The sequence below is a fragment of the Cronobacter sp. 153480017-3 genome, assembly GCF_053627815.1.
Genome location: NZ_JBSEYN010000004.1, coordinates 1 through 52,559, shown reverse-complemented (window position 1 = coordinate 52,559; position 52,559 = coordinate 1). Strand labels below are relative to the sequence as shown.

Below are 52,559 nucleotides of genomic sequence, written 5' to 3'. Positions count from 1 at the left end.
CTTCGGCGCGGCCGTGGTGCGAGCCGAAAAGGTTATGCACGGCAAGACCTCGGTAATTTCGCACACCAACAGCGGCGTGTTTGCGGGGCTCAACAACCCGCTGACCGTGACTCGCTATCACTCGCTGATTATCGACCGCGCCACGCTGCCTGCGGAGTTTGAGATAACCGCCTGGACGGACGCGGGCGAGATCATGGGTATTCGTCACCGCCACCTTGCGCTGGAAGGCGTGCAGTTCCACCCGGAAAGCATTCTCAGCGAGCAGGGCCATCAGCTACTGGCGAACTTCCTTTTGCGCTGAATTTTTATTGCCTTTTAGTGATTTTTTATTCATATTTTGTGCTTATCTTTTCATGTGCGATGGCACATTTACTGGATGGGCATGAAATGGCAACTGAAAAAACAGCAATTACGCGCGCCACCTTTGATGACGTGATCCTGCCGATTTATGCACCGGCTGAATTTATCCCGGTGAAAGGCAAGGGCAGCCGCGTGTGGGATCAGCAGGGCAAAGAGTATGTCGATTTCGCGGGCGGTATCGCGGTAACGGCGCTCGGGCACTGCCACCCGCGGCTGGTAGAGGCGCTGAAAGCGCAGGGCGAAACGCTCTGGCATACCAGCAACGTCTTTACCAACGAGCCTGCGCTGCGCCTGGGCCAGAAGCTGGTGGACGCCACCTTCGCCGAGCGCGTGGTGTTTATGAATTCCGGCACCGAAGCCAACGAAACCGCGTTCAAGCTCGCCCGCCACTACGCCATCACCCGCCACAGCCCATACAAAACCAAAATCATCGCGTTTTATAACGCCTTTCACGGACGTTCGCTGTTTACCGTCTCCGTGGGCGGCCAGGCGAAATACTCCGACGGTTTCGGCCCGAAACCGGCTGATATCATTCATGTGCCGTTTAACGATCTTGATGCGGTCAAAGCGGTGATGGACGACCACACCTGCGCGGTCGTGGTCGAGCCGGTGCAGGGCGAGGGCGGTGTGACCGCCGCGACGCCGGCCTTCCTGCACGGCCTGCGCGAGCTGTGTGATGCGCATCAGGTGCTGCTGGTGTTCGATGAAGTGCAGTGCGGCATGGGCCGCAGCGGCAAGCTGTTTGCTTATATGCATTACGGCGTAACGCCCGACATCCTGACCAGCGCCAAAGCGCTCGGCGGCGGCTTCCCGGTTAGCGCGATGCTCACCACTCATGATATCGCCTCGGCGTTTCACGTCGGCTCGCACGGCTCCACTTACGGCGGTAATCCGCTCGCCTGCGCGGTGGCGGGCGAAGCGTTTGATATCATCAACACTCCGGAGGTGCTGGGCGGCGTAGCGCATAAACGCGAGCAGTTCGTACAGCATCTGGCGCAGATTGGCGAGCAGTACGGCTTATTCAGCGATATTCGCGGTATGGGCCTGCTGATCGGTGCCGAGCTGACGCCCGCCTTCCACGGACGCGCGCGCGATCTCCTCTACGCCGCGGCGGCGGAAGGGGTGATGGTGCTGAACGCCGGGCCGGACGTGCTGCGTCTTGCGCCGTCGTTGCTGGTGGAGCGCGCGGATATCGACGAAGGCATGGCCCGCTTTGCGCGCGCCGTCGCGCGCGTGGTCAACGGCTAATCATGGTGACTGGCTCAGGCGTCGTCTGAGCCAGATCCCGTGATGCGGGCGCTGACGCCACGCCACGGAAGAGATGGTATGCATGGTGCGCAGGTGATCGAGAATGCGCAGCAGATGATGTTCCATCACGCCCGGTGCCCCTTCCGGTAAGACGTCTTCGCCCTCCAGTACCGCCTCGTTTTGCGTATCGCCCGGCGCGTCATGCTCAAGCCGCTGCTGGCAGCGCTGTAGCGCAATCTCACACGCCTGTAAGTAGCGCGCTGCGGTTTCTGGCGGCAGCGCGGTTTGCTCGCGCGCCATCGTCGTTATCGCGTTGATGTGCTCGACAATAAACTGGCTGTGCGTCACCCACAGGCGCATATCCTCCAGATAACGGCTGTTAAAGCCGGGCTCCTGCATAGCCTGATTGAGCGAGTTATAGAGCGCGTTATGCGCCTGGTTGACCTGCATACGCTGCCAGGCGAGCGGGCCGGGTTGCGGGTCGCCGCTCAGGATCAGGCGCAGCGCCTCCTGGTCTGCCTCCAGCGCGTCATGCGCGTTCTGGCGCAGCAGGCCGCTTTGCCACTGGGGCCAGAGCCAGACCATGCCGCCGAACGCGATAAGACAGCCGGACAGGGTGTCTATCAGGCGCGCCACGATGTACTGCTCGCCGTTGAGCGTCAGGATTTGCAGCGAATAGACCGCCGTGACGGTAAAGCCAATCATCGCCCAGCCGTAGTGTCGCCGGATTATCAGATAACTGATTAACGTCACTAGCAGCATGCCGAGCAGGGTATAGCCCTGCGGCACTTTCAGGTGCAGCGTGATGCCCGCGATAATCAGCCCCGCCAGCGTGCCGCCCGCCCGGTGCAGGATACGCACGCGCGTCGCGCCATAGCCGTTTTGGGTGACGAACAGCACCGTCATCAGGATCCAGTACGGCTTCGGCAACTGGAAGGCGCTCCCTAACAACCCCGCCGCCGCCAGCATCACGCCCAGACGCGCGGCGGTGCGCAGCGCGGCGGATTTCAGCGACAAATAGCTTTTCAGCGCCCGCAGCAGCGGCAGGCGGCGCTTACCGCTGTCCATCAGGTCACGGGCGTAGAGCGGGCGCTGGGTGCGCAGCACGCGTGCGATGCGGCTGAAATGGTATTCGCAGAACTGGCCAACCGGGTTATCCGGGTGCTGGCGGGCGATTTTCGCCAGCGCCTCGACCTGCTTATCCATCGAGAAGCGGTGCGAATAGCGGTGGTAGAGAATGTCGTCAGAGAGCGTGCGCAGCCGCGTGGCGACGGTCTGCGCCGTCCAGCGCAACACCGCTTCGGCGTGGCTGCGCTCCACCAGTTTTTGCACTTCGCCGGGCTGATGCAGCGACACCGAGATGTGCTCCTGGAGATCCAGCGCCACCTGAAACGTGCGCAGCAGGCGCTTGTAACCGTTCTGCTTAGTGGCGGAAAGCATCTGCAACTGCTGATAGCACTGGCTTATTTGATCCACCACTTTTTGCTGATGCACCAGCAGCGGCGGCAGCGCCTGTTCCGGCTCGGTGTGGCGCGTCAGCAGGCTGTATTTGGCTTCGCAGTAGTCGGCGAGGCTTTTATAAATCAGGCTTAACGATTCACGCAGCGGCTGCTCGCGCCACAGCCAGAACCAGAAACCGTTAAACGCGCCATACCAGAGCGTGCCGAGCACATAGAGCAGCATAGGCTGCCAGATGGGCATATTGCCGGCGAGGCTTAACGTAAAGATGGCCGCGATGAGCGAGGCGGGCAACAGACGCGCATGCAGCGGGCTGATTTCCGCCGTCACGCCAAGCAGCAGCGCCAGCATCAGCAGAATGAGCGGCAGCGGCACAGACTGCAGCAGCAACAGCTGCACCGCCAGACTGCTCAGCGCAAACAGCGATGCGCCGATGATCAAGCGTTTAAAAAAGCGTTTGTGCGGGGTATCGAGACCGGCAATGTTGCAGCAGGCGGGAACGAGCGAGAACAGCAACCCTTGTTGAAGATGGCCCAGCATCAACCCGACCGCCACCGGCAGGCTTAAGATGAGCGTTTGCCGTAAAGCGTAATTAATTTCAGGGTGATAGATAAGACGACGCCACATAGGGGAGAAGTATAGATACAAAAACGGCGTGTTACCGAAGCGACACGCCGTTTTTTGCTTTTTTAGCGGGTTCCGTAAACCACGATGGTTTTGCCGTGGGCGGATATCAAGTTTTGATCTTCGAGCATTTTCAGAATGCGGCCAACGGTTTCGCGGGAGCAGCCGACGATCTGGCCGATTTCCTGACGCGTGATTTTGATCTGCATCCCGTCCGGATGGGTCATCGCGTCCGGCTGTTTCGCCAGATTCAGCAGGGTCTGCGCGATGCGGCCAGTCACGTCGAGGAAGGCGAGGTTGCCCACTTTCTCAGAGGTAACTTGCAGGCGGCGAGCCATCTGCGAGGAGAGACGCATCAGAATATCCGGGTTAACCTGGATCAGCTGACGGAATTTTTTGTAGGAGATTTCAGCCACTTCACAGGCAGTTTTAGCGCGAACCCAGGCGCTGCGTTCCTGACCTTCCTCGAACAAACCCAGTTCGCCGATGAAGTCACCCTGATTCAGGTACGAGAGGATCATCTCCTTGCCCTCTTCATCTTTGATCAGCACTGCCACTGAGCCTTTAACGATGTAATACAGCGTCTCCGCTTTTTCACCCTGGTGAATCAGCGTGCTCTTAGATGGATACTTATGAATGTGGCAATGTGACAAGAACCATTCAAGAGTCGGGTCTGTTTGCGGTTTGCCAAGCACCATGCGCGGTTATCCTCTGTTTTAAACTGGCTCCAAAGACAGGGCGCGTAACCCCTGTCTGGCTTTGCATTCATCATCTTCCCGAGTCCTGGGAAGTTGGCTGTCCGTGGACGTCGCAGCCGATAAATTATCTTCTCCTCTGCATACATGCGTAACATCAATGTATCGCCGCTGCATCCAGACTGTTTTAGCATAGCTTTTCTCAGGTGTCTCCTGTTGTCTCGTTTCAGCTTGACGCAGGTCGCCCTTCCATTGCCTCTGACGTCGCGCGCGCGTAATCTGTCAGAAAAATGAATAGCCTGGAGTGATTAACATGCATGCACGAGTGAAATGGGTGGAAGGGTTAACCTTCCTGGGCGAGTCCGCCTCCGGGCATCAGATCCTGATGGACGGCAACTCTGGCGACAAAGCGCCGAGCCCGATGGAAATGGTTTTGATGGCCGCAGGTGGCTGCAGCGCGATTGATGTTGTCTCTATTCTGCAAAAAGGTCGTCACGACGTGACCGACTGCGAAGTGAAGCTGACGTCAGAGCGTCGCGAAGAAGCGCCGCGTCTGTTTACGCATATCAATCTGCATTTTGTGGTGACGGGCAAAGCCCTGAAAGACGCGGCAGTGTCGCGCGCGGTGGATCTGTCGGCAGAGAAGTATTGCTCAGTGGCGCTGATGCTCGGCAAAGGGGTCAATATCACCCATTCGTATGAAGTGATTGAAGCGTCATGAGATGACGGACGGCCCGGCAGGCGCAGCGCCACCGGGCATCGCCGTCACGCTATCTGTTTTCCTTCCATCAGCCGCTGCACCAGCGGCAGCATAATAAGCTCCATCGCGAGCCCCATCTTCCCGCCCGGCACCACCAGCGTATTGATATGTGAGATAAACGAGCCCTGCAGCATCGCCAAAAGCCACGGATAATCGATGTTATCCAGATTGCGGAAGTGAATGACCACGAAGCTTTCATCAAGCGACGGAATGCCTTTCGCGGCGAACGGATTGGAGGTGTCCACCGTCGGCACGCGCTGGAAGTTAATATGGGTGCGTGAGAACTGCGGCGTGATGTAGTTAATGTAATCTTCCATCGAGCGCACCACGGAATCCATCACCGCCTCGCGCGAGTGGCCGCGCTCGCTGGTATCGCGGATGAGCTTCTGTATCCACTCCAGGTTGACGATAGGCACCACGCCCACCAGCAGATCGACATGCTTCGCCACGTCATGCTGCGGCGTCACCACGCCACCGTGCAGCCCTTCGTAAAACAGCACGTCCGTCGGCTCCGGCAGCGGCTGCCACGGCGTAAACGTGCCGGGCACCTGATTCCACGGCACCGCTTCGTCATAGGTGTGCAGATATTTACGCGACTGTCCTTTGCCGGTCAGCCCGTACTCCACAAAGGTTTGCTCCAGCAGGCCGAAATCGTTCGCCTCCGGGCCGAAGTAACTGATATGGCGGCCAAGATCGCGCGCTTTGCGAATAGCCATGTCCATTTCCGGGCGCGTGTAGCGGTGAAAGCTGTCGCCTTCCACTTCGGCGGCACGGAGATTCAGCTGGGCGAAAATTTTACGAAACGCGAGGCTGGTGGTGGTGGTTCCCGCGCCGCTGGAGCCTGTGACGGCGATAACCGGATGTTTGGCAGACATAGCGAGACAACTCCCTGAAGCGGCGGGGCAAGGCTCCGCCTGGCAACGTTAACCGCGAAACTGCGAACGCGGCATGATATTGACCGTTTCGTGCAGCTCAGACCACACCAGAACGGCTTCGCCACTTTGCAACTGACGCCGCACGTCGGCGACCTTTTGCTCAAGCGAGCGTTCATGTTCACCATAATCGGTGCCTTCGCGCAAGACGAAGGCTTCAATCAGGCGCTCCAGGGTGTCGGGCGCGATCTCTTGCCAGGGAATGATCATTTATCGGTCCAGATAAGACGTTAACCAGTCAGGAATGCGCTGTTCCAGCCACATTTTGGGCTGACGCAGCGTGCCGCCGACAAAGCCCACGTGACCGCCATGCTCTGTCAGTTGATATTCAATATTAGCAGGCAGCGTGGTGGTGTCGGGGATCACGTGATGATCCATAAACGGGTCGTCTTTGGCGTGGATAATCAGCGTCGGACGGGTGATGCTGGCGAGGCGCGGCATCGCGCTGCACTGGCGATAGTAATCGACGGCATCGCTAAAGCCGTGAATTTTCGACGTGATCAAATCATCGAAATCGCGGATGCGGCGCAGGCGCTTAAGCTGGGCGAGTTCAATCGGCAGCGTGCCGGGCCAGGCCTTCAGCTTGCGGGTGGCGTTGGCTTTCAGCAGGTTCAGCAGATAGAACTGATAAAAGCGTGAAAAGCCTTTTTCCATATGGTTGCAGCAGTGTTCGAGCATAAACGGCGCGGACACAATCACGCCTGCCGTCAGCGGGAAGCTGGCGTCAATCTCCGCCATCAGGCAGCCGAGCATATTGCCGCCGAGCGAATAGCCCACCGCCGCTGTCGGCACGGTGCCGTAGCGCTCATCCAGCCAGCGCAGGAAAAAGGTGCCGTCTTCGGTTTCGCCCGAATGATAGATGCGCCCCAGTTTGTTTGGCACGCCGCTACAGCCGCGAAAGTGCATCACCATGCCGAGCCAGCCGCGCGCTTTCGCCGCATGGATAAGGCCGTGGGCGTAAGGGCTGTGCAGGCTGCCTTCCAGACCGTGAAACACCACCAGACGCGGTTTATGACGCGCCTGGTCAGGGTTTTCGCTAAACGCCAGGTCGACAAAATCGCCGTCCGGCAGATCCAGACGCTGCCAGTGCGGCTCAAACTGCAAACGGCGGCGCAGCACGCGCGGCAGCATGGTTTGCAGGTGTGGATTGCTGACTCCCGGCATTGGCTGAAAGTGTGAGGAATCGGTGTTCAGTGCAGGAAGTTCTGCGGGAGTAATGTCGGCCATAGCTGATGTCTTTTATTAGTTCGCTAATTACTATACCGGTTGTGATTCATTTTGTTGATGCTTTGGTGCGGATCACTCGGCCAGTAAATTGCGCGAGAACAGGTGAATATCAGCATCCGGCTTACGTCGCCAGAGCCTGGCCTTACGCGCGCCGGTGGCGACGCTCTCGCCGGTCTCTTCAAACATGCCGGACGCCTCAAAGCGCCGGATCAGGCTTTTACGCTGGATGGGCTGGCCGAGAATAATCTCCGTCGCCTCCTGAAGCTGGCTCAGTGTAAAACACTCCGGCAGACAGTAGACCGGCAGGAGCGAATACATTGTTTTCTGGCGCAGGCGGCGCAGGGCGGCCTCGATAATCGTCTGGTGATCGAACGCCAGCTCGATAGCGTCAAGCTCCGCCACCGGCACCCACTGCGCATCGCTGACGGAGGCGATATGCGGCTGACAGTCGACCCAGGCGATAAGCGCAAACCAGGCGGTGGTGAGGCTCCAGCCGCGCGGGTCACGCTCCGGGCCGGAAAACGTCTCCAGTTGCTCAAGCCATGACGGGCGCACGCCGGTTTTCTCGGTGAGCTTACGCAGCGCCGTCGCGTGGGTGGAATCATCTTTCTGCATATCGATAAACCCGCCGGGCAGCGCCCAGCGGCCCTGCTGCGGCTGACGGGCGCGCTGTACCAGCAGCACGCAGAGCGCCTGATCGTGCAGGGTGAACAGCACGCTGTCGACGGTCACCAGCGGGGAAGGGAACCGCGCAGGGTCATAAGTTTCCAGATATTCCGCTTCAGTGGTCATGCACCGCTCCGTTTAATTGTCTCAGAGACAAGTTTATCAGCCCTGAACGCCGGGACAAAGCAAACCTGTAATGTTTTAATTTTCAGCAACATGCTATTTTTTAGCCAGTGCGGCGAAAATTTCGCTTGCTTATTAGTGTCTCTTGGACAATATTAAATGTGTCGCAAGGACATAAACTAATTAACCGGGGGCGAAAATGATGCAGCCGCAACTGATGGTAGACGGACAAGAGATTGCAACACAGACCGGGCGTTTTCCTGACGGCGCCGTGTGGGCGAAAGTGACCGGCGAACTGCCGCGCGTCGCCTCGCTGATGCGTATTCGCGCCGCCGCCATGAAAACGATGGACGATTTCATGCTGCTGGCGCAGCTTACCGACGCGGTGCGCCAGCACTGTGACGTGCGCTTCAGCCATCTGGAACTGCCGTGGCTGCCGTATGCCCGCCAGGACAGGCACATGCAGCCGGGTGACAGCTTCGCGCTGAAAGTCTTCGCCCGCCAGCTGAACACCCTCGGTTTCGACAAAGTGATCGTACTCGACCCGCACAGCGAAGCCGCTGCCGCCGCGATTGAAAATCTGGTGGCTATCCCGCAGGAGCGTTGCCTGTTACAAAGCAAGACGCTGGAGCGTGCCCTGAAGGCCGGCGAGTTAATGCTGGTGGCACCCGATGCCGGGGCGCTTAAAAAAATCCATGCCGTCGCGCAGGCGGCGGGCGTTCATGAATTTGCCATTCTGACCAAACAGCGCAACGTCGTGACCGGCGAGCTGACCGGTTTTCGCCTGGTGGACGGTGACGTGAAAGGCAAAGCGGTGCTGATTGTGGACGATCTCTGCGATGCGGGCGGCACGTTTATCGGCTCAGCCCTGGTGCTGCGTGACGCCGGGGCAAGCAGCGTCAGTCTCTACGTCACCCACGGCGTGTTTTCTAAAGGCGTCGAAAACCTGCTGAATAACGGCATTGATAAGCTGTATACGACCACCTCCTTCGCGCCCGCTGAACTGGCGCAGGAACGGGTAGAAATGATTGATATCAATACAATTTATAACGCGTAAGGAGAAGGGCGATGAACATGAATCCGATTCTGGCTATTGATGGCTACAAAGTGTCGCACCGCGAGCAGTACCCGGCAGGCACCACTAAAGTCTATTCCAACTTTACGCCGCGCAGCGACCGTCATTTCCACTCTCCTGTCGCGGACGGTAAACTGGTGTTCTTCGGCCTGCAGGGATTCCTGCAATGGTTCCTGGTCGATCTGTTTAACGAGCAGTTCTTCGCGCGCCCTGAGGCGGAAGTGGTAGGCGAGTATCAGGCGGTAATGGACAGCTATATCGGCAAGGGCGCTGTCAGCGCGGATCACATTCGCGCGCTGCATCAGCTTGGTTATCTGCCGCTGCATATCAAAGCGCTGGATGAAGGCAGCAAAGTGGCGATGAAAGTGCCGGTGCTGACCATTACCAATACCCTTCCGGAATTCTTCTGGCTGGTGAACTACCTGGAAACCGTGCTCTCGGCGGAGCTGTGGAAATCCTCCACTAACGCCACTATCGCGCATCACTACCGGACTATCTGCGAGCGCTGGGCAGAGAAAACCTGCTCTGACGTAAGCCACCTCGATTTTCAGTGCCACGATTTCTCGTTTCGCGGCATGTCCGGCCTTCAGGACACCGCGCAGGCGGGCTGCGGCCACCTGCTGAGCTTTAAAGGCACCGATAATATTCCGTCGATGCTCTACGCCCGCGATTACTACACCCAGGGCCAGGAGTGCTTTATTGCCGCGTCCATCCCGGCGACCGAGCACAGCGTGATGTGCATGGGTGAAAAAGAGAGCGAAATCGAGACGTTCCGCCGCCTGATTTGCGATCTCTACCCGAACGGCTTTGTCTCGATTGTCTCGGACACCTGGGATTACTGGCGCGTTATCACGGAATATACCCGTGAGCTGAAAACGCAGATTATGGCGCGTGAAGGCCGCGTGGTGTTCCGCCCGGACAGCGGCGACCCGGTGGAGATCCTCTGCGGCACCGGTGCCGATGACGACACGCGCGCCGATCGCACGCCGGAAGAGAAAGGCTCTGTAGAAGTGCTGTGGGAAATTTTCGGCGGCACCGTGAATGACAAAGGCTTCAAAGTGCTCGACCCGCATGTGGGGCTGATTTACGGCGATTCCATTACGCTTGAGCGCGCCGAAGAGATCCTGCGCCGTCTGGCGGCGAAAGGCTTCGCCAGCTCTAATGTGGTGTTCGGCGTCGGTTCGTTTACCTATCAGTACAACACCCGCGATACCTTCGGGTTTGCGATGAAAGCGACATACGGCGAAGTGAACGGCGTGGGCCGCATGATTTTCAAAGAGCCGAAAACCGACAGCGGACTGAAACGCTCAGCGCGCGGGCTGCTGCGCGTCGAGCGTGACGACAACGGCGACTATCAGCTGTTTGACGAACAGACGCTGGAACAGGAACAGCAGGGTGAACTGAAAACCCGTTTCCTGGATGGCAAACTTCACGGCGTGGAGCATCTGGAAACCCTGCGCCAGCGCCTCGCGGCGCAGCGTTAATCCAGCGCACCGGGCGTTCGCGCCCGTGTAGTATCCCTTCTGACGGCGCCTGCGTATGCAGGCGCACATTCATTAAATTACACGTAACCGTCGGTTTTCAGCATTTTGTCGAGCGTGCTCATTTCAATAGCGAGTTCGGTCTTATCGTTTTCTAACAGGCGGGCATGATGCTGGCTGAAGGCGGAATGCAGCGTTTTCAGCATGGCGGCGCTGCGGGCGTTAATTTCAGCGGCGTCGCTATTCTCCACTTGCTGCTCCACAAGACGATGGCTTTTCAGCGTAATCTCCCTTACCGCAGGCAAATAGCGCTGCAGGAATTTGGTTCCCGGCTCCACATCTTTAGGATCGGTTTCAATACAGTGCATGATCAGATGCGTGTAATTGATGATGCCGTCAATTTCCGTCTGCTGCTCCGGTGCCAGTCCTTGTAAAGAGACCAGATAATTGATCTCACGTTGAGGGTCGAACTCGGCAGACGACTTCTGCACTGCCTGAGGTTGCCCGACGGCGGGCGTGGCCGTTTTCCCGAAGCGTTTATTTTTGAATGCTGCGATGCGCTGGCGAAGAGCATTGTAAATCGGCGTCCAGCCCATCCCGATGGCGACAAGGGCGACGGCGAAAATCAGATACCCTGGCGATAATGACTGCGTGCCAAAAGCCTCGAAGTAAGCCTGACAGGCTATCCCTCCAACAGCGAGATACCAGATATAGATTTTTTGAAAGGGCTTCAGGTTGCGCAGGAGATAGGTCACCAGCGCCACGCTGCCTGCCCAGAAGGCGAAGCCGGCATTCGCCCCCGGCCAGAAAAGCCCCACAAGCACACCGACGGTAAACGCCACGCGATCGTAAAACAGCGTGCGGGCAAGCAGGATAAACCCCATCCAGCACGAAACAGAAAGCGCGCTCCTGAAGGCATCGGAGGTGTCATGCGTTCTTGCTACGGCATCCGCCAGCTGTGTTGTCACGAAGCTTGAAGAAAATAGCAGAATAAACAGCTGGATAACGACACGCTTCCAGCGTTTGTTATGAAACGCGTCTAAAAAAGTAGCCATGCTTTTTCTCATCACATACGGGACGCGGCGACATCCGCATCCGGCGGGAAAGATTTATGCCTGATGCGCAGTGCTGCTGGCGATATTTGACAGGCGCGTGCGCAGTTCGTCTTCCATCACAGAGAGCTCTTTTTCAACGCTCTGACGGCTTGCGCGGGCATTGCTGGCGATAGCGACAGACTCTTCAAGGGTCGTTAACAGACGAGTATGGACATCGCGTAGCGTGTCGATATCCACGACAGAACGTTCCACTTCGCGAGCCGTTTCTATTGTGCCGGTCTGAAGTAACTCTGCGTTGCGGCGCAGCATGTCATTAGTGGTATCTGCGACATCTTTCTGTAGTTTTGTCGCCTGCCGCTGGGTATTCAGCGATAGCGCCAGCACCAGTTGGGTTTTCCACACCGGGATGGTGGTAAGCAGGCTGCTCTGGATTTTCTCCGCCAGCGACTGGCTGTTGCTCTGCATCAGGCGAATCTGTGGCGCGGTCTGGACGGCAATCGTGCGGGAGAGCATCAGATCATGAAGACGACGCTCAAAGCGTTGAATATTGGCGGCCAGGTCGCGCGCGGTCTGCATCTGCAGCGCATCACCAGACGCCTGCTGCTGGGCGAGGGGCAGGTCGGTGTTCTGTAACTGAGCGATTTTTAGCTTGCCGGCGATAATATGCAGATTGATTTGCTGGTAATAGTCGCGATTGCGAATAAAGAGCTGCTCAAGCGTGGAAATATTACGCAGTAAATCGACCATCGCGTCTTCGAGCTTACCGGAGATGTTTTCCACCTGACGGGCCAGCGTTTGATAGGTTAATAGCGTGTGCTCAAGGCGATTAAACAGCTTGCCGACCAGGGGCACGGAAGCCAAAAAGCCGGGTTTTTCACTGAACGCGGTTAGATCCACCGCTTTAACTTTACTCAGCAAATCGGTCAACTGTTCACCCACGACGCCAGCATCCTTCGCCTGCACTTGCTCAAGCAGGGCATCGGAAAACCGGGAGATCTCACCCATGGTTTTCGCACCCCAGGAAAGCGACATCACGGGATCGGTAATGTCTATCTGGCTGACGAGCTTTTCGACTTCCTGCTGTTGTTCAGGGGTTAATACTTCCCCTGCAGGTAAAATATCTTGCGTTGCCGCCGGCAGGGGCGACAGGTCAGTGACCGGGGTCGTATCTGTCATTAACGGTTTCCTTTTTATCGTCGCCACGGCGGCGGCAGTATTACCCCGACGCCTGGCAGGCAGGGGAGAGTCATCAGACAGAGCGACAGTTTTTATCGACGGGCTAAGGGATAACCGCGCTGCATAATACGCGTTGCCTGTGTGCAGAATGCCTGGAGAGTAAGCAAAGATGATCTTTGTTTCAACGGTTTTGAAAGGGTATTAATTGCCGTATGCAATTGGCATATTTCTGAATGTGCGTCTCAGGGCGGTATAACGCGTAATCAAAGATGGCCCGCTGCGCCGGGTTTACAGGTTTAGTCTGCGCCCGACGCAGCCCTTGCCACGCTGGCAGGCGGGCTGCCAGCGTGGAACGTTACGGCTGATTTAACATCTGCTCCAGCGATTCCTGGGCGTCCAGCCAGGCCATTTCGCACTCTTCCAGCGCGGCTTTGGTTTTCGCCTGCGTTTGCAGACACTCATTCATCTCCGCTTTGCGAGCCGGATCGTAAATGGCGCTGTCGGCGAGCTTCTCTTCGACGCCCGCAAGCGTGGCGTTGAGCTTTTCCATCTCTTTTTCCAGACGCGTTATCTCTTTACGCAGCGGCTGCGTCTGGGTGCGCAGCTCCGCCTCGCGGCGCTTCTGATCTTTGCGCGCCTGCGCGCTGTTGCCGTTCTCTTTTTCGCGGCTGGCGTCGTCGCTCTGGCTCTCCTGCTTCTGCACGTCGCTGAGCCACTGCTGGTAATCGTCCAGATCGCCGTCGAACGGTTCGACTTTGCCGTCGTGCACCAGATAGAGATCGTCGGTGGTGGAGCGAATCAGGTGACGGTCGTGCGAGACCACCACCAGCGCGCCTTCGAATTCGATCAGCGCGTCGGTCAGCGCCTGGCGCATATCGAGATCCAGGTGGTTGGTCGGTTCATCGAGCAGCAGCAGATTAGGGCGCTGCCAGACGATCAGCGCCAGCACCAGACGCGCTTTCTCGCCGCCGGAGAACCGCTCGGTAACTTCCGTAACTTTATCGCCCTGGAAGCCGAAGCCGCCGAGATAGTCGCGCAGCTGCTGTTCGGTTTCACGCGGGGCGATGCGCGCCAGATGCTGCAACGGCGATTCGTCGGCGCGTAAAAACTCCAGCTGATGCTGCGTGAAGTAACCAAGCTTGATGCCTTTGGCAAGCCCAATGTCACCGCTGACTGGCGCAAGTTCGCCTGCCAGCAGTTTGATGAGCGTCGATTTGCCTGCGCCGTTGCGCCCCAGCAGACCGATGCGCGAGCCAGGCACCAGGTTGAGCTTGATAGAGTTCAGAATGATGCGCTCGCCATAACCGGCGCTGACTTTTTCCATTTTCAGCAGGGGATTAGGCAGGCTCTCCGGCGCGCGGAAGCTGAAGTGGAATGGGTTATCCACGTGGGCAGGCGCAATCAGCTCCATGCGCTCCAGCATTTTAATGCGGCTCTGCGCCTGCTTCGCCTTAGACGCTTTCGCTTTAAAGCGGTCGATAAAGCTTTGCAGATGCGCGACGCGCTGCTGCTGGCTTTCATACGTTGCCTGCTGCTGGGCAAGACGCGTGGCGCGCTGGCGCTCGAACGAGCTGTAGTTGCCGGTGTACTCGAACATATTTTGCTGTTCGATATGAATGATTTTGTCCACCACCGGATCCAGGAAATCGCGGTCGTGCGAGATAAGGATCAGCGTGCCGTTATAGCTTTTCAGCCATTTCTCCAGCCAGATGACCGCGTCGAGATCGAGGTGGTTGGTCGGTTCGTCAAGCAGCAGCAGATCGGAGCGGCAAATCAGCGCCTGCGCGAGGTTAAGACGCATGCGCCAGCCGCCGGAGAAATCGCTCACCGGGCGCGTCAGCTGTTCATTGCTGAAGCCCAGCCCGTGCAGAAGGCTCGCGGCGCGCGAGCGAATGGTCCACGCGTCGATGGCGTCCAGCTTGCCGTGCGCCGCGGCGATGGCGTGACCGTCGTTGCGCTCGGTGGCCTCGTTCAGCTCATGCTCAAAAGCGCGGTATTCGCGGTCGCCGTCAATCACATACTCCATGGCGGGCTGCGCGAGCGCAGGCGTTTCCTGATTCACCCAGGCGAGCTGCCAGGTGCCGGGGTAGGTGAAACTCCCGCCGTCGGCGCTAATCTCGTTTTTCAGAAGCGACAGGAGCGTGGATTTGCCGCAGCCGTTTTTGCCCACCAGGCCCACTTTCTGGCCCGGATTGATCGTAGCGGTGGCGTTGTCCAGCAGCACGCGAGTGCCGCGACGAATTTGTAACGAGGAGAAAACAATCATAAGGCGCCGTAGATTCAGACTATGTTAAATTGTCATTATATTCATGTAACGTGATGCTTTGGGCACCGCGTGGGGCCGCCATGGTAGCCCAAAATAGTAACAATGACGACGCCCTGGAGGGGAATGATGTCACAGACAGCGAAAGTTTTGCTGCTGTATGCCCATCCGGAATCTCAGGACTCGGTGGCCAACCGGGTTTTGCTTAAGCCGGCTCTGCAATTACCAAATGTCACGGTGCATGACCTCTATGCCCACTATCCCGATTTCTTTATTGATATCAGCCATGAGCAGGCATTGCTGCGCGATCACGATGTGATTGTTTTTCAGTTCCCGCTTTATACCTATAGCTGTCCGGCGCTGCTAAAAGAGTGGTTCGACCGCGTGTTAAGCCGCGGTTTCGCGAGCGGCGTGGGTGGCAATCAGCTTGCCGGCAAATACTGGCGCTGCGTCATTACGACCGGCGAGCCGGAGACGGCCTATCGCCCGGACGGGTTTAACCGCTACGCCCTGAGCGACATCCTGCGGCCTTTCGAGCTGACCGCCGCCATGTGCCGTATGCACTGGATGACACCGCTGATTATTTACTGGGCGCGGCGTCAGTCGCTTTCCGAACTGGCGTCTCATGGCCGCGCGTATGAACGCTGGCTGGCGGACCCGTTAACGCCGGGAGGCTTTTGATGGAAGGTTCGGATCTGCTGCTGGCAGGCATTCTGTTTCTTTTCGCCGCGGTAGTGGCGGTGCCAATCGCGGCGCGCCTGGGTATCGGCGCGGTGCTCGGCTACTTGCTGGCGGGAATTGCCATCGGCCCGTGGGGGCTTGGCTTTATCAGCGACGTCGACGAGATCCTGCACTTTTCAGAGCTGGGCGTTGTGTTTCTGATGTTCCTGATAGGGCTTGAACTGAACCCGTCAAAACTCTGGAAACTGCGGCGCTCTATTTTCGGCATCGGCGCTGCCCAGGTGTTGTTAAGTGCGGTAGTGCTGGCGGGGCTGCTGATGCTCACTGATTTCGCGTGGCAGGCAGCCGTGGTGGGCGGTATCGGCCTTGCGATGTCGTCTACCGCGATGGCATTGCAACTGATGCGCGACAAAGGCATGAACCGCACCGAAGGCGGCCAGCTAGGATTCTCCGTGCTGCTGTTTCAGGATCTCGCGGTGATCCCGGCGCTGGCGATGGTGCCTTTACTGGCCGGCAACGGTGATGAACACCCGGACTGGCTGAAAATTGGCATGAAAGTGCTCGCGTTCGCCGTCATGCTGGTGGGCGGGCGTTATCTCCTGCGCCCGGTGTTTCGGTTTATTGCCGGTTCCGGCGTGCGCGAGGTGTTTACCGCCGCCGCGCTGCTGCTGGTGCTGGGCTCCGCGCTGTTTATGGATTTGCTTGGGCTTTCTATGGCGCTCGGCACGTTTATCGCGGGCATTCTGCTGGCCGAGAGCGAATATCGCCACGAACTGGAAATCGCCATCGAGCCTTTCAAAGGGCTGCTGCTGGGGCTGTTTTTTATCTCCGTCGGCATGGCGCTGAATCTGGGCGTTCTCTATACCCATATTTTGTGGGTCGTGATGAGCGTGGTGGTGCTGGTGAGCGTCAAAATGGCGGTGCTGTACGGTCTCGGGCGTTTTCAGGGGCTGCGGCGCACCGAGCGGCTGCCGTTCGCGGGCGTGCTGAGCCAGGGCGGGGAGTTCGCGTTTGTGCTCTTCTCCAGCGCCTCGTCGCAGAAGCTTTTCCACAATGACCAGATGGCGCTGCTGCTGGTGACGGTAACGCTCTCGATGATGACCACGCCGCTGGTGATGAAAGGCATTGACCGGCTGCTGGCGCGCCACTTTAACGTACCGGATGAAGATGCCGAAATGCCCTACGTGGAAGATGATAAGCCGCAAGTGATTATCGTCGGCTTCGGGCGTTTCGGGCAGGTGATTGGCCGCCTGCTGATGGCCAACAAAATGCGTATTACGGTGCTGGAGCGCGATATCAGCGCGGTCAACCTGATGCGAAAATATGGCTATAAGGTTTACTATGGCGACGCCACCGAGCTTGAGCTGTTGCGCGCCGCCGGGGCCGAATCCGCGCAGTCTATCGTCGTCACCTGTAACGATCCGGAAGATACGATGCGCATCGTGCATCTCTGCCAGCAGCACTTTCCGCAGATGGAGATCCTGGCGCGGGCGCGCGGGCGCGTTGAGGCGCATGAGCTTTTGCAGGCTGGCGTGAAGCAGTTTTCGCGCGAGACGTTCTCCAGCGCGCTGGAGCTTGGGCGTAAAACCCTGATTTCGCTAGGCATGCATCCACATCAGGCGCAGCGCGCACAGCTCCATTTCCGCCGTCTTGATATGCGGATGCTGCGCGAACTGATGCCGGTACATACCGATAACGCGCAAATTTCCCGTGTCCGCGAGGCGCGTCGCGAGCTGGAGGAGATTTTCCACCGTGAGATGCAGCAGGAACGACGCCAGCTCGACGGCTGGGACGAATTTGAATAGAAGGTGAACCTATGGCTGTGCGTAAACGTTTTATTGCCGGGGCCGTCTGCCCGAAATGCCAGGCGCAGGATTCTCTCGCCATGTGGCGTGAAAATCAGGTCGATATTGTCGAGTGCGTAAAGTGCGGGCATCAGATGCGCGAGGCGGACAAAGAAGTTCGCGAGAAGGTTCGCAAAGATGAGCAAGTCATAGGGATTTTTCATCCCGACTAGCGAGATGCCCCAGGTTTCTTTAAGCTAAAGGGTACACAGGCGTCGATTTGGGCTACAATCGGCGCCAGTCTTTTTTCCTCACTCAGGAGATATCATGAAAGTAGCAAAAGACCTGGTGGTCAGCCTGGCCTATCAGGTACGTACAGAAGACGGTGTATTGGTTGATGAGTCTCCGGTGAGTGCGCCGCTGGACTACCTGCATGGTCACGGCTCCCTGATTTCCGGCCTGGAAGCAGCGCTGGAAGGCCATGACGTTGGCGATAAATTCGATGTGAACGTAGGCGCTAACGACGCTTACGGCCAGTACGATGAAAATCTGGTACAGCGCGTACCGAAAGACGTCTTCATGGGCGTTGACGAGCTGCAGGTTGGCATGCGCTTCCTGGCGGAAACCGATCAGGGCCCGGTACCGGTAGAAATTACCGAAGTGGGCGACGACCACGTTGTGGTTGACGGCAACCACATGCTGGCGGGCCAGAACCTGAACTTCAACGTGGAAGTCGTTGCTATCCGCGAAGCGACCGAAGAAGAACTGGCTCACGGCCACGTTCACGGCGCGAACGGCCATCATCATGACCACGATCACGACCATGACGGTTGCTGCGGCGGTCACGGCCATAGCCACGAGCACGGCAAAGGCGGTTGCGGTAACGGCGGCTGCGGTTGCCACTAAGCCTGATAAAAAAGGGGCGCTCCGGCGCCCCTTTTTACTGCCCGCGATTTACCCGTCAGTAATGCGGCGGCGGTGTTTCTTCCGCCTGCGATGCGATCATTGACGGCTGCGAGGCTTTGATTTTCTCCACCATAATTTTGAGCTGTTCGCGCATCTTCGCGAGCTCCAGCTCATGCTTTGTGATGGCGGCGTTTAAGTCTTCAATAGTGGTTTCCTGAAACGCCAGCCGGCTCTCCAGTTCAGCGATACGGTGTTCAGTCGATTCGTTGTGCATGATGTTTCCCCCTTTGCGTCGCGATTCTACGCAACTTTTCCGGATTCTGCCGGGTTGCTTCAACAGAAAGAAACTTATTTAAACAAATTAAGTCTGAAATAACGCCCGAAACGGAAAAGTGGTTATGTTGATTTCCGCTGCGACGTTTTATAGTACGACTTTCGTTTTTAAGATAACCCTGGGGTGAGAGGCCCCAACCCTGGAGATAATGGATGAAATCACTGTTTAAAGTAACGCTGCTGGCGACCACGATGGCTGTGGCGTTCAACGCGCCTCTGACTTTTGCTGCGCCAGCCACACAGCAGCAGACGCCTGCTGCCGCTGACAGCAAAGCTGCATTCCAGAACGATGATCAGAAATCGGCTTACGCGCTGGGTGCATCACTGGGCCGTTACATGGAAAACTCCCTGAAAGAGCAGGAAAAACTGGGCATCAAACTGGATAAAAACCAGCTGATCGCCGGTGTCCAGGATGCGTTTGCTGATAAGAGCAAACTCTCTGACCAGGAAATCGAGCAGACTCTGCAGGCTTTTGAAACTCGCGTAAAAGGCGCCGCTCAGGCGAAAGTCGAGAAAGACGCGACTGAAAACGAAGCGAAAGGCAAAGCCTTCCGTGACAAATTCGCCAAAGAGAAGGGCGTGAAGACCTCTTCTACCGGCCTGCTGTATAAAGTTGAGAAAGAAGGCACCGGCGCTGCGCCGAAAGAGAGCGACACCGTTGTGGTTAACTACAAAGGCACGCTTATCGACGGTCAGGAGTTCGATAACTCCTACAAGCGTGGCGAGCCGCTCTCTTTCCGTCTTGATGGTGTGATCCCGGGCTGGACCGAAGGCCTGAAAAACATTAAGAAAGGCGGCAAAATCAAGCTGGTCATCCCGCCTGAGCTGGCTTACGGCAAAAACGGCGTTCCGGGTATTCCGGCTAACTCCACCCTGGTGTTTGACGTAGAACTGCTGGATATCAATCCGGCGGCGAAAGCAGACGCCGCACCGAAGGCCGCCGCGGGCGATAAAGCCGACGACGCTGCCAAAGCGAAGTAACGCTTCGCAGACCGCCGCCTCCGGGCGGCGGTTTTTTTATCCGGGCCACGTATAATAAAAGCTGGCTAGTGTTGCGCCCGCTGTATTACTTTAGCGAGTTACGTAACAACTGAATGATGAGTCTGCCCAGACCTTGAGAGACGACAGGCTCGCTGTAAAGGGTGGTATGTTTTCATGTCCAATTCGCTATTAACCAATGAGGCCAGCGAACTCGATCTGCTGGATCAGCGTCCCTTCGAACAGACCGACTTTGATATTTTGCGTTCCTACGAAGCGGTCGTGGACGGGTTAGCGATGCTCATCGGCTCCCACTGTGAAATTGTGCTGCATTCCCTGCAGGATCTGAAATGCTCGGCTATCCGCATCGCTAACGGCGAACACACAGGACGCAAAATCGGCTCGCCGATTACCGATCTGGCACTGCGTATGCTGCACGATATGACCGGCGCTGACAGTAGCGTCTCAAAGTGCTATTTCACCCGCGCGAAAAGCGGCGTTCTGATGAAATCGGTGACTATCGCCATCCGTAACCGGGAACATCGTGTGATCGGTCTGCTGTGCATTAATATGAACCTGGATGTGCCGTTCTCCCAGATTATGAGCACCTTTGTACCGCCGGAAACGCAGGAAGTGCCGTCTTCCGTGAACTTTGCCTCGTCCGTGGAAGATCTTGTGACCCAGACGCTGGAGTTCACCATTGAAGAGGTGAACGCGGACCGCAATGTCTCGAACAACGCCAAGAACCGCCAGATTGTCCTTAACCTTTACGAGAAAGGCATTTTTGATATTAAAGACGCTATTAATCAGGTGGCCGACCGGCTGAATATCTCCAAGCACACGGTTTATCTGTATATCCGTCAGTTCAAGAACGGTGATTTTCAGGGGCATGAACGTTAATGCGCTTTACCTTGATGGTTACCGGCCCGGCCTATGGCACGCAGCAGGCGAGCAGCGCCTTACAGTTTGCGAAAGCGTTGCTGGCGGAAGGGCACAGCCTTGAAAGCGTCTTTTTTTATCGGGAAGGGATCTACAACGCGAATCAGTTCACGTCGCCCGCGAGTGACGAGTTCGATCTGGTGCGCGCCTGGCAACAGCTTCACGACGAAAACGGCGTCGCGCTGCATATCTGCGTGGCGGCTGCGCTGCGTCGCGGAGTGACAGATGAAAATGAAGCGCGAGCGCAGGGCCTTACCGGTGCGAACCTTCAGCCCGGCTTTCAACTGAGCGGCCTGGGCGCGCTGGCTGAAGCCGCGCTGACCTGCGACAGGGTGGTAGAGTTTTAATGAAACAGGTGGCTTTTGTCTTTACCCAGGCACCGCATGGCACCTCGGCGGGCCGCGAAGGGCTCGACGCGCTGCTGGCAATGTCTGCGTTAACGGAAGAGATTGGCGTCTTTTTTCTGAGCGACGGCGTTTTTCAGATTCTGCCGGGTCAGCATCCACAGGCGGTCCTGAGCCGCGATTATATCTCTACGTTTAAAGTTCTGCCGTTGTACGATATTGAGCGCTGCTATATTTGCCGGGAATCGCTGCAGGAGCGCGGGCTTAGTGAAGAACACGCCTTTGTGATTGATGTCGAGGCGCTGGACGCCGCAGCGCTGCGCGAACGCCTCGATGGTTACGACGTCGTGCTGACATTTTAAGGAACGCCATGCTGTATACGCTTTCTCGCTCGCCCTGGCAGGTGGATATTCACGCGCTGCTGCGCCTTGTGCGTTCGGGCGATGACATTCTTCTGATGCAAAACGGCGTGGTCGCCGCGCTTCACGACAGCCGCTATCTCGCCGTGCTGCTGGCGTCGCCCGCCCGGGTTGTCGCCTTAGAAAACGATGTGGAAGCTCGCGGCCTTGTCGCTCAAATTTCGAGCAGCATCGATACGATTAGCTATACTGAGTTCGTCAACCTTACCGTAAAACACGCAAGTCAGATGGCCTGGTAACGTGCGAACGCTGTATATTTCTTGACACCCTTAAAGCACAGCCCTAAAATTCCGCGTCCTCATATTATATGAGGGCGATTTATTACGTGTTTACGAAGCAAAAGCTATAAAACCAGGAGCTATTTAATGGCAACAGTTAACCAGCTGGTTCGCAAACCTCGCGCTCGCAAAGTTGCTAAGAGCAACGTGCCGGCGCTGGAAGCTTGCCCGCAAAAACGTGGTGTATGTACTCGCGTATATACCACCACTCCGAAAAAACCGAACTCCGCACTGCGTAAAGTATGCCGTGTTCGTCTGACTAACGGTTTTGAAGTGACTTCCTACATCGGTGGTGAAGGTCACAACCTGCAGGAGCACTCCGTGATCCTGATCCGTGGCGGTCGTGTTAAAGACCTCCCGGGTGTTCGTTACCACACCGTGCGTGGCGCGCTTGACTGCTCCGGCGTTAAAGACCGTAAGCAGGCTCGCTCCAAGTATGGCGTGAAGCGTCCTAAGGCTTAATGGTTCTCCGTTAAGTAAGGCCAAACGTTTTAACTTTAATGTCAAACTAAACTCGTAGAGTTTTGGACAATCCTGAATTAACAACGGAGTATTTCCATGCCACGTCGTCGCGTCATTGGTCAGCGTAAAATTCTGCCGGATCCGAAGTTCGGATCAGAACTGCTGGCTAAATTTGTCAATATCCTGATGGTAGATGGTAAAAAATCTACTGCAGAATCAATCGTATACAGCGCGCTGGAGACCCTGGCTCAGCGCTCTGGTAAATCTGAACTGGAAGCTTTCGAAGTCGCTCTCGAAAACGTGCGCCCGACTGTAGAAGTTAAGTCTCGCCGCGTTGGTGGTTCTACCTACCAGGTTCCGGTTGAAGTCCGTCCGGTTCGCCGCAATGCTCTGGCAATGCGTTGGATCGTTGAAGCTGCTCGTAAACGCGGTGATAAATCCATGGCTCTGCGCCTGGCGAACGAACTTTCTGATGCTGCAGACAACAAAGGTACTGCAGTTAAGAAACGTGAAGACGTTCACCGTATGGCAGAAGCCAACAAGGCGTTCGCACACTACCGCTGGTAATCCCTGCGGCATGTTAGTCACCAGACGGGCGCTTCAGGTAAGCCGCCCGCTCTGGGTAACTTATCCTGAACGCCTAAGGCAATAGAGGAATCAAATGGCTCGTACAACACCTATTGCACGCTACCGTAACATCGGTATCAGTGCGCACATCGACGCCGGTAAAACCACTACTACCGAACGTATTCTGTTCTACACCGGTGTAAACCACAAAATCGGTGAAGTTCATGACGGCGCCGCAACTATGGACTGGATGGAACAGGAGCAGGAGCGTGGTATTACCATTACCTCCGCTGCGACTACCGCATTCTGGTCTGGTATGGCTAAGCAGTATGAACCGCATCGTATCAACATCATCGACACCCCGGGGCACGTTGACTTCACCATCGAAGTAGAACGTTCCATGCGTGTCCTTGACGGTGCGGTAATGGTTTACTGCGCAGTTGGTGGTGTTCAGCCGCAGTCTGAAACCGTATGGCGTCAGGCTAACAAATACAAAGTTCCGCGTATTGCGTTCGTTAACAAAATGGACCGCATGGGCGCGAACTTCCTGAAAGTTGTTGGTCAGATCAAAACCCGTCTGGGCGCGAACCCGGTTCCGCTGCAGCTGGCGATTGGTGCTGAAGAAGGTTTCACCGGTGTTGTTGACCTGGTGAAAATGAAAGCCATCAACTGGAACGATGCAGACCAGGGCGTAACCTTCGAATACGAAGATATCCCGGCTGACATGCAGGACCTGGCTGACGAATGGCACCAGAACCTGATCGAGTCCGCAGCTGAAGCTTCTGAAGAGCTGATGGAGAAATACCTGGGTGGTGAAGAACTGACTGAAGAAGAGATCAAAAAAGCTCTGCGTCAGCGCGTTCTGAACAACGAAATCATCCTGGTAACCTGTGGTTCGGCGTTCAAAAACAAAGGCGTACAGGCGATGCTGGATGCGGTAATTGATTACCTGCCATCCCCGGTTGACGTACCTGCGATCAACGGTATCCTGGACGACGGTAAAGATACTCCGGCTGAGCGTCACGCTAGCGATGAAGAGCCGTTCTCTGCACTGGCGTTCAAAATCGCTACCGACCCGTTCGTTGGTAACCTGACGTTCTTCCGCGTGTACTCTGGTGTGGTTAACTCTGGTGATACCATCCTGAACTCCGTGAAATCCGCACGTGAGCGTTTCGGTCGTATCGTACAGATGCACGCTAACAAACGTGAAGAGATCAAAGAAGTTCGCGCAGGCGACATCGCGGCTGCAATCGGTCTGAAAGACGTGACCACTGGTGACACCCTGTGTAACCCGGATCACCCGATCATTCTGGAACGCATGGAGTTCCCAGAGCCGGTAATCTCTATCGCGGTTGAACCGAAAACCAAAGCTGACCAGGAAAAAATGGGTCTGGCTCTGGGCCGTCTGGCTAAAGAAGACCCGTCTTTCCGCGTATGGACTGACGAAGAATCTAACCAGACCATCATCGCTGGTATGGGTGAGCTGCACCTCGACATCATCGTTGACCGTATGAAGCGTGAGTTCAACGTTGAAGCTAACGTAGGTAAACCTCAGGTTGCTTACCGCGAAGCGATTCGCAGCAAAGTTACCGACATCGAAGGTAAACATGCTAAGCAGTCTGGTGGTCGCGGTCAGTACGGTCACGTTGTGATCGACATGTACCCGCTGGAGCCGGGCTCTAACCCGAAAGGTTACGAGTTCATCAACGACATTAAAGGTGGTGTGATTCCTGGCGAATACATCCCGGCCGTTGATAAAGGCATCCAGGAGCAGCTGAAGTCTGGTCCGCTGGCAGGTTACCCGGTAGTAGACATCGGTATCCGTCTGCACTTCGGTTCTTACCACGACGTTGACTCCTCTGAACTGGCGTTTAAACTGGCAGCTTCTATCGCCTTTAAAGAAGGCTTTAAGAAAGCAAAACCAGTTCTGCTTGAGCCGATCATGAAGGTTGAAGTAGAAACTCCGGAAGAGAACACTGGTGACGTTATCGGTGACTTGAGCCGTCGTCGCGGTATGCTGCGTGGTCAGGAATCCGAAGTAACTGGCGTTAAGATCCACGCTGAAGTTCCGCTGTCTGAAATGTTCGGATATGCAACTCAGCTGCGTTCTCTGACCAAAGGTCGTGCATCATACACTATGGAATTCCTGAAGTATGATGATGCGCCGAACAACGTTGCTCAGGCCGTTATCGAAGCCCGTGGCAAATAAGCCTCAGGGTTAAAACCAAAGTCCCGTGCCCTCTCGGCGAGGGGGCACTATAGTAAGGAATATAGCCGTGTCTAAAGAAAAATTTGAACGTACAAAACCGCACGTCAACGTCGGTACTATCGGCCACGTTGACCATGGTAAAACTACCCTGACCGCTGCCATCACTACCGTTCTGGCGAAAACCTACGGTGGTTCTGCTCGTGCATTCGACCAGATCGATAACGCGCCGGAAGAAAAAGCTCGTGGTATCACCATCAACACCTCTCACGTTGAATATGACACCCCGACTCGCCACTACGCGCACGTTGACTGCCCGGGCCACGCCGACTACGTGAAAAACATGATCACCGGTGCTGCTCAGATGGACGGCGCTATCCTGGTTGTTGCTGCGACTGACGGCCCGATGCCGCAGACCCGTGAGCACATCCTGCTGGGTCGTCAGGTAGGCGTTCCGTACATCATCGTGTTCCTGAACAAATGCGACATGGTTGATGACGAAGAGCTGCTGGAACTGGTTGAGATGGAAGTGCGCGAGCTGCTGTCTCAGTACGACTTCCCGGGCGACGACACCCCGATCGTTCGTGGTTCTGCTCTGAAAGCGCTGGAAGGCGACGCTGAGTGGGAAGCGAAAATCATCGAGCTGGCAGGTCACCTGGATTCCTACATCCCGGAACCGGAGCGTGCGATTGACAAGCCGTTCCTGCTGCCGATCGAAGACGTATTCTCCATCTCTGGTCGTGGTACCGTTGTTACCGGTCGTGTAGAGCGCGGTATCATCAAGGTTGGTGAAGAAGTTGAAATCGTGGGCATCAAAGACACCGCGAAATCCACCTGTACTGGCGTTGAAATGTTCCGCAAACTGCTGGACGAAGGCCGTGCGGGCGAGAACGTAGGTGTTCTGCTGCGTGGTATCAAACGTGAAGAAATCGAACGTGGTCAGGTACTGGCTAAGCCGGGCTCCATCAAGCCGCACACCAAGTTCGAATCTGAAGTGTACATTCTGTCCAAAGATGAAGGCGGCCGTCACACTCCGTTCTTCAAAGGCTACCGTCCGCAGTTCTACTTCCGTACGACTGATGTGACTGGCACCATCGAACTGCCGGAAGGCGTGGAGATGGTAATGCCGGGCGACAACATCAAAATGGTTGTTACCCTGATCCACCCGATCGCGATGGACGACGGTCTGCGTTTCGCAATCCGCGAAGGCGGCCGTACCGTTGGCGCGGGCGTGGTTGCAAAAGTTCTGGGCTAATTGCTACAGAATTGAAAAGGGCGCTTCGGCGCCCTTTTTTGTTTTATAAGGAAAAGTAGTTTGAAAACATTCATGTCTTCAAAAGAAGCCCATTCTGCATCAGAAAACTCTACTCCAGTCTCGTTGTAATCGTAACTATTCTCATTTACACTCTGTGCATAAACTGAACGGGAGTCATCATGTACGTTTGTTTGTGTAACGGTATCAGTGATAAAAAAATACGGCAGGCGGTACGCCAGCACCATCCCCAGTCCTTCCAGCAGCTTCGTAAATTCATGCCGATTGGTAATCAGTGCGGCAAGTGTGTCCGGGCCGCGCGTGAAATTATGCAGGATGAACTGCTGCAGATTCCGGAATACCAGGAAATTGCGTAAGCTCAGATTTTGACTTCCTCGCCAGCCCATCTACGCTTCATGTAGTGGAAGCGGAGGGAAGCAAAATGAAAGGTGATATTAAGATAATAAATTATCTCAATAAATTATTGGGAAATGAGCTTGTCGCAATCAATCAGTACTTTCTCCATGCAAGAATGTTCAAAAACTGGGGCCTCATGCGCCTCAACGACGTTGAGTATCATGAATCCATTGATGAGATGAAGCACGCCGATATCTATATCGAGCGTATTCTCTTTCTTGAAGGTATCCCAAATCTTCAGGATCTTGGCAAGTTACACATTGGCGAAGACGTAGAAGAGATGCTGCGCTCCGATCTCAATCTTGAGATGGAAGGGGCGAAAGATCTGCGTGAAGCCATCGCCTATGCCGATTCAATTCATGACTACGTCAGCAGGGACATTATGATTAAAATCCTTGAAGACGAAGAGCATCACATTGACTGGCTGGAAACCGAACTGGATCTTATCGGTAAAATTGGCCTGCAGAATTACATCCAGTCCCAGATTAAAGAGCAGAGCTAACGTTCATAGAGTCAGTATCTGGAATGTGACGCCACTGCACACTAACCCCGCTATCGCCAGAAAGGGCCCAAAAGGTAGCGGGGTTTTACGTACGGATGCTTTGCCTTTTATGTAATAAACTATCAATGCGGCCGCAAGCCCAAGTAAAGAAGCAATGGTAAGTAGAACACCAAGCAGTTGCCATCCGTGCCAGGCGCCAAGTGCACCCAAAAATTTCACATCCCCATACCCCAACCCTTCATAACCACGCAGCCAACGATAAGCCCAGTAGAAAAAGCATAATGAAAGGTATCCGGCCAGCGCTCCGGTGACAGCATCCGCCAGATGCTGTGGCGCAAATATAAGCTGGTAAGAAAGCCCTATCCACAAGAGAGGGCAGGTAAGGTTGTCAGGTAGAAGACCGTCACGCACATCTTTTACCACCAGCCCTGCATTCAACAGCATATACGCTGAAATCCATATCGCGATCATTCTTCTTCCCTGAGTGCGCCTTCAATGAACTCATAACATACGCTTCCCGGAAGACACGCCAAACGGTGTTCATGCAACAATGCGCGTAGTTTCCATAAAAGAAATGAAGAGAATTGGCGTGATACACCGAATTTCGAGACAGTACGAAAGAATGTTTAATTTCTAATCAGCGCTTGCGTCAGCGCCAGATTTACGTATAATGCGCGGGCCTGTCATCAATGACGGCTGGTTCGATATGAACCCTGATAGCTTCTTTTTGGCTATCAAACAATGCCCCCAATCGGGGGGCTACGTAAGAACGATTACACTCTCCCATCAATCGTAATGGGTTCGAGGAGTAATCATTTTCGTCTATAAAATAATTGGAGCTCTGGTCTCATGCAGAACCAAAGAATCCGTATCCGCCTGAAAGCGTTTGATCATCGTCTGATCGATCAATCAACCGCGGAAATCGTCGAGACTGCTAAGCGCACTGGTGCGCAAGTCCGTGGTCCGATCCCGCTGCCGACCCGCAAAGAGCGCTTTACCGTTCTGATCTCCCCGCACGTTAACAAAGACGCGCGCGATCAGTACGAAATCCGCACTCACAAGCGTCTGGTTGACATCGTTGAGCCAACCGAGAAAACCGTTGATGCTCTGATGCGTCTGGATCTGGCTGCCGGTGTAGACGTGCAGATCAGCCTGGGTTAATCAGGTCATTGAGCGATTGAGAGGTTGAAACAATGATTGGTTTAGTCGGTAAAAAAGTGGGTATGACCCGCATCTTCACTGAAGAAGGCGTTTCTATCCCAGTAACCGTAATCGAAGTTGAAGCAAACCGCGTTACTCAGGTTAAAGACCTGGCTAACGACGGCTACCGCGCTGTGCAGGTTACCACTGGTGCTAAAAAAGCTAACCGTGTAACCAAGCCGGAAGCGGGTCACTTCGCTAAAGCTGGCGTAGAAGCTGGCCGTGGTCTGTGGGAATTCCGTCTCGCTGATGGCGAAGAATACACCGTAGGTCAGAGCATTAGCGTTGAGCTGTTTGCTGAAGTTAAAAAAGTTGACGTAACTGGCACCTCTAAAGGTAAAGGTTTCGCCGGTACCGTTAAGCGCTGGAACTTCCGTACCCAGGACGCTACCCACGGTAACTCCTTGTCTCACCGCGTTCCGGGTTCTATCGGTCAGAACCAGACTCCGGGCAAAGTGTTCAAAGGCAAGAAAATGGCAGGTCAGCTGGGTAACGAACGTGTAACCGTTCAGAGCCTGGACGTAGTACGTGTTGACGCTGAGCGCAACCTGCTGCTGGTTAAAGGTGCTGTCCCGGGTGCAACCGGTAGCGACCTGATCGTTAAACCAGCTGTGAAGGCGTGAGGAGATAGCAATGGAATTAGTACTGAAAGACGCGCAGAGCGCGCTGACTGTTTCCGAAACTACCTTCGGTCGTGATTTCAACGAAGCGCTGGTACACCAGGTTGTAGTTGCTTACGCAGCTGGTGCTCGTCAGGGTACTCGTGCTCAGAAGACCCGTGCTGAAGTAACTGGCTCCGGTAAAAAACCGTGGCGCCAGAAAGGTACCGGCCGTGCGCGTTCTGGTTCCATCAAGAGCCCGATCTGGCGCTCTGGTGGCGTGACCTTCGCTGCGCGTCCGCAGGACCACAGTCAAAAAGTTAACAAAAAGATGTACCGCGGCGCGCTGAAAAGCATCCTGTCCGAACTGGTACGTCAGGATCGTCTGATCGTTGTCGAGAAGTTCTCTGTAGAAGCGCCGAAAACCAAGCTGCTGGCACAGAAACTGAAAGACATGGCTCTGGAAGATGTGCTGATCATCACCGGTGAACTGGACGAAAACCTGTTCCTGGCCGCACGTAACCTGCACAAGGTTGACGTACGCGATGCTACAGGTATCGACCCGGTTAGCCTGATCGCCTTCGACAAAGTCGTAATGACTGCTGATGCTGTTAAGCAAGTTGAGGAGATGCTGGCATGATTCGTGAAGAACGTCTGCTGAAGGTGCTGCGCGCACCGCACGTTTCTGAAAAAGCGTCTACTGCGATGGAAAAAACCAACACCATCGTTCTCAAAGTTGCTAAAGACGCGACTAAAGCAGAAATCAAAGCTGCTGTGCAGAAACTGTTTGAAGTCGAAGTCGAAGTCGTTAACACCCTGGTAGTTAAAGGGAAAGTTAAACGTCACGGACAGCGTATCGGTCGTCGTAGCGACTGGAAAAAAGCTTACGTCACCCTGAAAGAAGGCCAGAATCTGGACTTCATCGGCGGCGCTGAGTAAGTCGGAGGAGTAATACAATGGCAGTTGTTAAATGTAAACCGACATCTCCGGGTCGTCGCCACGTAGTTAAAGTGGTTAACCCTGAGCTGCACAAGGGCAAACCTTTTGCTCCGTTGCTGGAAAAAAACAGCAAATCCGGTGGTCGTAACAACAATGGCCGTATCACCACTCGTCACATCGGTGGTGGTCACAAACAGGCCTACCGTATTGTTGACTTCAAACGCAACAAAGACGGTATCCCGGCAGTTGTTGAACGTCTTGAGTACGATCCGAACCGCTCCGCGAACATCGCGCTGGTTCTGTACAAAGACGGCGAGCGCCGTTACATCCTGGCCCCTAAAGGCCTGAAAGCTGGCGACCAGATTCAGTCTGGCGTTGATGCTGCAATCAAACCAGGTAACACCCTGCCGATGCGCAACATCCCGGTTGGTTCTACTGTTCACAACGTAGAAATGAAACCAGGTAAAGGCGGTCAGCTGGCGCGTTCTGCTGGTACCTATGTTCAGATCGTTGCTCGTGACGGTGCCTATGTCACCCTGCGTCTGCGTTCTGGCGAAATGCGTAAAGTGGAAGCTGACTGCCGCGCGACTCTGGGCGAAGTTGGTAACGCTGAGCATATGCTGCGCGTTCTGGGTAAAGCAGGTGCTGCACGCTGGCGTGGTGTTCGTCCGACCGTTCGCGGTACGGCGATGAACCCGGTGGATCACCCACATGGTGGTGGTGAAGGTCGTAACTTTGGTAAGCACCCGGTAACTCCGTGGGGCGTTCAGACCAAAGGTAAGAAGACCCGCAGCAACAAGCGTACTGATAAATTCATCGTACGTCGCCGTAGCAAATAATTTTAGAGGATAAGCCATGCCACGTTCTCTCAAGAAAGGTCCTTTTATTGACCTGCACTTGCTGAAGAAGGTAGAGAAAGCGGTGGAAAGCGGTGACAAGAAGCCCCTGCGCACTTGGTCCCGTCGTTCAACGATCTTTCCAAACATGATCGGTTTGACCATCGCTGTCCATAATGGTCGTCAGCACGTTCCAGTATTTGTTTCCGACGAAATGGTCGGTCACAAACTGGGTGAATTCGCACCGACCCGTACTTATCGCGGTCACGCGGCTGATAAAAAAGCCAAGAAGAAATAAGTAGGAGGAAGAGATGGAAACTATCGCTAAACATCGCCATGCTCGTTCTTCTGCTCAGAAGGTTCGCCTGGTGGCTGACCTGATCCGCGGTAAGAAAGTGTCGCAGGCTCTGGATATTCTGACCTACACCAATAAGAAAGCGGCTGTATTGGTTAAGAAAGTCCTGGAATCTGCCATTGCTAACGCTGAACACAACGATGGCGCTGACATTGACGATCTGAAAGTCACGAAAATTTTCGTAGACGAAGGCCCGAGCATGAAACGCATTATGCCGCGTGCGAAAGGTCGTGCAGATCGCATTCTGAAGCGCACCAGCCACATCACTGTGGTTGTGTCCGATCGCTGAGACTCTGGAGACTAGCAATGGGTCAGAAAGTACATCCTAATGGTATTCGCCTGGGTATTGTAAAACCATGGAACTCTACCTGGTTCGCGAACACCAAAGAATTCGCTGACAACCTGGACAGCGACTTTAAAGTTCGTCAGTACCTGAACAAGGAACTGGCTAAAGCGTCTGTATCTCGTATCGTTATCGAGCGTCCGGCTAAAAGCATTCGTGTGACCATTCACACTGCTCGCCCGGGTATCGTTATCGGTAAGAAAGGTGAAGACGTCGAAAAACTGCGTAAGGGCGTAGCGGACATCGCTGGCGTGCCTGCGCAGATCAATATCGCCGAAGTTCGTAAACCTGAACTGGACGCAAAACTGGTTGCTGACAGCATCACTTCTCAGCTGGAACGTCGTGTTATGTTCCGTCGTGCTATGAAGCGTGCTGTACAGAACGCCATGCGTCTGGGCGCTAAAGGTATCAAAGTTGAAGTTAGCGGCCGTCTGGGCGGCGCTGAGATCGCACGTACCGAATGGTACCGTGAAGGTCGCGTTCCGCTGCACACTCTGCGCGCTGACATCGACTACAACACCTCCGAAGCGCACACCACTTACGGTGTAATCGGCGTTAAAGTGTGGATCTTCAAAGGTGAGATCCTTGGTGGTATGGCTGCTGTTGAACAACCGGAAAAACCGGCTGCTCAACCGAAAAAGCAGCAGCGTAAAGGCCGTAAATAAGGAGCGTCGCTGATGTTACAACCAAAGCGTACAAAATTCCGTAAAGTGCACAAAGGCCGCAACCGTGGTCTGGCGCAGGGTACGGATGTTAGCTTCGGCACTTACGGTCTTAAAGCTGTTGGCCGTGGTCGTCTGACTGCCCGTCAGATCGAAGCAGCACGTCGTGCAATGACCCGTGCAGTTAAGCGTCAGGGTAAGATCTGGATCCGTGTATTCCCGGACAAACCGATCACCGAGAAGCCGCTGGAAGTGCGTATGGGTAAAGGTAAAGGTAACGTAGAGTATTGGGTTGCCTTGATTCAGCCGGGTAAAGTCCTGTACGAAATGGACGGTGTGCCGGAAGAGCTGGCCCGTGAAGCATTCAAGCTGGCAGCAGCGAAACTGCCGATTAAAACCACCTTTGTAACTAAGACGGTGATGTAATGAAAGCAAAAGAGCTGCGTGAGAAGAGTGTTGAAGAGCTGAACACCGAGCTGCTTAACCTGCTGCGCGAGCAGTTCAACCTGCGTATGCAGGCTGCAAGTGGCCAGCTGCAACAGACTCACCTGTTGAAGCAAGTGCGTCGTGATGTCGCACGCGTTAAGACTTTACTGACTGAGAAGGCGGGTGCGTAATGACCGATAAAATCCGTACTCTGCAAGGTCGCGTTGTTAGCGACAAAATGGAGAAATCCATTGTTGTTGCCATCGAGCGTTTTGTGAAACACCCGATCTACGGTAAATTCATTAAGCGTACGACCAAACTGCACGTACATGACGAGAACAACGAATGCGGTATCGGTGACGTGGTTGAAATCCGCGAATGCCGTCCGCTGTCCAAGACTAAGTCCTGGACGCTGGTTCGCGTTGTAGAGAAAGCGGTTCTGTAATAGAGTAGCGCTCTCTAACAGAATAAACGGCTCAGCGATGAGCCGTTTATTTTTTCTACCCATATCCTGTGAGCGGTGTTATAATGCCGCGCCCTCGATTATGGGGATTTTTAACGACCTGAAGTTAGGTCCCGAAGTAGTAGTTGACATTAGCGGAGCACTGAAATGATCCAAGAACAGACTATGCTGAACGTCGCCGACAACTCCGGCGCGCGTCGCGTAATGTGTATCAAGGTTCTGGGTGGCTCGCACCGTCGCTACGCAGGCGTCGGCGATATCATCAAAATTACCATCAAGGAAGCAATTCCGCGCGGTAAAGTTAAAAAAGGTGATGTGCTGAAGGCGGTAGTGGTGCGCACCAAGAAGGGTGTTCGTCGCCCTGACGGTTCTGTCGTTCGCTTCGATGGCAATGCTTGTGTTCTTCTGAACAACAACAGCGAGCAGCCTATCGGTACGCGTATTTTTGGGCCGGTAACTCGTGAACTTCGTTCTGAGAAGTTTATGAAAATCATCTCTCTGGCACCAGAAGTACTCTAAGGAGCGAATCATGGCAGCGAAAATCCGTCGTGATGACGAAGTTATCGTGTTAACCGGTAAAGATAAAGGTAAACGCGGTAAAGTAAAAAATGTCCTGTCTTCCGGCAAGGTCATTGTTGAAGGTATCAACCTGGTTAAGAAACATCAGAAGCCGGTTCCGGCCCTGAACCAACCGGGTGGCATCGTTGAAAAAGAAGCTGCTATTCAGGTTTCTAACGTTGCAATCTTCAATGCGGCAACCGGCAAGGCTGACCGTGTAGGCTTTAGATTCGAAGACGGCAAAAAAGTCCGTTTCTTCAAGTCTAACAGCGAAACTATCAAGTAATTTGGAGTAGTACGATGGCGAAACTGCATGATTACTACAAAGACGAAGTAGTTAAAAAACTGATGACTCAGTTCAACTACAATTCTGTCATGCAAGTCCCTCGGGTCGAGAAGATCACCCTGAACATGGGTGTTGGTGAAGCGATCGCTGACAAGAAACTGCTGGATAACGCAGCAGCTGACCTGGCAGCAATCTCCGGTCAAAAACCGCTGATCACCAAAGCACGCAAATCAGTTGCAGGCTTCAAAATCCGTCAGGGCTATCCGATCGGCTGTAAAGTAACTCTGCGTGGCGAACGCATGTGGGAGTTCTTTGAGCGCCTGATCACTATTGCTGTACCGCGTATTCGTGACTTCCGCGGCCTGTCCGCTAAGTCTTTCGACGGTCGTGGCAATTACAGCATGGGTGTCCGTGAGCAGATCATCTTCCCGGAAATCGACTATGACAAAGTCGATCGCGTTCGTGGTTTGGATATTACCATTACCACTACTGCGAAATCTGATGAAGAAGGCCGTGCTCTGCTGGCTGCCTTTGACTTCCCGTTCCGCAAGTAAGGTAGGGTTACTTCATGGCTAAGCAATCAATGAAAGCACGCGAAGTAAAGCGCGTAGCTTTAGCTGAAAAATACTTCGCTAAACGCGCTGAACTGAAAGCGATCATTTCTGATGTGAACGCTTCCGACGAAGACCGTTGGAACGCTGTTCTGAAGCTGCAGACTCTGCCGCGTGATTCCAGCCCGTCTCGTCAGCGTAACCGCTGCCGTCAAACTGGTCGTCCGCACGCTTTCCTGCGGAAGTTCGGGTTGAGCCGTATCAAGGTCCGTGAAGCCGCTATGCGCGGTGAAATCCCGGGTCTGAAAAAGGCTAGCTGGTAATTGTCACCAATTGAATCACGGGAGTAAAGACAGATGAGCATGCAAGATCCGATCGCGGATATGCTGACCCGTATCCGTAACGGTCAGGCCGCGAACAAAGCTGCGGTCACCATGCCTTCCTCCAAGCTGAAAGTGGCAATCGCCAACGTGCTGAAGGAAGAAGGTTTTATTGAAGATTTTAAAGTTGAAGGCGACACCAAGCCGGAACTGGAACTGACTCTCAAGTATTTCCAGGGTAAAGCTGTTGTAGAAAGCATTCAGCGTGTCAGCCGCCCAGGTCTGCGCATCTATAAGAAAAAAGATGAGCTGCCGAAAGTTATGGCCGGCCTGGGTATCGCGGTTATTTCTACCTCTAAAGGTGTTATGACTGATCGTGCAGCGCGCCAGGCTGGTCTTGGTGGCGAAATTATCTGCTACGTAGCCTAATCGGAGGAAAAAATGTCTCGTGTTGCTAAAGCACCGGTCGTTATTCCTGCCGGCGTTGATGTAAAACTCAACGGTCAGGTTATCACGATCAAAGGTAAAAACGGCGAGCTGACTCGTACTCTCAACGATGCTGTTGAAGTTAAACATGCAGATAATGCTCTGACTTTCGGTCCGCGTGATGGTTACGCAGACGGTTGGGCTCAGGCTGGTACCGCGCGTGCCCTGCTGAATTCAATGGTTATCGGTGTTACCGAAGGCTTCACTAAGAAGCTGCAGCTGGTTGGTGTAGGTTATCGTGCAGCGATCAAAGGGAACGTAGTAAACCTGTCTCTGGGTTTTTCTCACCCTGTTGATCATCAGCTGCCTGCGGGTATCACTGCAGAATGTCCGTCTCAGACTGAAATCGTGCTGAAAGGCGCTGATAAACAGCTGATCGGCCAGGTTGCTGCTGACCTGCGCGCCTACCGTCGTCCTGAGCCTTACAAAGGCAAGGGTGTTCGTTACGCCGACGAAGTCGTGCGTACCAAAGAGGCTAAGAAGAAGTAAGGTAACACTATGGATAAGAAATCTGCTCGTATCCGTCGTGCGACCCGCGCACGTCGCAAGCTCAAAGAGCTTGGTGCGACCCGCCTGGTGGTACATCGTACCCCGCGTCATATTTACGCACAGGTAATCGCCCCGAACGGTTCTGAAGTTCTGGTAGCCGCTTCTACTGTAGAAAAAGCTATCGCTGAGCAACTGAAGTACACTGGAAACAAAGACGCCGCTGCTGCAGTTGGTAAAGCTGTTGCTGAGCGCGCGCTGGAAAAAGGCATCAAAGATGTTTCTTTTGACCGCTCTGGTTTCCAATATCATGGTCGTGTCCAGGCACTGGCAGATGCTGCCCGTGAAGCTGGCCTTCAGTTCTAAGGTAGAGGTGTAAGATGGCTCACATCGAAAAACAAGCTGGCGAACTGCAGGAAAAGCTGATCGCGGTAAACCGCGTATCTAAAACCGTAAAAGGTGGTCGTATTTTTAGCTTCACCGCTCTGACTGTAGTCGGTGATGGCAACGGCCGCGTTGGTTTTGGTTACGGTAAAGCACGCGAAGTTCCGGCAGCGATCCAGAAAGCGATGGAAAAAGCTCGTCGCAATATGATTAACGTCGCGCTGAACCACGGCACCCTGCAGCACCCGGTTAAAGGTGCTCACACGGGTTCTCGTGTATTCATGCAGCCGGCTTCCGAAGGTACCGGTATCATCGCCGGTGGTGCAATGCGCGCCGTTCTGGAAGTCGCTGGGGTTCATAACGTTCTGGCTAAAGCCTATGGTTCCACTAACCCGATCAACGTGGTTCGTGCGACTATTGATGGCCTGGCCAACATGAAGTCCCCGGAAATGGTCGCTGCCAAGCGTGGTAAATCCGTTGAAGAAATTCTGGGGTAATTGACCATGGCAAAGACTATTAAAATCACTCAAACCCGCAGTGCAATCGGTCGTCTGCCGAAACACAAGGCAACGCTGCTTGGCCTGGGTCTGCGTCGTATTGGTCACACCGTTGAGCGCGAGGATACTCCTGCTGTTCGCGGTATGGTCAACGCGGTTTCCTTCATGGTTAAAGTTGAGGAGTAAGAGATGCGTTTAAATACTCTGTCTCCGGCCGAAGGCTCCAAAAAGGCGGGTAAACGCCTGGGTCGTGGTATCGGTTCTGGCCTCGGTAAAACCGGTGGTCGTGGTCACAAAGGTCAGAAATCTCGTTCTGGCGGTGGCGTACGTCGCGGTTTCGAGGGCGGTCAGATGCCTCTGTACCGTCGTCTGCCGAAATTCGGTTTCACTTCTCGTAAAGCAATGATCACTGCAGAAGTTCGTCTGTCTGATCTGGCTAAAGTAGAAGGCGACGTAGTAGACCTGAACACGCTGAAAGCGGCAAACATTATCGGCATCCAGATCGAATTCGCGAAAGTGATTCTGGCTGGTGAAGTTACTCGTCCGGTAACTGTTCGTGGCCTGCGTGTAACTAAAGGCGCTCGTGCTGCTATCGAAGCTGCTGGCGGTAAAATCGAGGAATAAGTAGCAGATGGCTAAACAACCGGGATTAGATTTTCAAAGTGCCAAAGGTGGCCTTGGCGAGCTGAAACGCAGACTGCTGTTTGTTATCGGTGCGCTGATTGTGTTCCGAATTGGCTCTTTTATTCCAATCCCTGGTATTGATGCCGCTGTACTTGCCAAACTGCTTGAGCAACAGCGTGGCACCATCATTGAAATGTTCAACATGTTCTCTGGTGGTGCTCTTAGCCGTGCTTCTATTTTCGCTCTGGGTATTATGCCGTATATTTCGGCCTCTATTATTATCCAGCTGTTGACCGTCGTTCACCCGACGCTGGCAGAAATGAAGAAAGAAGGGGAGTCTGGTCGTCGTAAGATCAGCCAGTACACCCGCTACGGTACTCTGGTGCTGGCAATATTTCAGTCGATCGGTATCGCTACCGGTCTGCCGAATATGCCTGGTATGCAAGGCCTGGTAATTAATCCGGGCTTTGCATTCTATTTCACCGCTGTTGTGAGTCTGGTTACCGGGACAATGTTCCTGATGTGGCTGGGCGAACAGATTACTGAACGCGGTATCGGTAACGGTATCTCAATCATAATCTTCGCTGGTATCGTTGCGGGACTTCCGCCGGCCATTGGCCATACCATCGAGCAAGCGCGGCAAGGCGACCTGCACTTCCTCCTGTTGCTGTTGGTTGCAGTATTAGTATTCGCAGTGACTTTCTTTGTTGTGTTTGTTGAGCGTGGTCAGCGCCGTATCGTCGTGAACTATGCAAAACGTCAGCAAGGTCGTCGTGTCTATGCTGCACAGAGCACACATTTACCGCTGAAAGTGAACATGGCTGGGGTTATTCCGGCGATTTTCGCTTCCAGTATTATTCTGTTCCCGGCGACCATTGCGTCATGGTTCGGGGGCGGTACTGGTTGGAACTGGCTGACAACAATTTCGCTGTATTTGCAGCCTGGGCAACCGCTTTATGTGTTACTCTATGCGTCTGCAATCATCTTCTTCTGTTTCTTCTACACGGCGTTGGTTTTCAACCCGCGTGAGACAGCAGATAACCTGAAGAAGTCCGGTGCATTTGTACCAGGAATTCGTCCGGGAGAACAAACGGCGAAGTATATCGATAAAGTAATGACACGCCTGACCCTGGTTGGCGCGCTGTACATTACTTTCATTTGCCTGATCCCGGAGTTCATGCGTGATGCAATGAAAGTTCCGTTCTATTTCGGTGGGACGTCCTTACTTATCGTTGTTGTTGTCATCATGGACTTTATGGCTCAAGTGCAAACTCTGATGATGTCTAGTCAGTATGAGTCTGCATTGAAGAAAGCGAACCTCAAAGGCTATGGCCGTTAATGGTCGCTTGAGAAGTTACGGAGAGTAAAAATGAAAGTTCGTGCTTCCGTCAAGAAATTATGCCGTAACTGCAAAATCGTTAAGCGTGATGGCGTCATCCGTGTGATTTGCAGTGCCGAGCCGAAGCATAAACAGCGTCAAGGCTGATTATCTCGCATATTTTTCTTGCAAAGTTGGGTTGAGCTGGCTAGATTAGCCAGCCAATCTTTTGTATGTCTGTGCGTTTCCATTTGAGTATCCTGAAAACGGGCTTTTCAGCATGGGACGCATAATCAATATAGTAGGAGTGCATAGTGGCCCGTATAGCAGGCATTAACATTCCTGATCATAAGCATGCCGTAATCGCATTAACTTCGATCTACGGTATCGGCAAAACCCGTTCTAAAGCTATCCTGGCTGCAGTGGGTTTCGCTGAAGATGTTAAGATCAGTGAGCTGTCTGAAGAACAAATCGACACGCTGCGTGACGAAGTTGCCAAATTTGTCGTTGAAGGTGATCTGCGCCGTGAAGTGAGTATGAGCATCAAGCGCCTGATGGATCTTGGTTGCTATCGCGGTTTGCGTCATCGTCGTGGTCTCCCGGTTCGCGGTCAGCGTACCAAGACCAACGCACGTACCCGTAAGGGTCCGCGCAAACCGATCAAGAAATAATCGGGGTGATTGAATAATGGCAAAGGCACCAGTTCGTGCACGTAAACGTGTAAGAAAACAAGTCTCTGACGGCGTGGCTCATATCCATGCTTCTTTCAACAACACCATCGTTACTATTACTGATCGTCAAGGTAACGCTCTGGGTTGGGCAACTGCCGGTGGTTCCGGTTTCCGTGGTTCTCGCAAATCCACTCCGTTCGCAGCTCAGGTTGCAGCAGAGCGTTGCGCAGAAGCCGTGAAAGAATACGGTATCAAGAACCTGGAAGTTATGGTTAAGGGACCGGGTCCGGGCCGCGAATCTACTATTCGTGCTCTGAACGCCGCTGGTTTCCGCATCACTAATATTACTGATGTGACTCCGATCCCTCACAACGGTTGTCGTCCGCCGAAAAAACGTCGCGTATAACGCCCGTTTTTAGGAATGTTGGAGAAAGAAAATGGCAAGATATTTGGGTCCTAAGCTCAAGCTGAGCCGTCGCGAGGGCACAGACCTGTTCCTTAAGTCTGGCGTTCGCGCGATCGATACCAAGTGTAAAATTGAACAAGCTCCTGGCCAGCACGGTGCGCGTAAACCGCGTCTGTCTGACTATGGTGTGCAGTTGCGTGAAAAGCAAAAAGTTCGCCGTATCTACGGTGTGCTGGAGCGTCAGTTCCGTAACTACTATAAAGAAGCCGCGCGTCTGAAAGGCAACACCGGTGAAAACCTGTTGGCTCTGCTGGAAGGTCGTCTGGACAACGTTGTATACCGTATGGGCTTCGGCGCCACTCGTGCAGAAGCACGTCAGCTGGTTAGCCATAAAGCCATCATGGTAAACGGTCGTGTTGTTAACATCGCTTCTTACCAGGTTAGTCCGAACGACGTAGTCAGCGTTCGTGAGAAAGCGAAAAAGCAGTCTCGCGTGAAAGCCGCTCTGGAGCTGGCTGAGCAGCGTGAAAAGCCAACCTGGCTGGAAGTTGATGCTGGCAAGATGGAAGGTACCTTCAAGCGTAAGCCTGAGCGCACCGATCTGTCTGCGGACATTAACGAACACCTGATCGTCGAGCTTTACTCCAAGTAAAGCTTAGTACCAAAGAGAGGACACAATGCAGGGTTCTGTGACAGAGTTTCTAAAACCGCGCCTGGTAGATATCGAGCAAGTGAGTTCGACGCACGCCAAGGTGACCCTTGAGCCTTTAGAGCGTGGCTTTGGCCATACTCTGGGTAACGCACTGCGCCGTATTCTGCTTTCATCGATGCCGGGTTGCGCGGTGACCGAGGTTGAGATTGATGGTGTACTGCACGAGTACAGCACCAAAGAAGGCGTTCAGGAAGATATCCTGGAAATCCTGCTCAACCTGAAAGGGCTGGCGGTGAGAGTTCAGGGTAAAGATGAAGTCGTACTTACTCTGAATAAATCTGGCATTGGCCCTGTAACCGCAGCCGACATCACCCACGACGGTGATGTCGAAATCGTCAAGCCGCAGCACGTGATCTGCCACCTGACCGATGAAAACGCATCTATCAGCATGCGTATCAAAGTTCAGCGCGGTCGTGGTTATGTGCCGGCGTCTGCCCGAATTCATTCGGAAGAAGATGAGCGCCCAATCGGCCGTCTGCTGGTCGACGCTTGCTACAGCCCTGTAGAACGTATCGCCTACAATGTTGAAGCAGCGCGTGTAGAACAGCGTACCGACCTGGACAAGCTGGTCATCGAAATGGAAACCAACGGCACAATCGATCCTGAAGAGGCGATTCGTCGTGCGGCGACCATTCTGGCTGAACAACTTGAAGCTTTCGTTGACTTACGTGATGTACGTCAGCCGGAAGTTAAAGAAGAGAAACCAGAATTCGATCCGATCCTGCTGCGCCCTGTTGACGATCTGGAATTGACTGTCCGCTCTGCTAACTGCCTTAAGGCAGAAGCTATCCACTATATCGGTGATCTGGTACAGCGTACCGAGGTTGAGCTGCTCAAAACGCCTAACCTTGGTAAAAAATCTCTTACTGAGATTAAAGACGTGCTGGCCTCCCGTGGTCTGTCTCTGGGCATGCGCCTGGAAAACTGGCCACCGGCAAGCATTGCTGACGAGTAACCGGATCACAGGTTAAGGTTTTACTGAGAAGGATAAGGTCATGCGCCATCGTAAGAGTGGTCGTCAACTGAACCGCAACAGCAGCCATCGCCAGGCTATGTTCCGCAACATGGCAGGTTCTCTGGTTCGTCATGAAATCATCAAGACGACCCTGCCGAAAGCGAAAGAGCTGCGTCGCGTAGTTGAGCCGCTGATTACTCTTGCCAAGACTGATAGCGTTGCTAATCGTCGTCTGGCATTCGCCCGCACTCGTGATAACGAGATCGTGGCAAAACTGTTTAACGAGCTGGGCCCGCGTTTCGCGAGCCGTGCCGGTGGTTACACTCGCATTCTGAAGTGTGGCTTCCGTGCTGGTGACAACGCTCCGATGGCATACATCGAGCTGGTTGATCGCGCCGAGCCGCAAGCAGAAGCAGCTGCAGAGTAATTTGCAGTGAAGTGAAAAAACCCGCCTCGGCGGGTTTTTTTATATCTGTTGTTCTTTGCGCCAATCGCCTATGCTTCATTCTCGTTCTTCTTTCTCATTCCCTGCCAGGAGGCCGCTATGTGGTTAATGGAACAGTGGGCTGAGCGCCATATTCTGGAAGCCCAACAAAAAGGCGAATTCGACAATCTACCCGGTACTGGCGAGCCGTTAGTGCTGGATGACGATTCACATCTTTCCCCGGAACTACGCGTGGGTTACCGACTGCTGAAAAATGCAGGCTTTCTTCCTCCCGAGCTTGAGGCGCGCAAAGAAGCGCTTATGCTTAACGATCTGCTGGCGGAGATTAACGAGCAACATCCGGATTACCACCACGTTTGTAAAAGACTGACGTTACTTGAACTGAAGTTAAAGCAGGCCGGGCTTAGCACCGACTTTTTACATGGCAGTTATGCCCGCGCCGTCGCCAGTAAAATGGAGGAGCAATAATGTACCGTATCGGAGAGCTTGCTCGTCTGGCTGACGTCACGCCTGACACCGTGCGTTACTATGAAAAACAAAAGATGATGGAGCATGAAGTCCGCACCGAAGGTGGTTTCCGGCTCTATACAGAAAACGATTTACGGCGCCTGCGCTTTATCAGACACGCGCGGCTGCTCGGCTTTACGCTTGAGGCGATACGTGAGCTGTTATCGATCCGTATCGATCCTGAGCATCACACCTGTCAGGAGTCCAAAAGCATTGTTCAGGCGCGGCTGCATGAGGTGGACAGCCGGATACAGGAATTACAAAACATGCGCGCTTCGCTGCAAAAGCTAAATGATGCGTGCTGCGGAACGGCACACAGCAGTGTTTATTGCTCGATCCTGGAGACACTCGAGCAAGGCGCCAATGGAGAGAACGGCCAACATTGATCTTTTTTCTGAGCAAGCCTACACTTGCCGCGAATTTACCATAGGAGCAATAAATGAACCGATACAAACATACGAAGGGGCAAATTCAGGATAACGCGATTGAGGCCCTGCTACATGATCCACTGTTTCGCCAGCGCGTTGAAAAGAATCAAAAAGGGAAAGGCAGCTATCAGCGTAAAGCGAAACACGGTAAGAGAGGTAACTGGGAGGCCAGTGGCAAACAAGCAAATCGCTTTTTTACCACTGGCCTTCTGCTTTCAGGAACGGTTAAGGACGATGTTCGTTCTGTTGTTTCAGCAAATCACGGATTTCGGTGAGTAATACTTCTTCTTTGCTGGGGCCCGGCGCTTCCTTCGGTTTTTTCTGGTGTAATTTATTAATCACCTTAATGGCCAGGAAAATAGCAAAGGCAACGATGACAAAGTCGAATACGTTCTGAATAAACACGCCATAATGCATGATGACCGCCGGCGTATCGCCAACAGCAGGACGTAACGTCAAAGCGAATTGCTTAAAGTCGATACCCCCAATCAATAAGCCCAGCGGCGGCATAATGATATCGGCAACAAGTGATGAGACAATCTTACCGAAAGCCGCACCGATAATGACACCCACTGCCAAATCCACCACATTTCCGCGCATCGCGAATTCACGAAATTCTTTAAAAAAGCTCATTCTTCTACTCCCTGGATTTCAAAGCCTACCTAAGTCTAACAAAGGAAATATGATTTTCCATTTTCGCACCGCTTTGCCAATTACTTTTTAGCCATGAAAATAATGCGGATAATAGGGTGCAGAAATAATGATGGCGGCCGCAGCCGCCAGATAATTATAAAAAGAACGGGCTTGGCTGGAACAGGCGCTCAACATCCGTAACGAATTTTTTATCGGTCAGGAACATAATCACGTGATCGCCTTGCTCAATGCGTAAATTGTCATTGGCAATCATCACATCATTACCGCGCACGACGGCGCCAATGATAGTGCCTGGCGGCAGTTTAATATCATCAATGACCCGCCCGACAACCCTTGAGGTCGTTTCGTCGCCGTGCGCCACGGCTTCGATAGCTTCAGCCACACCGCGGCGTAGTGAGGATACGCTGACGATATCGGCTTTACGCACGTGGCCGAGCAGCGCGGAAATGGTGGCTTGCTGTGGCGAGATAGCAATGTCGATCACGCTTCCCTGAACAAGATCCACATAAGCGCGGCGCTGAATAAGCACCATGACTTTTTTAGCGCCCATACGTTTGGCGAGCATGGCGGACATGATATTCGCTTCGTCATCGTTCGTGACGGCGATAAAAAGATCAACCTGATCGATATGCTCTTCCGCGAGCAGTTCCTGATCCGACGCATCGCCATAAAAAACGATCGTATGCTGAAGTTTCTCGGCAAGTTCCGCGGCGCGTTGCTGATCGCGTTCGATAAGCTTAACGCTGTAGTCTTTTTCCAGCCGCTGCGCGAGCCCTGCGCCGATGTTACCGCCGCCGACCAGCATGATGCGTTTATACGGCTTTTCAAGGCGCTGAAGTTCGCTCATTACGGCGCGGATATGCTGAGATGCGGCGATAAAAAAGACTTCATCGCCTGCTTCCACAATAGTGGAACCCTGCGGTCGGATCGGCCTGTCGTGGCGAAAAATAGCGGCTACGCGGGTGTCGATATGCGGCATATGTTCGCGCATGGTCGACAGCGCATTGCCGACCAGCGGCCCGCCATAATAAGCTTTCACTACCGCGAGGCTAACTTTACCTTCGGCGAAATTCACTACCTGCAGCGCGCCCGGATATTCAATCAGCCGGTAAATATTATCAATGACCAGCTGCTCCGGGGCGATCAGATGGTCGATGGGCACGGCTTCAGGGGTGAACAGGCGCTCGGCATCCCGAACATAATCTGGTGCGCGGATACGTGCGATGCGGTTAGGCGTATTGAAAAGCGAATACGCCACCTGACAGGCAATCATATTAGTTTCATCTGAGCTCGTGACCGCGACCAGCATATCAGCGTCATCGGCACCGGCTTCACGCAGAACGCGTGGATGGGAGCCGTGTCCCTGCACAACGCGCAGGTCAAACTTATCCTGAAGGACGCGAAGGCGATCGCTGTTGGTATCGACAACGGTAATGTCGTTATTCTCGCCCACCAGGTTTTCCGCCAGGGTGCCGCCCACCTGACCGGCACCCAAAATGATAATTTTCATTGTTGTGCTTTACCCATGCGGGGCCGCCAGCAGGCCCGGTTACTTTTTAATTAGCTTAGCGTAAAAGAAGCCATCGCCTTCGGTTGCGCCTGGTAGATTCTGAATGCCGGGCGTTTGTGTCGATCCCGTACCGTCCAGCTGCGCATCCGGCGTCCGGGATAAAAATGCCCGGATCTGTTCGCTGTTTTCTTCCGGCAAAACGGAACAGGTGGCATACAGCAATGTACCGCCCGGTTTCAGATGCGGCCAGATAGCCTCGAGAATTTCAGACTGTAATTGCGCCAGTTCATTGATATCAGAATCACGGCGCAGCCATTTGATATCCGGGTGGCGGCGGATAACGCCGGTGGCGGAGCAGGGCGCATCAAGAAGGATCCGGTCGAATTGCGTTTCGCCGCACCAGGTTGACGGGAAACGACCATCACCCACTTTAACGTCGGCCTTCATCTTCAGGCGTTTGAGGTTTTCATAGACGCGGGAAATACGCTGGGCGTCCACATCGACGGCCATTACGCTGGCCTGCGGCGCGGCTTCCAGAATATGCGTGGTTTTACCGCCAGGTGCAGCGCACAGATCGAGAATCGTCTCACCGTTTTGCGGTGCTAACAATTCGACGCAGCCCTGTGCCGAGGCGTCCTGCACCGTAACCCAGCCCTGCTCAAAGCCAGGCAGCGCGCTCACCGGCGCTGGTGCATCAAGGCGTACGGCGTCCGGGTAACGCGGGTGGATATGCCCCGTCATTCCGTTTTCTTCCAGCAGCTTAAGCCATTCGTCGCGGGAATGATGTTGACGGTTGACGCGCAGCCACATCGGTGGCCGTTCGTTATTGGCTTCCACAACGGCTTGCCACTCTCGGGGCCAGGCAGTTTGAAACCTGTTCAGCAACCACATCGGGTGTAACCAGCGGGCATCCTGACCGGAAAATTCAGCCAGCAGTTCGTCCTGCTGACGCTGGAACTGACGCAGCACACCATTAATCAGCCCTTTAAACTGCATGCGCTTGATAGCGACTGCGCCTTCTACCGTCTCAGCCAGCGCCGCGTGCGGCGGAATACGCGTATAAAGAAGCTGATACAAGCCCACCATAATCAGATAATGAATGGTGCGTTGCTTACCCGTCATCGGGCGTGACATCAGTTTATTGATAAGCCATTCGAGCTGCGAGAGCGTGCGAAGCACGCCGAAACAGAGTTCCTGCAAAAGCGCTTTGTCTTTATCAGAGACTTTATGCTGGAGCGGCGGCAGAACGGTACTGAGGGACTGGCCTTTTTCGACTACCTGTTCGATAGCCTGCGCCGCCAGACTGCGGAGATTAATGGATTTTTTCATAGCCACGGGCAGGTTAACCTGCGTCTGAAATAAAAAGGCCCGGAAAACCGGGCTGTTAATGCCGACACTCAGGCGAGAATGGCGCCTGGCGTAAACCACTCCCGGCGGGAGTTTAAAAGATCCTGCGCTGACATCGGTTTTTTACCGGCAGGCTGGAGTGATTCCAGATTAAGGATGCCGTCCGTCGTCGCGACCTGGATACCCTGTTTACCGGCATCAAGTATAGTGCCAGGCGTTGCATGGCTCTGCTGACGGATAACTGACGCCTTCCAGACTTTGACAGGCTGCTCATCAATCATGAAAAAGCTGACCGGCCAGGGGTTAAACGCACGGATACAGCGTTCAAGCTGAGCTGCAGAAAGCGTCCAGTCGAGGCGTGCCTCTTCTTTACTGAGCTTGTCCGCATACGTCGCCTGGGCATCATCCTGCTTTTCAGGAACTGCGCGGCCCGCTGCCAAATCCTCAAGCGTGGCGAGCAGCCCCTGCGGGCCGAGCTGTGCCAGCTTGTCATACAGCGAGGCGCTGGTGTCGTCGGCCGTAATCGGGCAGGAGAGCTTGCGCAACATGTCGCCGGTATCGAGTCCTTTATCCATCTGCATGATGGTCACGCCGGTTTCGGCATCGCCCGCCCATAGTGAGCGCTGAATAGGTGCCGCACCGCGCCAGCGTGGAAGCAACGAGCCGTGTACGTTAATACAACCCAGGCGAGGCATGGAGAGCACTGCTTCCGGAAGGATCAAACCGTAAGCGACGACCACCATGACATCGGCATTCAGCGCGGCCACAAGCTCCTGGTTCTCCGCAGAGCGCAGGGATTTCGGCTGAAAGACCGGAATGTCGTTTTCCTGTGCCAGCACTTTTACCGGCCCGGGCATCAGCTTTTTGCCACGGCCCGCCGGGCGGTCTGGCTGAGTGAACACGCCGACCACCTGATGCGAAGAGGACAACAGCGCGTCGAGATGACGCGCTGCGAAATCCGGCGTACCGGCGAAAATAATGCGAAGTGACTCGGACACGTTATTCCCTGTCTTTATTTAACCTGCGGCTTTCGCCTTCATGCGATCCAGTTTTTCAACTTTCTGGCGAATACGCTGACGCTTCATCGGCGACAGATAATCGATAAACAATTTACCGACCAGATGATCCATTTCATGCTGAATGCAGATGGCCAGCAGGCCGTCGGCTTCCAGTTCAAAAGATTTACCGTCGCGGTCAAGCGCGCGGATTTTGACTTTCTCGGCACGCGGTACAAAAGCGCGTTGTTCCGGAATAGACAGGCAACCTTCTTCGATGCCGGTTTCGCCGGACTGTTCGAGCAGCTCCGGGTTGATAAGCACCAGGCGCTCATCGCGGTTTTCAGAAACATCAATCACGATAATGCGCTGATGAATATCCACCTGCGTTGCGGCAAGCCCAATGCCTTCTTCGGCGTACATCGTGTCGAACATATCATCAACGATACGCTGAATATCTGCATTAACTTCTTTAACCGGTTCAGCGACGATGCGAAGCCGCTCGTCCGGAATATGTAATACCTGCAAAACTGACATAAATTTCCAGAGCTGTATTCAAGAGTTGAAAGGATCTTACCTTCTATTCTAGACAAATCCCCCTTTGATTGACAGCATCAGCAAAGAATCACAGGGATTAGAGAATGGCGTCTGGCGGGGGATAGCGCGATGTCACCAACGGAGATTTGGTTACGCCTGATGGCGGTGTACAGCCTCGGCGGCGAAGTTATGGTTCGGGCTTTCCAGTGCCTGCAAAATATACCCGGCGATCCCACGGATGCCTTACGGCTGGCGGGGCTTAATAGTAAGCAACGGGCACTCTTTTTTAATTACCCGCAGGCCAAGCTTGAGGCTGCTCTGCGCTGGCTTGAAATGCCGGAGCATCATCTGCTTACCGCGCTATCGCCTGAATATCCCGTTGCTCTGAGCGCGATCGAGTGGTTTCCTGGCGCGTTGCTGGTGGCAGGCGATCCCAGGGCGCTGTCCCGCCCGCAACTGGCCGTCGTCGGGAGCCGTCATCATTCGTGGTATGGCGAACAATGGGGAAGCAAACTCTGCTATGCGCTGGCGGAAAGCGGCCTCGTCTTAACCAGCGGGCTTGCCCTAGGCATAGACGCTGTTGCGCATCGCAGCGCGCTGAAGGCGCAGGGAAAAACCATCGCGGTGCTGGGCAATGGCCTTGCGCAGATTTATCCGACGCGCCACCGTAAACTGGCGGAGGAGATCGTAGAACGGGGCGGGGCCCTGGTGTCCGAGTTTCCTTTTGAGGCGCAGCCGCGCCCGGCGCATTTCCCGAGACGTAATCGCATTATTAGTGGCTTAAGCGTTGGCGTGCTGGTGGTCGAGGCGGCGTTGCGCAGCGGCTCGCTGGTCACGGCCCGGTGCGCGCTGGAACAAGGCCGGGAGGTTTTCGCGCTCCCTGGGCCTGTTGGTAATCCCGGTTGTGAAGGCCCGCACTGGCTGATTCAGCAAGGCGCTGTCGCCGTTACGCATCCTCAGGACATTATCGATTATTTACAAAATGAGCTGCCCTGGCTCACGACTGCGAATTATTCACCGGATCAAGAGGAAGGTGCATTGCCATTTCCCGAGCTGTTGGCTAACGTAGGAGATGAGGTTACACCTGTTGACGTCGTCGCTGAACGTGCCGGCCAACCTGTGCCATTGACGGTAGCCCAGCTACTCGAACTGGAGTTAGCAGGATGGATCGCAGCTGTACCCGGCGGCTATGTCCGAGTGAGGAGGGCAGGCCATGTTCGACGTACTAATGTATTTGTTTGAAACCTATATCCATAACGAAGCTGAGATGCGCGTTGACCAGGATAAGCTGACGCGGGACCTGACGGATGCGGGTTTTGATCAGGAAGATATCTTTAATGCGCTGTTATGGCTGGAAAAGCTGGCGGATTATCAGGATGGTCTTTCCGCGCCGATGCAATTGGCGTCGGATCCACTCTCGATGCGTATTTATACCGCAGAGGAGTGCCAGCGGCTGGACGCCAGCTGTCGGGGGTTCCTGCTGTTTCTGGAACAAATTCAGGTGCTGAATCTCGAAACTCGTGAAATGGTTATCGAACGCGTCATGGCGCTGGATACTGCCGAGTTTGATTTAGAAGATCTCAAGTGGGTCATCCTGATGGTGCTGTTTAACATCCCCGGATGTGAAAACGCCTATCAACAAATGGAAGAACTGCTCTTTGAAGTGAATGACGGTATGCTGCACTGATATTTTCAGCGCAGTGGTGAATTATGGCAAGGTCAGCACTCTTTTCAGTGCCCAAACACGAGCCCTGCCCAAAATGCGGGGCTGAACTTCTTATCCGTTCCGGGAAGCATGGTCCTTTCCTGGGATGTTCGCATTATCCTGAGTGTGATTACGTTCGCCCGCTGAAAAGCCAGGCGGACGGTCATATTGTCAAAGTGCTCGAAGGTCAGCAATGCCCGGCATGTGATGCGACGCTGGTGCTACGACAGGGGCGTTTTGGGATGTTTATCGGCTGCAGCCGTTATCCTGAATGCGAACATACCGAGCAAATCGACAAACCTGACGAAACCGCATTGCGCTGCCCGCAGTGTAGCGACGGTCATCTGGTTCAGCGTCGGTCGCGTTTTGGCAAAACCTTCTATTCCTGCGATCGCTATCCGGAATGCCAGTTTGTGATTAATACCAGACCGGTGGCGGGCGAGTGCCCGGAATGCCATTATCCCCTCCTTACCGAAAAGAAAACCGCGCAGGGCATAAAACGCTTTTGCGCCAGTAAACAATGTGGAAAGCCGGTAACGGCGGAAAAAGACAGTGAAGAATAATCAGCCTGCGGACGCGATATCGTTTATCGTCGACGTCCTTAAAAAAGAACAAGTCATCGCTTATCCAACTGAAGCCGTATTTGGCGTCGGGTGCGATCCCGACAGCGAAACCGCTGTAAAACGCCTGCTTGAATTAAAGCAACGCCCGATGGAAAAAGGACTCATCCTGATTGCGGCGAATTTTGATCAACTTAAGCCTTATATAGATGATGCCGCATTAACGGCAGAACAGCGTGAGGCGGTGTTCGCCCGCTGGCCAGGGCCAGTGACGTTTGTTTTCCCGGCGAAACCGTCGACGCCACGCTGGCTGACAGGCCGTTTTGACTCGCTCGCGGTGCGCGTCACGAATCATCCTCAGGTGATTGCGCTTTGCGAAGCCTTTGGCAAGCCGCTGGTTTCAACCAGCGCGAATCTCTCCGGGCTTGAGCCATGCCGCACGGCGCAGGAAGTGCTGGCGCAGTTCGGTGATGATTTTCCTGTGCTGCATGGCGCAACAGGTGGTCGCCAGAATCCTTCCGAGATCCGTGATGCGCTGACGGGTGAACTTTTCCGACAGGGGTAACGCATGGAAACCTACGCTGTTTTTGGTAATCCTGTCTCGCACAGTAAATCGCCGTTTATTCACCAGCAGTTTGCGCAGCAGTTACAGATTGAGCATCCGTATGGCCGCGTGCTGGCACCGCTCGATGATTTTGTGAAGACGCTGGAGGACTTCTTCAGCGCAGGCGGTAAAGGCGCAAACGTGACGGTGCCTTTTAAAGAACAGGCGTTTGCTCGTGCCGATGAACTGACGGAAAGAGCGGCGCTTGCCGGTGCGGTTAATACGCTGAAACGGCTCGAAGATGGTCGTTTACTGGGCGACAATACGGATGGTATTGGGCTTTTAAGCGATCTGGAACGTCTCGGTATGATCCAGCCGCGTTACCGGATCCTGCTGGTGGGCGCTGGCGGCGCAGCGCGGGGCGTCTTGTTGCCTCTGCTGTCGCTGGATTGCGCGGTAACTATTACTAACCGCACTTTTGCCCGCGCGCAGGAACTCGCAACGCTCTTTAGTCATACCGGCAACGTTAACGCCGTCGCGCTTGCGGATCTGGTTGGCCATGAGTTCGATCTCATTATTAATGCCACTTCCAGTGGGATTCAAGGCGAGATCCCGACTCTTCCATCTTCGCTGCCCGGTAAAACAACGGCGTGCTATGACATGTTCTATCAGAAAGGGCTGACGCCATTCCTTTCATGGTGCCAGGCGCAGGGGGCAACGCAACTGGCTGACGGTATCGGGATGCTGGTGGGGCAGGCGGCGCACGCGGTTCTGCTCTGGCATGGCGTCCTGCCGAATGTTGTGCCCGTTATTGATAAGCTCAGACAGGAGCTGGCGCAATGAATCAGGCGATTCAGTTCCCGGATCGCGAGCACTGGGATGAACAGCGGCAGGCCGTTTGTTTTCCGGCGCTGGTCAGTGGGATGGTGCTTACCTGTGCTATTGCGCAGCCTGTGCTGGTGGCTCGCTTCTCAGGCACGTCGCCCGAAGAATGGATAGCCGCTTTTCGTCAGCACCGTTGGGATCTGGAAGAAGAGGCTGAGCAGCTGATCGCTGCTCAGGCCGAAGACGATCAGGGTTGGGTCTGGCTCTCCTGAGCCAGATACTCATCTTTCCACTTCACATAGTTGTTCGCCGAGTAGCGCAGCCCTTCGCGCTCGGTATCTTTTAACGGGCGAATCTGTTTTACCGGGCTGCCGAGATAAAGATAGCCGCTTTCCAGACGCTTATTCTGCGGCACCAGACTTCCCGCCCCTATCATCACGTCATCTTCTATAACGGCACCGTCAAGCACGATCGAGCCCATACCGACCAGTACACGATTGCCAATAGTGCAGCCATGCAGCATCACTTTATGCCCAACGGTAACGTCTTCCCCAATCACCAGTGGATTACCCTCGGGGTTGTATGAAGATTTATGAGTCACGTGCAATACGCTGCCATCCTGAATATTGGTGCGCGCGCCAACCGCAACGTAATTAACGTCGCCCCGAATTACTACCAGCGGCCAGATGCCGACATCATCAGCCAGTCTCACATCGCCAATCACCACGCTTGAGCTATCGACCATCACGCGCTGGCCTGTGGTGGGAAAGGTATTTTTATAAGGACGTAACACAGAAGAAGACATAGTCGCCTCGGTTTCTTATCAATCGTAAGAAGACTTTGGTTGGATTCAGGCGGCTGTGCAAGCGCAAATGTGTTTGTTCGTTGAGCAGATCGCGCGGGATCGCAGCAATAAGAATGAAAAAACAGCAGTTGAAAGAAAAGATCGAAAAAAGGGTTGTGCTGAAAACTGAGATCCCTATAATGCGCCTCCATCGAGACGGCAATGTGAAGCACTTCACGAAATAACCGGCGCGATGAGAGAAAAATCCTGAAATTAAGGGTTGACTCTGAAAGAGGAAAGCGTAATATACGCCACCTCGCGACAGCAGGCTGAATGCCGCGTCGCACCGCTCTTTAACAATTTATCAGACAATCTGTGTGGGCACTCGGGGCACTGATATCTTAACGTCTACGGACGATAAACGAATATC

74 protein-coding genes (1 of these 74 running past the window's edge) are annotated in these 52,559 nt (G+C 54.2%); 57 read left to right on the top strand and 17 right to left on the bottom strand.

Going from position 1 to position 52,559, the window contains the following annotated elements; all coding sequences use genetic code 11:
• Positions 1-301: the 3' portion of an aminodeoxychorismate synthase component II gene (locus ACUW6V_RS11045; protein WP_014727921.1), read on the top strand. 263 nt of this gene lie to the left of the window's left edge; 301 of the gene's 564 nt are visible here — the last part of the coding sequence; the start codon falls outside the window, past its left edge; its stop codon occupies positions 299-301.
• A gap of 86 nt (positions 302-387) precedes the next feature.
• Positions 388-1,608 carry a bifunctional acetylornithine/succinyldiaminopimelate transaminase gene (argD, locus tag ACUW6V_RS11040; protein WP_105578567.1) on the top strand — a complete coding sequence of 407 codons (1,221 nt, stop codon included), beginning with the start codon at positions 388-390 and terminating at the stop codon, positions 1,606-1,608.
• On the opposite strand, the gene ACUW6V_RS11035 is transcribed toward argD, so the two are convergent.
• Together ACUW6V_RS11035 and crp are read right to left on the bottom strand one after the other, a co-directional pair.
• Entirely contained in the window at positions 1,609-3,693 is a 2,085-nt protein-coding gene (locus ACUW6V_RS11035) for a YccS/YhfK family putative transporter (protein WP_015387175.1), read from the bottom strand.
• A gap of 62 nt (positions 3,694-3,755) precedes the next feature.
• Positions 3,756-4,388: a cAMP-activated global transcriptional regulator CRP gene (gene crp, locus ACUW6V_RS11030; RefSeq protein WP_000242758.1), complete on the bottom strand. Its 633-nt coding sequence runs from the start codon at positions 4,386-4,388 to the stop codon at positions 3,756-3,758.
• A 310-nt stretch (positions 4,389-4,698) separates the two neighbouring features.
• On the opposite strand from crp, the gene ACUW6V_RS11025 reads away from it, so the two are divergent.
• A complete protein-coding gene (locus ACUW6V_RS11025) occupies positions 4,699-5,106 on the top strand; it encodes an OsmC family protein (protein ID WP_004386596.1) in 408 nt (135 codons plus the stop codon).
• 44 nt (positions 5,107-5,150) lie between these two features.
• Here ACUW6V_RS11025 and ACUW6V_RS11020 read toward each other — a convergent pair whose 3' ends face one another.
• The 4 genes from ACUW6V_RS11020 to ACUW6V_RS11005 form a co-directional block, all read right to left on the bottom strand.
• Complete coding sequence (locus ACUW6V_RS11020) at positions 5,151-6,020, bottom strand: phosphoribulokinase (RefSeq protein WP_004386597.1); 870 nt, start codon at positions 6,018-6,020, stop codon at positions 5,151-5,153.
• Positions 6,021-6,068: 48 nt separating this feature from the next.
• The gene (locus tag ACUW6V_RS11015) at positions 6,069-6,287 is read right to left on the bottom strand and encodes a YheU family protein (protein WP_004386598.1); all 219 of its coding nucleotides are present in this window, start codon (positions 6,285-6,287) and stop codon (positions 6,069-6,071) included.
• Positions 6,288-7,304: a hydrolase gene (locus ACUW6V_RS11010; protein WP_454038349.1), complete on the bottom strand. Its 1,017-nt coding sequence runs from the start codon at positions 7,302-7,304 to the stop codon at positions 6,288-6,290. It lies immediately after the preceding gene.
• Positions 7,305-7,376: 72 nt separating this feature from the next.
• Complete coding sequence (locus tag ACUW6V_RS11005; protein WP_454038348.1) at positions 7,377-8,096, bottom strand: NUDIX hydrolase; 720 nt, start codon at positions 8,094-8,096, stop codon at positions 7,377-7,379.
• Positions 8,097-8,292: 196 nt separating this feature from the next.
• Between ACUW6V_RS11005 and prs the strand changes: the two genes are divergently transcribed.
• A complete protein-coding gene (prs, locus tag ACUW6V_RS11000; protein ID WP_454038347.1) occupies positions 8,293-9,150 on the top strand; it encodes a ribose-phosphate diphosphokinase in 858 nt (285 codons plus the stop codon).
• Between the two features lie 11 nt (positions 9,151-9,161).
• Positions 9,162-10,652: a nicotinate phosphoribosyltransferase gene (locus tag ACUW6V_RS10995; RefSeq protein ID WP_142969655.1), complete on the top strand. Its 1,491-nt coding sequence runs from the start codon at positions 9,162-9,164 to the stop codon at positions 10,650-10,652.
• Between the two features lie 77 nt (positions 10,653-10,729).
• Here ACUW6V_RS10995 and ACUW6V_RS10990 read toward each other — a convergent pair whose 3' ends face one another.
• From ACUW6V_RS10990 to ACUW6V_RS10980, 3 genes are all read right to left on the bottom strand, one after another.
• Complete coding sequence (locus ACUW6V_RS10990) at positions 10,730-11,704, bottom strand: 5-bromo-4-chloroindolyl phosphate hydrolysis family protein (protein WP_454038346.1); 975 nt, start codon at positions 11,702-11,704, stop codon at positions 10,730-10,732.
• A gap of 54 nt (positions 11,705-11,758) precedes the next feature.
• The gene (locus ACUW6V_RS10985) at positions 11,759-12,880 is read right to left on the bottom strand and encodes a toxic anion resistance protein (protein WP_454038345.1); all 1,122 of its coding nucleotides are present in this window, start codon (positions 12,878-12,880) and stop codon (positions 11,759-11,761) included.
• A gap of 355 nt (positions 12,881-13,235) precedes the next feature.
• Positions 13,236-15,146, bottom strand: a complete 1,911-nt coding sequence (locus tag ACUW6V_RS10980) for an ABC transporter ATP-binding protein (RefSeq protein WP_454038344.1) — start codon at positions 15,144-15,146, stop codon at positions 13,236-13,238.
• A 126-nt stretch (positions 15,147-15,272) separates the two neighbouring features.
• On the opposite strand from ACUW6V_RS10980, the gene kefG reads away from it, so the two are divergent.
• From kefG to slyD, 4 genes are all read left to right on the top strand, one after another.
• On the top strand, positions 15,273-15,824 hold the full coding sequence (gene kefG / locus ACUW6V_RS10975) for a glutathione-regulated potassium-efflux system ancillary protein KefG (protein ID WP_004386606.1): 552 nt from the start codon (positions 15,273-15,275) through the stop codon (positions 15,822-15,824).
• On the top strand, positions 15,824-17,629 hold the full coding sequence (gene kefB / locus ACUW6V_RS10970) for a glutathione-regulated potassium-efflux system protein KefB (protein ID WP_004386607.1): 1,806 nt from the start codon (positions 15,824-15,826) through the stop codon (positions 17,627-17,629). The genes kefG and kefB overlap by 1 nt, the downstream gene beginning before the upstream one ends.
• An 11-nt stretch (positions 17,630-17,640) precedes the next feature.
• The gene (locus tag ACUW6V_RS10965) at positions 17,641-17,841 is read left to right on the top strand and encodes a YheV family putative zinc ribbon protein (protein ID WP_004386608.1); all 201 of its coding nucleotides are present in this window, start codon (positions 17,641-17,643) and stop codon (positions 17,839-17,841) included.
• Positions 17,842-17,935: 94 nt separating this feature from the next.
• Positions 17,936-18,514 (top strand): peptidylprolyl isomerase, encoded by a 579-nt coding sequence (slyD, locus tag ACUW6V_RS10960; protein WP_454038343.1) that lies wholly within the window; start codon positions 17,936-17,938, stop codon positions 18,512-18,514.
• Between the two features lie 55 nt (positions 18,515-18,569).
• Here the strand turns inward: slyD and ACUW6V_RS10955 are convergent, their stop codons facing one another.
• Complete coding sequence (locus ACUW6V_RS10955) at positions 18,570-18,788, bottom strand: SlyX family protein (protein WP_007778724.1); 219 nt, start codon at positions 18,786-18,788, stop codon at positions 18,570-18,572.
• A 212-nt stretch (positions 18,789-19,000) separates the two neighbouring features.
• Here ACUW6V_RS10955 and fkpA point away from each other — a divergent pair, with 212 nt between their 5' ends.
• From fkpA to bfr, 11 genes are all read left to right on the top strand, one after another.
• A complete protein-coding gene (gene fkpA / locus ACUW6V_RS10950) occupies positions 19,001-19,828 on the top strand; it encodes an FKBP-type peptidyl-prolyl cis-trans isomerase (RefSeq protein WP_054625453.1) in 828 nt (275 codons plus the stop codon).
• 174 nt (positions 19,829-20,002) lie between these two features.
• Positions 20,003-20,725, top strand: a complete 723-nt coding sequence (locus ACUW6V_RS10945) for a helix-turn-helix transcriptional regulator (protein ID WP_004386612.1) — start codon at positions 20,003-20,005, stop codon at positions 20,723-20,725.
• The gene (gene tusD, locus ACUW6V_RS10940; protein WP_104671976.1) at positions 20,725-21,111 is read left to right on the top strand and encodes a sulfurtransferase complex subunit TusD; all 387 of its coding nucleotides are present in this window, start codon (positions 20,725-20,727) and stop codon (positions 21,109-21,111) included. Before ACUW6V_RS10945 ends, tusD begins: the two co-directional genes overlap by 1 nt.
• Positions 21,111-21,470: a sulfurtransferase complex subunit TusC gene (tusC, locus tag ACUW6V_RS10935; RefSeq protein WP_097569574.1), complete on the top strand. Its 360-nt coding sequence runs from the start codon at positions 21,111-21,113 to the stop codon at positions 21,468-21,470. The genes tusD and tusC overlap by 1 nt, the downstream gene beginning before the upstream one ends.
• An 8-nt stretch (positions 21,471-21,478) precedes the next feature.
• On the top strand, positions 21,479-21,766 hold the full coding sequence (gene tusB / locus ACUW6V_RS10930; RefSeq protein ID WP_007899703.1) for a sulfurtransferase complex subunit TusB: 288 nt from the start codon (positions 21,479-21,481) through the stop codon (positions 21,764-21,766).
• A gap of 126 nt (positions 21,767-21,892) precedes the next feature.
• Positions 21,893-22,267 carry a 30S ribosomal protein S12 gene (rpsL, locus tag ACUW6V_RS10925; protein ID WP_000246815.1) on the top strand — a complete coding sequence of 125 codons (375 nt, stop codon included), beginning with the start codon at positions 21,893-21,895 and terminating at the stop codon, positions 22,265-22,267.
• A 96-nt stretch (positions 22,268-22,363) separates the two neighbouring features.
• A complete protein-coding gene (gene rpsG, locus ACUW6V_RS10920) occupies positions 22,364-22,834 on the top strand; it encodes a 30S ribosomal protein S7 (protein ID WP_001138042.1) in 471 nt (156 codons plus the stop codon).
• A gap of 94 nt (positions 22,835-22,928) precedes the next feature.
• Complete coding sequence (gene fusA / locus ACUW6V_RS10915; protein WP_004386616.1) at positions 22,929-25,043, top strand: elongation factor G; 2,115 nt, start codon at positions 22,929-22,931, stop codon at positions 25,041-25,043.
• A gap of 67 nt (positions 25,044-25,110) precedes the next feature.
• Entirely contained in the window at positions 25,111-26,295 is a 1,185-nt protein-coding gene (gene tuf, locus ACUW6V_RS10910) for an elongation factor Tu (protein ID WP_007872666.1), read from the top strand.
• Between the two features lie 179 nt (positions 26,296-26,474).
• On the top strand, positions 26,475-26,669 hold the full coding sequence (gene bfd, locus ACUW6V_RS10905; RefSeq protein WP_004387802.1) for a bacterioferritin-associated ferredoxin: 195 nt from the start codon (positions 26,475-26,477) through the stop codon (positions 26,667-26,669).
• A gap of 65 nt (positions 26,670-26,734) precedes the next feature.
• A complete protein-coding gene (bfr, locus tag ACUW6V_RS10900; RefSeq protein ID WP_004387803.1) occupies positions 26,735-27,211 on the top strand; it encodes a bacterioferritin in 477 nt (158 codons plus the stop codon).
• A gap of 3 nt (positions 27,212-27,214) precedes the next feature.
• Here the strand turns inward: bfr and ACUW6V_RS10895 are convergent, their stop codons facing one another.
• Complete coding sequence (locus ACUW6V_RS10895; RefSeq protein ID WP_007871513.1) at positions 27,215-27,682, bottom strand: prepilin peptidase; 468 nt, start codon at positions 27,680-27,682, stop codon at positions 27,215-27,217.
• A 378-nt stretch (positions 27,683-28,060) separates the two neighbouring features.
• Here ACUW6V_RS10895 and rpsJ point away from each other — a divergent pair, with 378 nt between their 5' ends.
• The 31 genes from rpsJ to ACUW6V_RS10740 all read left to right on the top strand — a co-directional run bounded on the left by rpsJ (position 28,061) and on the right by ACUW6V_RS10740 (position 42,943).
• A complete protein-coding gene (gene rpsJ / locus ACUW6V_RS10890; protein ID WP_001181005.1) occupies positions 28,061-28,372 on the top strand; it encodes a 30S ribosomal protein S10 in 312 nt (103 codons plus the stop codon).
• Positions 28,373-28,404: 32 nt separating this feature from the next.
• Positions 28,405-29,034, top strand: coding sequence for a 50S ribosomal protein L3 (rplC, locus tag ACUW6V_RS10885; RefSeq protein WP_007681261.1), 630 nt, complete (start codon positions 28,405-28,407; stop codon positions 29,032-29,034).
• Between the two features lie 10 nt (positions 29,035-29,044).
• Positions 29,045-29,650 (top strand): 50S ribosomal protein L4, encoded by a 606-nt coding sequence (gene rplD / locus ACUW6V_RS10880; protein WP_000424395.1) that lies wholly within the window; start codon positions 29,045-29,047, stop codon positions 29,648-29,650.
• The gene (gene rplW, locus ACUW6V_RS10875) at positions 29,647-29,949 is read left to right on the top strand and encodes a 50S ribosomal protein L23 (RefSeq protein WP_004388606.1); all 303 of its coding nucleotides are present in this window, start codon (positions 29,647-29,649) and stop codon (positions 29,947-29,949) included. Before rplD ends, rplW begins: the two co-directional genes overlap by 4 nt.
• Positions 29,950-29,966: 17 nt before the next feature.
• Positions 29,967-30,788 carry a 50S ribosomal protein L2 gene (gene rplB, locus ACUW6V_RS10870; RefSeq protein WP_000301864.1) on the top strand — a complete coding sequence of 274 codons (822 nt, stop codon included), beginning with the start codon at positions 29,967-29,969 and terminating at the stop codon, positions 30,786-30,788.
• 16 nt (positions 30,789-30,804) lie between these two features.
• On the top strand, positions 30,805-31,083 hold the full coding sequence (gene rpsS, locus ACUW6V_RS10865) for a 30S ribosomal protein S19 (protein ID WP_001138115.1): 279 nt from the start codon (positions 30,805-30,807) through the stop codon (positions 31,081-31,083).
• 13 nt (positions 31,084-31,096) lie between these two features.
• Positions 31,097-31,429 (top strand): 50S ribosomal protein L22, encoded by a 333-nt coding sequence (gene rplV, locus ACUW6V_RS10860; RefSeq protein ID WP_000447529.1) that lies wholly within the window; start codon positions 31,097-31,099, stop codon positions 31,427-31,429.
• 17 nt (positions 31,430-31,446) lie between these two features.
• The gene (rpsC, locus tag ACUW6V_RS10855; protein WP_004388607.1) at positions 31,447-32,148 is read left to right on the top strand and encodes a 30S ribosomal protein S3; all 702 of its coding nucleotides are present in this window, start codon (positions 31,447-31,449) and stop codon (positions 32,146-32,148) included.
• Positions 32,149-32,160: 12 nt separating this feature from the next.
• The gene (gene rplP, locus ACUW6V_RS10850; RefSeq protein ID WP_004388608.1) at positions 32,161-32,571 is read left to right on the top strand and encodes a 50S ribosomal protein L16; all 411 of its coding nucleotides are present in this window, start codon (positions 32,161-32,163) and stop codon (positions 32,569-32,571) included.
• Entirely contained in the window at positions 32,571-32,762 is a 192-nt protein-coding gene (gene rpmC / locus ACUW6V_RS10845; RefSeq protein ID WP_004388609.1) for a 50S ribosomal protein L29, read from the top strand. The genes rplP and rpmC overlap by 1 nt, the downstream gene beginning before the upstream one ends.
• Complete coding sequence (rpsQ, locus tag ACUW6V_RS10840; protein ID WP_000130100.1) at positions 32,762-33,016, top strand: 30S ribosomal protein S17; 255 nt, start codon at positions 32,762-32,764, stop codon at positions 33,014-33,016. The genes rpmC and rpsQ overlap by 1 nt, the downstream gene beginning before the upstream one ends.
• Positions 33,017-33,181: 165 nt before the next feature.
• Entirely contained in the window at positions 33,182-33,553 is a 372-nt protein-coding gene (gene rplN / locus ACUW6V_RS10835) for a 50S ribosomal protein L14 (RefSeq protein ID WP_004388611.1), read from the top strand.
• A gap of 10 nt (positions 33,554-33,563) precedes the next feature.
• Positions 33,564-33,878 (top strand): 50S ribosomal protein L24, encoded by a 315-nt coding sequence (gene rplX, locus ACUW6V_RS10830; protein WP_000729185.1) that lies wholly within the window; start codon positions 33,564-33,566, stop codon positions 33,876-33,878.
• 14 nt (positions 33,879-33,892) lie between these two features.
• Positions 33,893-34,432 carry a 50S ribosomal protein L5 gene (gene rplE / locus ACUW6V_RS10825; protein ID WP_004388613.1) on the top strand — a complete coding sequence of 180 codons (540 nt, stop codon included), beginning with the start codon at positions 33,893-33,895 and terminating at the stop codon, positions 34,430-34,432.
• A 14-nt stretch (positions 34,433-34,446) separates the two neighbouring features.
• Positions 34,447-34,752, top strand: coding sequence for a 30S ribosomal protein S14 (gene rpsN / locus ACUW6V_RS10820; protein ID WP_004388614.1), 306 nt, complete (start codon positions 34,447-34,449; stop codon positions 34,750-34,752).
• 33 nt (positions 34,753-34,785) lie between these two features.
• Positions 34,786-35,178: a 30S ribosomal protein S8 gene (gene rpsH, locus ACUW6V_RS10815; protein ID WP_004388615.1), complete on the top strand. Its 393-nt coding sequence runs from the start codon at positions 34,786-34,788 to the stop codon at positions 35,176-35,178.
• A 12-nt stretch (positions 35,179-35,190) separates the two neighbouring features.
• Positions 35,191-35,724 carry a 50S ribosomal protein L6 gene (rplF, locus tag ACUW6V_RS10810; protein WP_004388616.1) on the top strand — a complete coding sequence of 178 codons (534 nt, stop codon included), beginning with the start codon at positions 35,191-35,193 and terminating at the stop codon, positions 35,722-35,724.
• A gap of 9 nt (positions 35,725-35,733) precedes the next feature.
• Entirely contained in the window at positions 35,734-36,087 is a 354-nt protein-coding gene (gene rplR, locus ACUW6V_RS10805) for a 50S ribosomal protein L18 (RefSeq protein ID WP_000358956.1), read from the top strand.
• Positions 36,088-36,101: 14 nt separating this feature from the next.
• Entirely contained in the window at positions 36,102-36,602 is a 501-nt protein-coding gene (gene rpsE, locus ACUW6V_RS10800; RefSeq protein WP_004388617.1) for a 30S ribosomal protein S5, read from the top strand.
• A gap of 6 nt (positions 36,603-36,608) precedes the next feature.
• Positions 36,609-36,788, top strand: a complete 180-nt coding sequence (gene rpmD, locus ACUW6V_RS10795; protein WP_001140434.1) for a 50S ribosomal protein L30 — start codon at positions 36,609-36,611, stop codon at positions 36,786-36,788.
• 3 nt (positions 36,789-36,791) lie between these two features.
• Complete coding sequence (gene rplO / locus ACUW6V_RS10790; protein WP_004388618.1) at positions 36,792-37,226, top strand: 50S ribosomal protein L15; 435 nt, start codon at positions 36,792-36,794, stop codon at positions 37,224-37,226.
• A gap of 7 nt (positions 37,227-37,233) precedes the next feature.
• Positions 37,234-38,565 carry a preprotein translocase subunit SecY gene (gene secY, locus ACUW6V_RS10785; RefSeq protein WP_004388619.1) on the top strand — a complete coding sequence of 444 codons (1,332 nt, stop codon included), beginning with the start codon at positions 37,234-37,236 and terminating at the stop codon, positions 38,563-38,565.
• A gap of 30 nt (positions 38,566-38,595) precedes the next feature.
• Positions 38,596-38,712: a 50S ribosomal protein L36 gene (gene rpmJ, locus ACUW6V_RS10780; RefSeq protein WP_000868187.1), complete on the top strand. Its 117-nt coding sequence runs from the start codon at positions 38,596-38,598 to the stop codon at positions 38,710-38,712.
• A gap of 146 nt (positions 38,713-38,858) precedes the next feature.
• Complete coding sequence (rpsM, locus tag ACUW6V_RS10775) at positions 38,859-39,215, top strand: 30S ribosomal protein S13 (protein WP_004388620.1); 357 nt, start codon at positions 38,859-38,861, stop codon at positions 39,213-39,215.
• 16 nt (positions 39,216-39,231) lie between these two features.
• Positions 39,232-39,621 carry a 30S ribosomal protein S11 gene (rpsK, locus tag ACUW6V_RS10770; RefSeq protein WP_004388621.1) on the top strand — a complete coding sequence of 130 codons (390 nt, stop codon included), beginning with the start codon at positions 39,232-39,234 and terminating at the stop codon, positions 39,619-39,621.
• Positions 39,622-39,652: 31 nt separating this feature from the next.
• Positions 39,653-40,273: a 30S ribosomal protein S4 gene (gene rpsD, locus ACUW6V_RS10765; RefSeq protein ID WP_004388622.1), complete on the top strand. Its 621-nt coding sequence runs from the start codon at positions 39,653-39,655 to the stop codon at positions 40,271-40,273.
• 25 nt (positions 40,274-40,298) lie between these two features.
• Positions 40,299-41,288, top strand: coding sequence for a DNA-directed RNA polymerase subunit alpha (locus tag ACUW6V_RS10760; RefSeq protein ID WP_004388623.1), 990 nt, complete (start codon positions 40,299-40,301; stop codon positions 41,286-41,288).
• A 40-nt stretch (positions 41,289-41,328) separates the two neighbouring features.
• The gene (rplQ, locus tag ACUW6V_RS10755; protein ID WP_004388624.1) at positions 41,329-41,715 is read left to right on the top strand and encodes a 50S ribosomal protein L17; all 387 of its coding nucleotides are present in this window, start codon (positions 41,329-41,331) and stop codon (positions 41,713-41,715) included.
• A gap of 117 nt (positions 41,716-41,832) precedes the next feature.
• Positions 41,833-42,201 carry a DnaJ family domain-containing protein gene (locus ACUW6V_RS10750; RefSeq protein WP_041460346.1) on the top strand — a complete coding sequence of 123 codons (369 nt, stop codon included), beginning with the start codon at positions 41,833-41,835 and terminating at the stop codon, positions 42,199-42,201.
• On the top strand, positions 42,201-42,626 hold the full coding sequence (zntR, locus tag ACUW6V_RS10745; RefSeq protein WP_012123586.1) for a Zn(2+)-responsive transcriptional regulator: 426 nt from the start codon (positions 42,201-42,203) through the stop codon (positions 42,624-42,626). The genes ACUW6V_RS10750 and zntR overlap by 1 nt, the downstream gene beginning before the upstream one ends.
• Positions 42,627-42,679: 53 nt before the next feature.
• Positions 42,680-42,943 carry an alternative ribosome-rescue factor A gene (locus ACUW6V_RS10740; protein WP_071817985.1) on the top strand — a complete coding sequence of 88 codons (264 nt, stop codon included), beginning with the start codon at positions 42,680-42,682 and terminating at the stop codon, positions 42,941-42,943.
• Here the strand turns inward: ACUW6V_RS10740 and mscL are convergent.
• From mscL to def, 5 genes are all read right to left on the bottom strand, one after another.
• On the bottom strand, positions 42,894-43,301 hold the full coding sequence (mscL, locus tag ACUW6V_RS10735) for a large-conductance mechanosensitive channel protein MscL (RefSeq protein ID WP_007778669.1): 408 nt from the start codon (positions 43,299-43,301) through the stop codon (positions 42,894-42,896). The two genes, ACUW6V_RS10740 and mscL, sit on opposite strands and share 50 nt — an antisense overlap.
• A 154-nt stretch (positions 43,302-43,455) precedes the next feature.
• Complete coding sequence (gene trkA, locus ACUW6V_RS10730) at positions 43,456-44,832, bottom strand: Trk system potassium transporter TrkA (protein WP_004388629.1); 1,377 nt, start codon at positions 44,830-44,832, stop codon at positions 43,456-43,458.
• Between the two features lie 39 nt (positions 44,833-44,871).
• Positions 44,872-46,161, bottom strand: a complete 1,290-nt coding sequence (gene rsmB / locus ACUW6V_RS10725; RefSeq protein ID WP_454038425.1) for a 16S rRNA (cytosine(967)-C(5))-methyltransferase RsmB — start codon at positions 46,159-46,161, stop codon at positions 44,872-44,874.
• A gap of 68 nt (positions 46,162-46,229) precedes the next feature.
• Positions 46,230-47,177, bottom strand: a complete 948-nt coding sequence (gene fmt / locus ACUW6V_RS10720; protein WP_012123588.1) for a methionyl-tRNA formyltransferase — start codon at positions 47,175-47,177, stop codon at positions 46,230-46,232.
• An 18-nt stretch (positions 47,178-47,195) separates the two neighbouring features.
• The gene (gene def / locus ACUW6V_RS10715; protein ID WP_007871495.1) at positions 47,196-47,711 is read right to left on the bottom strand and encodes a peptide deformylase; all 516 of its coding nucleotides are present in this window, start codon (positions 47,709-47,711) and stop codon (positions 47,196-47,198) included.
• Between the two features lie 129 nt (positions 47,712-47,840).
• Here def and dprA point away from each other — a divergent pair, with 129 nt between their 5' ends.
• From dprA to ACUW6V_RS10685, 6 genes are read left to right on the top strand one after another with little or no spacing between them, the layout of a single operon-like run.
• Positions 47,841-48,953, top strand: coding sequence for a DNA-protecting protein DprA (dprA, locus tag ACUW6V_RS10710; RefSeq protein ID WP_454038342.1), 1,113 nt, complete (start codon positions 47,841-47,843; stop codon positions 48,951-48,953).
• Complete coding sequence (gene smg / locus ACUW6V_RS10705; RefSeq protein ID WP_004388634.1) at positions 48,925-49,398, top strand: DUF494 family protein Smg; 474 nt, start codon at positions 48,925-48,927, stop codon at positions 49,396-49,398. Before dprA ends, smg begins: the two co-directional genes overlap by 29 nt.
• 23 nt (positions 49,399-49,421) lie before the next feature.
• Positions 49,422-49,979 carry a DNA topoisomerase family protein gene (locus ACUW6V_RS10700; protein WP_032970996.1) on the top strand — a complete coding sequence of 186 codons (558 nt, stop codon included), beginning with the start codon at positions 49,422-49,424 and terminating at the stop codon, positions 49,977-49,979.
• Positions 49,969-50,541, top strand: a complete 573-nt coding sequence (tsaC, locus tag ACUW6V_RS10695; RefSeq protein ID WP_012123592.1) for an L-threonylcarbamoyladenylate synthase type 1 TsaC — start codon at positions 49,969-49,971, stop codon at positions 50,539-50,541. The genes ACUW6V_RS10700 and tsaC overlap by 11 nt, the downstream gene beginning before the upstream one ends.
• A gap of 3 nt (positions 50,542-50,544) precedes the next feature.
• Positions 50,545-51,363, top strand: coding sequence for a shikimate dehydrogenase (aroE, locus tag ACUW6V_RS10690; RefSeq protein WP_012123593.1), 819 nt, complete (start codon positions 50,545-50,547; stop codon positions 51,361-51,363).
• Positions 51,360-51,617 (top strand): DUF1488 family protein, encoded by a 258-nt coding sequence (locus tag ACUW6V_RS10685; RefSeq protein WP_004388638.1) that lies wholly within the window; start codon positions 51,360-51,362, stop codon positions 51,615-51,617. Before aroE ends, ACUW6V_RS10685 begins: the two co-directional genes overlap by 4 nt.
• Here ACUW6V_RS10685 and ACUW6V_RS10680 read toward each other — a convergent pair.
• Complete coding sequence (locus ACUW6V_RS10680; RefSeq protein ID WP_032989282.1) at positions 51,593-52,150, bottom strand: gamma carbonic anhydrase family protein; 558 nt, start codon at positions 52,148-52,150, stop codon at positions 51,593-51,595. The genes ACUW6V_RS10685 and ACUW6V_RS10680 overlap by 25 nt on opposite strands.
• Positions 52,151-52,559 lie beyond the last annotated feature (409 nt).

Coding starts and splice junctions, on each gene's coding strand:
- kefG (WP_004386606.1), top strand. CDS start 15,273: ATGTCACAGACAGCGAAAGTTTTGCTGCTGTATGCCCATCCGGAATCT.
- rplF (WP_004388616.1), top strand. CDS start 35,191: ATGTCTCGTGTTGCTAAAGCACCGGTCGTTATTCCTGCCGGCGTTGAT.
- kefB (WP_004386607.1), top strand. CDS start 15,824: ATGGAAGGTTCGGATCTGCTGCTGGCAGGCATTCTGTTTCTTTTCGCC.
- ACUW6V_RS10945 (WP_004386612.1), top strand. CDS start 20,003: ATGTCCAATTCGCTATTAACCAATGAGGCCAGCGAACTCGATCTGCTG.
- argD (WP_105578567.1), top strand. CDS start 388: ATGGCAACTGAAAAAACAGCAATTACGCGCGCCACCTTTGATGACGTG.
- ACUW6V_RS10685 (WP_004388638.1), top strand. CDS start 51,360: ATGAATCAGGCGATTCAGTTCCCGGATCGCGAGCACTGGGATGAACAG.
- rplB (WP_000301864.1), top strand. CDS start 29,967: ATGGCAGTTGTTAAATGTAAACCGACATCTCCGGGTCGTCGCCACGTA.
- ACUW6V_RS10985 (WP_454038345.1), bottom strand. CDS start 12,880: ATGACAGATACGACCCCGGTCACTGACCTGTCGCCCCTGCCGGCGGCA.
- ACUW6V_RS11025 (WP_004386596.1), top strand. CDS start 4,699: ATGCATGCACGAGTGAAATGGGTGGAAGGGTTAACCTTCCTGGGCGAG.
- rpmC (WP_004388609.1), top strand. CDS start 32,571: ATGAAAGCAAAAGAGCTGCGTGAGAAGAGTGTTGAAGAGCTGAACACC.
- rpsL (WP_000246815.1), top strand. CDS start 21,893: ATGGCAACAGTTAACCAGCTGGTTCGCAAACCTCGCGCTCGCAAAGTT.
- smg (WP_004388634.1), top strand. CDS start 48,925: ATGTTCGACGTACTAATGTATTTGTTTGAAACCTATATCCATAACGAA.
- rplV (WP_000447529.1), top strand. CDS start 31,097: ATGGAAACTATCGCTAAACATCGCCATGCTCGTTCTTCTGCTCAGAAG.
- rpsS (WP_001138115.1), top strand. CDS start 30,805: ATGCCACGTTCTCTCAAGAAAGGTCCTTTTATTGACCTGCACTTGCTG.
- ACUW6V_RS11005 (WP_454038348.1), bottom strand. CDS start 8,096: ATGACCACTGAAGCGGAATATCTGGAAACTTATGACCCTGCGCGGTTC.
- ACUW6V_RS10740 (WP_071817985.1), top strand. CDS start 42,680: ATGAACCGATACAAACATACGAAGGGGCAAATTCAGGATAACGCGATT.
- ACUW6V_RS10760 (WP_004388623.1), top strand. CDS start 40,299: ATGCAGGGTTCTGTGACAGAGTTTCTAAAACCGCGCCTGGTAGATATC.
- rplC (WP_007681261.1), top strand. CDS start 28,405: ATGATTGGTTTAGTCGGTAAAAAAGTGGGTATGACCCGCATCTTCACT.
- aroE (WP_012123593.1), top strand. CDS start 50,545: ATGGAAACCTACGCTGTTTTTGGTAATCCTGTCTCGCACAGTAAATCG.
- rplN (WP_004388611.1), top strand. CDS start 33,182: ATGATCCAAGAACAGACTATGCTGAACGTCGCCGACAACTCCGGCGCG.
- rpsG (WP_001138042.1), top strand. CDS start 22,364: ATGCCACGTCGTCGCGTCATTGGTCAGCGTAAAATTCTGCCGGATCCG.
- slyD (WP_454038343.1), top strand. CDS start 17,936: ATGAAAGTAGCAAAAGACCTGGTGGTCAGCCTGGCCTATCAGGTACGT.
- rpsK (WP_004388621.1), top strand. CDS start 39,232: ATGGCAAAGGCACCAGTTCGTGCACGTAAACGTGTAAGAAAACAAGTC.
- rpsE (WP_004388617.1), top strand. CDS start 36,102: ATGGCTCACATCGAAAAACAAGCTGGCGAACTGCAGGAAAAGCTGATC.
- tusD (WP_104671976.1), top strand. CDS start 20,725: ATGCGCTTTACCTTGATGGTTACCGGCCCGGCCTATGGCACGCAGCAG.
- ACUW6V_RS11020 (WP_004386597.1), bottom strand. CDS start 6,020: ATGTCTGCCAAACATCCGGTTATCGCCGTCACAGGCTCCAGCGGCGCG.
- mscL (WP_007778669.1), bottom strand. CDS start 43,301: ATGAGCTTTTTTAAAGAATTTCGTGAATTCGCGATGCGCGGAAATGTG.
- rplO (WP_004388618.1), top strand. CDS start 36,792: ATGCGTTTAAATACTCTGTCTCCGGCCGAAGGCTCCAAAAAGGCGGGT.
- ACUW6V_RS11015 (WP_004386598.1), bottom strand. CDS start 6,287: ATGATCATTCCCTGGCAAGAGATCGCGCCCGACACCCTGGAGCGCCTG.
- rplW (WP_004388606.1), top strand. CDS start 29,647: ATGATTCGTGAAGAACGTCTGCTGAAGGTGCTGCGCGCACCGCACGTT.
- rplE (WP_004388613.1), top strand. CDS start 33,893: ATGGCGAAACTGCATGATTACTACAAAGACGAAGTAGTTAAAAAACTG.
- bfr (WP_004387803.1), top strand. CDS start 26,735: ATGAAAGGTGATATTAAGATAATAAATTATCTCAATAAATTATTGGGA.
- rpmD (WP_001140434.1), top strand. CDS start 36,609: ATGGCAAAGACTATTAAAATCACTCAAACCCGCAGTGCAATCGGTCGT.
- ACUW6V_RS10980 (WP_454038344.1), bottom strand. CDS start 15,146: ATGATTGTTTTCTCCTCGTTACAAATTCGTCGCGGCACTCGCGTGCTG.
- rplX (WP_000729185.1), top strand. CDS start 33,564: ATGGCAGCGAAAATCCGTCGTGATGACGAAGTTATCGTGTTAACCGGT.
- rpsC (WP_004388607.1), top strand. CDS start 31,447: ATGGGTCAGAAAGTACATCCTAATGGTATTCGCCTGGGTATTGTAAAA.
- dprA (WP_454038342.1), top strand. CDS start 47,841: ATGTCACCAACGGAGATTTGGTTACGCCTGATGGCGGTGTACAGCCTC.
- ACUW6V_RS10680 (WP_032989282.1), bottom strand. CDS start 52,150: ATGTCTTCTTCTGTGTTACGTCCTTATAAAAATACCTTTCCCACCACA.
- ACUW6V_RS10965 (WP_004386608.1), top strand. CDS start 17,641: ATGGCTGTGCGTAAACGTTTTATTGCCGGGGCCGTCTGCCCGAAATGC.
- tusB (WP_007899703.1), top strand. CDS start 21,479: ATGCTGTATACGCTTTCTCGCTCGCCCTGGCAGGTGGATATTCACGCG.
- rpsN (WP_004388614.1), top strand. CDS start 34,447: ATGGCTAAGCAATCAATGAAAGCACGCGAAGTAAAGCGCGTAGCTTTA.
- prs (WP_454038347.1), top strand. CDS start 8,293: ATGATGCAGCCGCAACTGATGGTAGACGGACAAGAGATTGCAACACAG.
- rplQ (WP_004388624.1), top strand. CDS start 41,329: ATGCGCCATCGTAAGAGTGGTCGTCAACTGAACCGCAACAGCAGCCAT.
- bfd (WP_004387802.1), top strand. CDS start 26,475: ATGTACGTTTGTTTGTGTAACGGTATCAGTGATAAAAAAATACGGCAG.
- rpsH (WP_004388615.1), top strand. CDS start 34,786: ATGAGCATGCAAGATCCGATCGCGGATATGCTGACCCGTATCCGTAAC.
- trkA (WP_004388629.1), bottom strand. CDS start 44,832: ATGAAAATTATCATTTTGGGTGCCGGTCAGGTGGGCGGCACCCTGGCG.
- tusC (WP_097569574.1), top strand. CDS start 21,111: ATGAAACAGGTGGCTTTTGTCTTTACCCAGGCACCGCATGGCACCTCG.
- ACUW6V_RS10750 (WP_041460346.1), top strand. CDS start 41,833: ATGTGGTTAATGGAACAGTGGGCTGAGCGCCATATTCTGGAAGCCCAA.
- rpsD (WP_004388622.1), top strand. CDS start 39,653: ATGGCAAGATATTTGGGTCCTAAGCTCAAGCTGAGCCGTCGCGAGGGC.
- ACUW6V_RS10990 (WP_454038346.1), bottom strand. CDS start 11,704: ATGGCTACTTTTTTAGACGCGTTTCATAACAAACGCTGGAAGCGTGTC.
- fusA (WP_004386616.1), top strand. CDS start 22,929: ATGGCTCGTACAACACCTATTGCACGCTACCGTAACATCGGTATCAGT.
- rplD (WP_000424395.1), top strand. CDS start 29,045: ATGGAATTAGTACTGAAAGACGCGCAGAGCGCGCTGACTGTTTCCGAA.
- ACUW6V_RS11010 (WP_454038349.1), bottom strand. CDS start 7,304: ATGGCCGACATTACTCCCGCAGAACTTCCTGCACTGAACACCGATTCC.
- rsmB (WP_454038425.1), bottom strand. CDS start 46,161: ATGAAAAAATCCATTAATCTCCGCAGTCTGGCGGCGCAGGCTATCGAA.
- crp (WP_000242758.1), bottom strand. CDS start 4,388: ATGGTGCTTGGCAAACCGCAAACAGACCCGACTCTTGAATGGTTCTTG.
- secY (WP_004388619.1), top strand. CDS start 37,234: ATGGCTAAACAACCGGGATTAGATTTTCAAAGTGCCAAAGGTGGCCTT.
- ACUW6V_RS10895 (WP_007871513.1), bottom strand. CDS start 27,682: ATGATCGCGATATGGATTTCAGCGTATATGCTGTTGAATGCAGGGCTG.
- ACUW6V_RS10700 (WP_032970996.1), top strand. CDS start 49,422: ATGGCAAGGTCAGCACTCTTTTCAGTGCCCAAACACGAGCCCTGCCCA.
- zntR (WP_012123586.1), top strand. CDS start 42,201: ATGTACCGTATCGGAGAGCTTGCTCGTCTGGCTGACGTCACGCCTGAC.
- rpsQ (WP_000130100.1), top strand. CDS start 32,762: ATGACCGATAAAATCCGTACTCTGCAAGGTCGCGTTGTTAGCGACAAA.
- fkpA (WP_054625453.1), top strand. CDS start 19,001: ATGAAATCACTGTTTAAAGTAACGCTGCTGGCGACCACGATGGCTGTG.
- rpmJ (WP_000868187.1), top strand. CDS start 38,596: ATGAAAGTTCGTGCTTCCGTCAAGAAATTATGCCGTAACTGCAAAATC.
- rplP (WP_004388608.1), top strand. CDS start 32,161: ATGTTACAACCAAAGCGTACAAAATTCCGTAAAGTGCACAAAGGCCGC.
- ACUW6V_RS11035 (WP_015387175.1), bottom strand. CDS start 3,693: ATGTGGCGTCGTCTTATCTATCACCCTGAAATTAATTACGCTTTACGG.
- def (WP_007871495.1), bottom strand. CDS start 47,711: ATGTCAGTTTTGCAGGTATTACATATTCCGGACGAGCGGCTTCGCATC.
- ACUW6V_RS10955 (WP_007778724.1), bottom strand. CDS start 18,788: ATGCACAACGAATCGACTGAACACCGTATCGCTGAACTGGAGAGCCGG.
- ACUW6V_RS10995 (WP_142969655.1), top strand. CDS start 9,162: ATGAACATGAATCCGATTCTGGCTATTGATGGCTACAAAGTGTCGCAC.
- rpsJ (WP_001181005.1), top strand. CDS start 28,061: ATGCAGAACCAAAGAATCCGTATCCGCCTGAAAGCGTTTGATCATCGT.
- rplR (WP_000358956.1), top strand. CDS start 35,734: ATGGATAAGAAATCTGCTCGTATCCGTCGTGCGACCCGCGCACGTCGC.